Annotated in this window: 50 protein-coding genes and 1 pseudogene; 46 read left to right on the top strand and 5 right to left on the bottom strand. The window is 38.3% G+C overall.

The genetic code is table 11. The features are described 5' to 3' along the window. Window positions 1–101 precede the first annotated feature (101 nt). From D8Q48_RS10785 to D8Q48_RS10815, 7 genes and pseudogenes are all read left to right on the top strand, one after another. Window positions 102–425 (top strand): annotated as a pseudogene (locus tag D8Q48_RS10785) (IS3 family transposase); the annotation flags it as partial. 250 nt (window positions 426–675) lie between these two features. Then, the gene (locus D8Q48_RS10790) at window positions 676–1,551 is read left to right on the top strand and encodes a transporter substrate-binding domain-containing protein (protein ID WP_121056462.1); all 876 of its coding nucleotides are present in this window, start codon (window positions 676–678) and stop codon (window positions 1,549–1,551) included. 120 nt (window positions 1,552–1,671) lie between these two features. Further along, on the top strand, window positions 1,672–2,331 hold the full coding sequence (locus D8Q48_RS10795) for an amino acid ABC transporter permease (protein ID WP_121056463.1): 660 nt from the start codon (window positions 1,672–1,674) through the stop codon (window positions 2,329–2,331). After that, on the top strand, window positions 2,312–2,986 hold the full coding sequence (locus D8Q48_RS10800; protein ID WP_121056464.1) for an amino acid ABC transporter permease: 675 nt from the start codon (window positions 2,312–2,314) through the stop codon (window positions 2,984–2,986). Before D8Q48_RS10795 ends, D8Q48_RS10800 begins: the two co-directional genes overlap by 20 nt. Before the next feature lie 5 nt (window positions 2,987–2,991). Next, window positions 2,992–3,741 (top strand): amino acid ABC transporter ATP-binding protein, encoded by a 750-nt coding sequence (locus D8Q48_RS10805; RefSeq protein WP_121056465.1) that lies wholly within the window; start codon window positions 2,992–2,994, stop codon window positions 3,739–3,741. 188 nt (window positions 3,742–3,929) lie between these two features. Then, window positions 3,930–4,208 (top strand): helix-turn-helix domain-containing protein, encoded by a 279-nt coding sequence (locus tag D8Q48_RS10810; RefSeq protein WP_117991993.1) that lies wholly within the window; start codon window positions 3,930–3,932, stop codon window positions 4,206–4,208. Beyond that, window positions 4,195–5,328, top strand: a complete 1,134-nt coding sequence (locus tag D8Q48_RS10815; protein WP_121056466.1) for a type II toxin-antitoxin system HipA family toxin — start codon at window positions 4,195–4,197, stop codon at window positions 5,326–5,328. Before D8Q48_RS10810 ends, D8Q48_RS10815 begins: the two co-directional genes overlap by 14 nt. Before the next feature lie 66 nt (window positions 5,329–5,394). Here D8Q48_RS10815 and D8Q48_RS10820 read toward each other — a convergent pair whose 3' ends face one another. Beyond that, window positions 5,395–5,937 carry a prolyl-tRNA synthetase associated domain-containing protein gene (locus D8Q48_RS10820; RefSeq protein ID WP_118688985.1) on the bottom strand — a complete coding sequence of 181 codons (543 nt, stop codon included), beginning with the start codon at window positions 5,935–5,937 and terminating at the stop codon, window positions 5,395–5,397. A 1,338-nt stretch (window positions 5,938–7,275) separates the two neighbouring features. Between D8Q48_RS10820 and D8Q48_RS10830 the strand changes: the two genes are divergently transcribed. The 3 genes from D8Q48_RS10830 (at window position 7,276) to addA (ending at window position 15,408) form a co-directional block, all read left to right on the top strand. Further along, on the top strand, window positions 7,276–8,172 hold the full coding sequence (locus tag D8Q48_RS10830; protein ID WP_130647833.1) for a hypothetical protein: 897 nt from the start codon (window positions 7,276–7,278) through the stop codon (window positions 8,170–8,172). Between the two features lie 162 nt (window positions 8,173–8,334). Beyond that, window positions 8,335–11,730, top strand: coding sequence for a helicase-exonuclease AddAB subunit AddB (gene addB, locus D8Q48_RS10835; RefSeq protein WP_121056469.1), 3,396 nt, complete (start codon window positions 8,335–8,337; stop codon window positions 11,728–11,730). Further along, entirely contained in the window at window positions 11,731–15,408 is a 3,678-nt protein-coding gene (gene addA, locus D8Q48_RS10840) for a helicase-exonuclease AddAB subunit AddA (protein WP_121056470.1), read from the top strand. It begins immediately after the preceding gene. 818 nt (window positions 15,409–16,226) lie between these two features. On the opposite strand, the gene D8Q48_RS10845 is transcribed toward addA, so the two are convergent. Continuing rightward, window positions 16,227–16,760, bottom strand: a complete 534-nt coding sequence (locus D8Q48_RS10845) for a DUF5721 family protein (protein WP_121056471.1) — start codon at window positions 16,758–16,760, stop codon at window positions 16,227–16,229. 315 nt (window positions 16,761–17,075) lie between these two features. On the opposite strand from D8Q48_RS10845, the gene D8Q48_RS10850 reads away from it, so the two are divergent. From D8Q48_RS10850 to D8Q48_RS10905, 12 genes are all read left to right on the top strand, one after another. Beyond that, window positions 17,076–17,873 (top strand): GDSL-type esterase/lipase family protein, encoded by a 798-nt coding sequence (locus D8Q48_RS10850; protein ID WP_118724347.1) that lies wholly within the window; start codon window positions 17,076–17,078, stop codon window positions 17,871–17,873. After that, on the top strand, window positions 17,870–18,358 hold the full coding sequence (locus tag D8Q48_RS10855; protein WP_118738080.1) for a DUF4358 domain-containing protein: 489 nt from the start codon (window positions 17,870–17,872) through the stop codon (window positions 18,356–18,358). The genes D8Q48_RS10850 and D8Q48_RS10855 overlap by 4 nt, the downstream gene beginning before the upstream one ends. 17 nt (window positions 18,359–18,375) lie before the next feature. Further along, a complete protein-coding gene (locus D8Q48_RS10860) occupies window positions 18,376–19,788 on the top strand; it encodes an MBOAT family O-acyltransferase (protein WP_121056472.1) in 1,413 nt (470 codons plus the stop codon). An 8-nt stretch (window positions 19,789–19,796) separates the two neighbouring features. Continuing rightward, window positions 19,797–20,972, top strand: a complete 1,176-nt coding sequence (locus D8Q48_RS10865) for a DHHW family protein (RefSeq protein ID WP_117992123.1) — start codon at window positions 19,797–19,799, stop codon at window positions 20,970–20,972. Next, a complete protein-coding gene (gene rluF / locus D8Q48_RS10870) occupies window positions 20,965–21,729 on the top strand; it encodes a 23S rRNA pseudouridine(2604) synthase RluF (protein ID WP_117992122.1) in 765 nt (254 codons plus the stop codon). Before D8Q48_RS10865 ends, rluF begins: the two co-directional genes overlap by 8 nt. Window positions 21,730–21,787: 58 nt before the next feature. Continuing rightward, entirely contained in the window at window positions 21,788–23,740 is a 1,953-nt protein-coding gene (gene ligA, locus D8Q48_RS10875) for an NAD-dependent DNA ligase LigA (RefSeq protein ID WP_117992121.1), read from the top strand. 95 nt (window positions 23,741–23,835) lie between these two features. Next, on the top strand, window positions 23,836–25,308 hold the full coding sequence (gene clpX / locus D8Q48_RS10880) for an ATP-dependent Clp protease ATP-binding subunit ClpX (RefSeq protein WP_121056473.1): 1,473 nt from the start codon (window positions 23,836–23,838) through the stop codon (window positions 25,306–25,308). Window positions 25,309–25,468: 160 nt separating this feature from the next. Continuing rightward, window positions 25,469–26,746 (top strand): cation:proton antiporter, encoded by a 1,278-nt coding sequence (locus D8Q48_RS10885; RefSeq protein WP_118724341.1) that lies wholly within the window; start codon window positions 25,469–25,471, stop codon window positions 26,744–26,746. Between the two features lie 288 nt (window positions 26,747–27,034). Then, entirely contained in the window at window positions 27,035–27,508 is a 474-nt protein-coding gene (locus D8Q48_RS10890) for a PTS glucose transporter subunit IIA (RefSeq protein WP_118724340.1), read from the top strand. Next, window positions 27,498–28,361, top strand: a complete 864-nt coding sequence (locus D8Q48_RS10895; RefSeq protein ID WP_118724339.1) for a PRD domain-containing protein — start codon at window positions 27,498–27,500, stop codon at window positions 28,359–28,361. The genes D8Q48_RS10890 and D8Q48_RS10895 overlap by 11 nt, the downstream gene beginning before the upstream one ends. A 71-nt stretch (window positions 28,362–28,432) precedes the next feature. Next, a complete protein-coding gene (locus D8Q48_RS10900) occupies window positions 28,433–29,785 on the top strand; it encodes a PTS transporter subunit EIIC (RefSeq protein WP_172696998.1) in 1,353 nt (450 codons plus the stop codon). Continuing rightward, entirely contained in the window at window positions 29,786–31,234 is a 1,449-nt protein-coding gene (locus D8Q48_RS10905; RefSeq protein WP_172696997.1) for a family 1 glycosylhydrolase, read from the top strand. Between the two features lie 144 nt (window positions 31,235–31,378). Here the strand turns inward: D8Q48_RS10905 and D8Q48_RS10910 are convergent, their stop codons facing one another. Then, window positions 31,379–33,082 (bottom strand): S8 family peptidase, encoded by a 1,704-nt coding sequence (locus D8Q48_RS10910; RefSeq protein ID WP_121056474.1) that lies wholly within the window; start codon window positions 33,080–33,082, stop codon window positions 31,379–31,381. Window positions 33,083–33,228: 146 nt separating this feature from the next. Here D8Q48_RS10910 and D8Q48_RS10915 point away from each other — a divergent pair, with 146 nt between their 5' ends. From D8Q48_RS10915 to D8Q48_RS10935, 6 genes are all read left to right on the top strand, one after another. Next, window positions 33,229–33,399 carry a chorismate--pyruvate lyase gene (locus tag D8Q48_RS10915; RefSeq protein ID WP_121056475.1) on the top strand — a complete coding sequence of 57 codons (171 nt, stop codon included), beginning with the start codon at window positions 33,229–33,231 and terminating at the stop codon, window positions 33,397–33,399. A gap of 14 nt (window positions 33,400–33,413) precedes the next feature. Next, on the top strand, window positions 33,414–34,088 hold the full coding sequence (locus D8Q48_RS10920) for a response regulator transcription factor (protein WP_121056476.1): 675 nt from the start codon (window positions 33,414–33,416) through the stop codon (window positions 34,086–34,088). Beyond that, window positions 34,085–35,026 carry a sensor histidine kinase gene (locus tag D8Q48_RS10925; protein ID WP_330514630.1) on the top strand — a complete coding sequence of 314 codons (942 nt, stop codon included), beginning with the start codon at window positions 34,085–34,087 and terminating at the stop codon, window positions 35,024–35,026. The genes D8Q48_RS10920 and D8Q48_RS10925 overlap by 4 nt, the downstream gene beginning before the upstream one ends. 141 nt (window positions 35,027–35,167) lie before the next feature. Then, window positions 35,168–35,935: an ABC transporter ATP-binding protein gene (locus tag D8Q48_RS10930; protein WP_121056499.1), complete on the top strand. Its 768-nt coding sequence runs from the start codon at window positions 35,168–35,170 to the stop codon at window positions 35,933–35,935. Continuing rightward, window positions 35,928–36,203 carry a hypothetical protein gene (locus D8Q48_RS17570; RefSeq protein ID WP_243116282.1) on the top strand — a complete coding sequence of 92 codons (276 nt, stop codon included), beginning with the start codon at window positions 35,928–35,930 and terminating at the stop codon, window positions 36,201–36,203. The genes D8Q48_RS10930 and D8Q48_RS17570 overlap by 8 nt, the downstream gene beginning before the upstream one ends. A gap of 26 nt (window positions 36,204–36,229) precedes the next feature. Continuing rightward, window positions 36,230–37,909, top strand: a complete 1,680-nt coding sequence (locus tag D8Q48_RS10935; RefSeq protein ID WP_330514632.1) for an FtsX-like permease family protein — start codon at window positions 36,230–36,232, stop codon at window positions 37,907–37,909. Between the two features lie 217 nt (window positions 37,910–38,126). Here the strand turns inward: D8Q48_RS10935 and D8Q48_RS10940 are convergent, their stop codons facing one another. Next, window positions 38,127–38,885 (bottom strand): hypothetical protein, encoded by a 759-nt coding sequence (locus tag D8Q48_RS10940; protein WP_118688582.1) that lies wholly within the window; start codon window positions 38,883–38,885, stop codon window positions 38,127–38,129. 326 nt (window positions 38,886–39,211) lie between these two features. On the opposite strand from D8Q48_RS10940, the gene D8Q48_RS10945 reads away from it, so the two are divergent. From D8Q48_RS10945 to D8Q48_RS10965, 5 genes are all read left to right on the top strand, one after another. Then, the gene (locus D8Q48_RS10945) at window positions 39,212–39,424 is read left to right on the top strand and encodes a helix-turn-helix domain-containing protein (protein WP_118688581.1); all 213 of its coding nucleotides are present in this window, start codon (window positions 39,212–39,214) and stop codon (window positions 39,422–39,424) included. A 78-nt stretch (window positions 39,425–39,502) separates the two neighbouring features. Beyond that, window positions 39,503–40,291, top strand: a complete 789-nt coding sequence (locus D8Q48_RS10950) for a Fic family protein (RefSeq protein ID WP_121056478.1) — start codon at window positions 39,503–39,505, stop codon at window positions 40,289–40,291. A gap of 54 nt (window positions 40,292–40,345) precedes the next feature. Next, window positions 40,346–41,542, top strand: coding sequence for a hypothetical protein (locus tag D8Q48_RS10955; RefSeq protein ID WP_121056479.1), 1,197 nt, complete (start codon window positions 40,346–40,348; stop codon window positions 41,540–41,542). A gap of 204 nt (window positions 41,543–41,746) precedes the next feature. Continuing rightward, a complete protein-coding gene (locus tag D8Q48_RS10960) occupies window positions 41,747–41,917 on the top strand; it encodes a chorismate--pyruvate lyase (protein WP_117992185.1) in 171 nt (56 codons plus the stop codon). A gap of 1,185 nt (window positions 41,918–43,102) precedes the next feature. Then, window positions 43,103–43,876, top strand: coding sequence for an Rpn family recombination-promoting nuclease/putative transposase (locus D8Q48_RS10965; RefSeq protein ID WP_243116283.1), 774 nt, complete (start codon window positions 43,103–43,105; stop codon window positions 43,874–43,876). Window positions 43,877–44,235: 359 nt separating this feature from the next. Here D8Q48_RS10965 and spoVAC read toward each other — a convergent pair whose 3' ends face one another. Beyond that, on the bottom strand, window positions 44,236–44,691 hold the full coding sequence (gene spoVAC / locus D8Q48_RS10970) for a stage V sporulation protein AC (protein WP_117992183.1): 456 nt from the start codon (window positions 44,689–44,691) through the stop codon (window positions 44,236–44,238). A gap of 180 nt (window positions 44,692–44,871) precedes the next feature. Between spoVAC and D8Q48_RS10975 the strand changes: the two genes are divergently transcribed. The 13 genes from D8Q48_RS10975 (at window position 44,872) to D8Q48_RS11035 (ending at window position 56,870) form a co-directional block, all read left to right on the top strand. Further along, window positions 44,872–45,900 carry a stage V sporulation protein AD gene (locus D8Q48_RS10975; RefSeq protein WP_330514638.1) on the top strand — a complete coding sequence of 343 codons (1,029 nt, stop codon included), beginning with the start codon at window positions 44,872–44,874 and terminating at the stop codon, window positions 45,898–45,900. 18 nt (window positions 45,901–45,918) lie between these two features. Further along, complete coding sequence (locus D8Q48_RS10980) at window positions 45,919–46,275, top strand: SpoVA/SpoVAEb family sporulation membrane protein (protein ID WP_022074590.1); 357 nt, start codon at window positions 45,919–45,921, stop codon at window positions 46,273–46,275. Between the two features lie 111 nt (window positions 46,276–46,386). Next, a complete protein-coding gene (locus D8Q48_RS10985; protein ID WP_121056480.1) occupies window positions 46,387–47,310 on the top strand; it encodes a substrate-binding domain-containing protein in 924 nt (307 codons plus the stop codon). Between the two features lies 1 nt (window position 47,311). Then, the gene (pstC, locus tag D8Q48_RS10990) at window positions 47,312–48,205 is read left to right on the top strand and encodes a phosphate ABC transporter permease subunit PstC (RefSeq protein WP_117992181.1); all 894 of its coding nucleotides are present in this window, start codon (window positions 47,312–47,314) and stop codon (window positions 48,203–48,205) included. Between the two features lie 31 nt (window positions 48,206–48,236). Further along, on the top strand, window positions 48,237–49,067 hold the full coding sequence (pstA, locus tag D8Q48_RS10995; protein ID WP_121056501.1) for a phosphate ABC transporter permease PstA: 831 nt from the start codon (window positions 48,237–48,239) through the stop codon (window positions 49,065–49,067). Between the two features lie 14 nt (window positions 49,068–49,081). Beyond that, window positions 49,082–49,831: a phosphate ABC transporter ATP-binding protein PstB gene (pstB, locus tag D8Q48_RS11000; protein ID WP_117992180.1), complete on the top strand. Its 750-nt coding sequence runs from the start codon at window positions 49,082–49,084 to the stop codon at window positions 49,829–49,831. A 3-nt stretch (window positions 49,832–49,834) separates the two neighbouring features. Continuing rightward, on the top strand, window positions 49,835–50,488 hold the full coding sequence (gene phoU / locus D8Q48_RS11005; RefSeq protein ID WP_118689139.1) for a phosphate signaling complex protein PhoU: 654 nt from the start codon (window positions 49,835–49,837) through the stop codon (window positions 50,486–50,488). A gap of 199 nt (window positions 50,489–50,687) precedes the next feature. Further along, entirely contained in the window at window positions 50,688–51,371 is a 684-nt protein-coding gene (locus D8Q48_RS11010; protein ID WP_121056481.1) for a response regulator transcription factor, read from the top strand. Further along, window positions 51,361–52,683, top strand: coding sequence for an ATP-binding protein (locus tag D8Q48_RS11015; RefSeq protein ID WP_118724332.1), 1,323 nt, complete (start codon window positions 51,361–51,363; stop codon window positions 52,681–52,683). Before D8Q48_RS11010 ends, D8Q48_RS11015 begins: the two co-directional genes overlap by 11 nt. 155 nt (window positions 52,684–52,838) lie before the next feature. Further along, window positions 52,839–54,170: a type I glutamate--ammonia ligase gene (glnA, locus tag D8Q48_RS11020; RefSeq protein ID WP_121056482.1), complete on the top strand. Its 1,332-nt coding sequence runs from the start codon at window positions 52,839–52,841 to the stop codon at window positions 54,168–54,170. Window positions 54,171–54,240: 70 nt separating this feature from the next. Then, entirely contained in the window at window positions 54,241–54,789 is a 549-nt protein-coding gene (locus D8Q48_RS11025) for an ANTAR domain-containing protein (protein ID WP_121056483.1), read from the top strand. Window positions 54,790–54,804: 15 nt separating this feature from the next. Continuing rightward, window positions 54,805–55,641 (top strand): diaminopimelate epimerase, encoded by an 837-nt coding sequence (gene dapF, locus D8Q48_RS11030; RefSeq protein WP_022074992.1) that lies wholly within the window; start codon window positions 54,805–54,807, stop codon window positions 55,639–55,641. A gap of 14 nt (window positions 55,642–55,655) precedes the next feature. Further along, entirely contained in the window at window positions 55,656–56,870 is a 1,215-nt protein-coding gene (locus D8Q48_RS11035) for an LL-diaminopimelate aminotransferase (protein WP_121056484.1), read from the top strand. Window positions 56,871–57,671 lie beyond the last annotated feature (801 nt).

A 57,671-nucleotide genomic window follows, 5' to 3' on the forward strand; every position in this document is an offset into this window, starting at 1 on the left:
CTTATGGAAAAACATTCATATGAAATGGACGCAACAGTTTGGATCCATTCAGATCAGGGATGTCATTATACAAGTGTTGCATTCCGACAGCTTTAACAGTTTGGATCCATTCAGATCAGGGATGTCATTATACAAGTGTTGCATTCCGACAGCTTTTGGAAGATTATGATTTGCGCCAATCTATGTCCAAGCGTGGAAACTGTTGGGATAATGCGCCACAGGAAAGTTTCTTTGGTCATATGAAGGATGAAATTCGTCCATACATAAGAAAGTGGAAAAGTTTTCAAGATGTAAAGGACAGGATTGATGATTACATAAATTACTATAATACAGATCGTTATCAAACTGGTCTGGAAGGGATGGCTCCAGATGAGTATTATTATTACACCGTTACAGGTAAGAAACCATTAGCTTTGGTTGCTTAAACAATTGACCTAAAAAAATACATTGTGTCCTTGACACGGGGTCCAATTTAAAAAGACTATGCAATCCAGCGAATTGGAGTCGGGCTTGCCCGACGAAGCTGAGCAGGAGTGCATAGTCTTTTTCTTGCTTGGGGCTGTCGTGAACTAAATAGCAAACGCAAAACTTTTTGAAAAAACATATAAAACCTATTGACATAGTAGGTAGAGTGGCATATAATTCGTACCATCAACAAAAAAGGAGAGAGAAAACATGAAAAACTTGAAAAAAACATTAGCACTGACATTAGCATTTACATTAGCAGTTGGAGCAACTGCTTGTGGTAGTTCCAAAGATTCAGCTGATTCATCGGATAAAGTATCTTCAGGGAAGGAAGTGTATCGTACACTCGATGAGATCAAAAAATCTGGAGAGATTAACATCGGAGTATTCTCAGACAAAAACCCATTTGGTTATGTAGATGAGAATGGAGAATATCAGGGATATGATATTTATTTTGCAAATAGACTGGGAGAAGATTTAGGAGTTGATGTAAACTTCGTATCCACAGAGGCAGCCAATCGAATTGAATATCTTCAGACAGGTAAGGTTGATGTGATTTTGGCAAACTTTACAGTAACAGATGAGCGTGCAGAGGAAGTTGATTTTGCACTTCCATACATGAACGTATCACTCGGTGTTGTATCAAGAGATGATAACGTAATCGAAAGCCTGGATAACTGGAATGAAGACGACTCAATCATTGTAATTTCCGGAACAACAGCAGAGACATATTTACATGAGAATTATCCAGACATCCCACTTCAGAAGTTTGATTCTTATGCAACAGCAAAAGAAGCATTTGAAAATGGTACATCAGTAGCTTGGGCAAATGATAACACAGAGGTTATCGCATTCGCACTTCAGAATAAAGGTTATACAGTAGGAATTCCAAATCTTGGAAGCGCAGACAGTATCGCACCTGCCGTAACAAAAGGAAATGACACATTATTAGATTGGATCAACGGAGAAATCGAATCATTAGGTGAAGAGAATTTCTTCCATGCAGATTATGAAGCAACATTGAAAGATACTTATGGTACAGACTATGAGGACAGCTTAGTTGTAGAAGGTGGAAAGACAGAGTAATATCTAACCTAATATAGTAAAAAGCATAGCAGAAAACTGTGCAAATCTGTTCTTATGCATCAATTTTGAGAATGGTAGAATAAAAAAATGCAAATATCAATGAAAGGAGAACACGATTTCATGAATTGGGAATTTATTATAAAGTATATTCCTTTATATGAAAAGGCTGCAAAATTGACAGTCAAGATAGGAGTAATCGGAATTGTCTTAGCAATTTTAATCGGATTGATATGTGCAATGATTCAATATCACAAAATTCCTGTAGCAAGGCAGATTGTAGCAGTTTATATTGAACTTAGTAGAAATACCCCCTTGTTAGTACAGCTTTTCTTCATATATTATGGATTTCCGAAGGTTGGTCTGCAGCTCGATGCAGAAGTTTGTGGAGTAATCGGACTTGCGTTTTTAGGCGGAAGTTATATGGCAGAAACATTTCGCAGTGGACTGGAAACCATAGAACCAATCCAGCGAGAGAGTGCAGTTAGTTTGGGATTAAGCAATCGCCAGACAATGCAATATGTGATTCTACCGCAGGCAATGTCGGTCAGCGTACCGGCTTTTGTGGCAAATGTAATATTTTTGTTGAAGGAGACGAGTGTGTTCAGTGCCATCAGTTTGATGGATTTGATGTTTACAGCCAAAGATTTAATTGGTCTGTATTACAAAACAACAGAGAGTCTGTTTTTGCTCGTCGTCTTCTACCTGATCATTCTGCTTCCAGTGTCAATTCTGGGCAGTATGTTGGAAAGGAGGCTGCGCCATGCCGGATTTGGGGCTTGATGTATTATTAAAAGGAAACAACATGATTCGTCTGCTGCAAGGTATGTGGGTAGCACTGCAAATCAGTCTCATTTCTATTGTAATCAGCATGCCGCTTGGGATTCTTGTTGGAGCACTGATGAGAATGAAAAATAAAATCGTACGTGCGATTTTCAGAATTTATCTGGAGATTATCCGTATTATGCCACAACTGGTGCTTTTGTTCATCGTATATTTTGGAAGTACAAGAGCTTTTGGATGGAGTTTGTCGGGAGAAGTTGCTTCAATTATCGTATTTGTACTGTGGGGAACCGCAGAAATGGGAGATTTGGTAAGAGGAGCGCTGATCAGTATTCCAAAGCATCAATACGAGAGCAGTGAGGCACTTGGCCTTACAAAAATCCAGACATATCGCTATATCATTATTCCGCAGACCGTCAGACGACTGGTACCGCTTGCAATCAATCTGATCACACGAATGATCAAGACAACCAGCCTTGTGCTTATGATTGGTGTTGTGGAAATGTTGAAAGTGGCACAGCAGATAATCGAGGCAAACCGTATGACAAGTCCGAATGCAGCATTTGGAGTATTCCTTGTTGTATTCTTGCTTTACTTCATTGCATGCTGGCCAATTAGTATGCTTGCCAGATATCTGGAAAGAAAATGGGGGTGATGTTCATGGCAGAAACATTATTGAATGTAAAAAATCTTACAAAGAAATTTGAAGGCCATACGATATTAGATGGTATGGATTTGGAAATAAAACAAGGTGAAGTAGTAGTCGTAGTTGGTCCAAGTGGATGCGGAAAGAGTACATTGCTTCGCTGTATCAATGCATTGGAGCCAATTCAGGGAGGAGAAATCCGTCTTCAAGGAGACCTGGTTGAGTATGGCAGCAAGAATCTGGCATCGCTTCGTCAGAAGATAGGAATGGTATTCCAGAGCTATGAATTATTTCCTCATTTGACAGTGCTGGATAATATTACATTGGCACCGACAAAGGTACAGAAACGTAAAAAAGAAGAAGTAAAAGAAGAGGCAATGCAGCTTCTTGAAAGAGTCGGTTTGGCAGATAAGGCAAATAGTTATCCAAGACAGTTGTCCGGTGGTCAGAAACAGCGTGTGGCAATCGTTCGTGCATTGTGTATGCATCCGGAGATTCTGTTATTCGATGAGGTAACGGCAGCACTTGACCCGGAGATGGTTCGAGAAGTGTTAGATGTAATGCTTGACCTTGCAAAGCAGGGAAGAACAATGATCATCGTAACACATGAGATGCAGTTTGCAAAAGCTGTTGCAGACCGCGTGATATTCCTGGATCAGGGCAAGATTGTGGAAGAAGATGCACCAGAAGTATTCTTCGAGAATCCAAAGACAGAAAGAGCAAAACAGTTTTTGAATGTGTTTACATTTGATAGAGCCAGATAGGGACGGGGTTTTCCGGTTTTTTTCAACAAAAAAACCCGGAAAAACCCCGTCCCTATCTGGCTCCCTAGCGAAAAATCTTGAGTTTATAAGCGAAAAATGGTAGAATGAAAATAGATAAAATATTATCTGAAAAGTATAAAATAACACGGTTTTGGATAATATATTAGTAGTAATACGGGAGGAAACACATGGAACAGCTTATATGGGAAACAGCGGAAGAATTAGATCAAAAGCTTGCCAGGCGTGTTCGGAATATCAGAAAACGCCGATCTATTTCACAGGAAAAATTAGCACAGATGAGTGGAGTGAGTTATGGTTCGATTAAAAGATTTGAAGCATCAGGGCAGATTTCGTTGATATCGTTGACGAAGATTGCAATGGCATTGGAAATTGCAGATGAACTTAGGTCTATTTTTACACAAGTACCATATAAGGATATTCAGGAGGTCATAAATGAAACAAGATAATGCATTGCAGGTATATTATGACGAAAAACTTGTAGGAACACTGGCGATGACAGCAGATCATAAAGCGGCATTTCAATATGATGATGAGTGGTTGGAAAATGGATTTGCAATTAGTCCATTTTCATTACCTTTAAAAAAGCAAGTGTTTGTTCCAACAAAAGATTATTTTGGAGGACTTTTTGGCGTATTTGCAGACAGTCTTCCAGATAATTGGGGAAATTTACTATTAAATCGCTTGCTTCGTAAACATAAGCAAAATCCAGATGATTTAACTGTTTTGGACAGACTGGCAATTGTTGGAAAATCAGGGATGGGTGCACTTACTTATTTTCCGGAAAAGCAGTTCGCTGAACAAAAGCAGTTTGCAAATTTAGATAAACTTGCTGAAGAATGTCAGAAAATATTAAAAACAGAATATTCGGACAAATTAGATGAGTTGTATTATCTTGGCGGTACAAGTGGTGGTGCCAGACCTAAAATTATGACCACAATAGATAACGAAGAATGGATTATAAAATTTCCGGCACATGTAGATGGAGAAGATGCAGGAAAAATGGAGTATGATTATTCTTGCTGTGCCAGAAAATGTGGGATTGTAATGACGGAAACAAAACTGTTTCATTCTGATAAATGTAAAGGATATTTTGGAACCAAGCGATTTGACAGACCATCAGGTAAAGAAAGAGTTCATATGTTGACGGCAGCAGCACTGTTAGAATTAGATTTTGAACAACCAAGTTTGGATTATCATAGTCTGATGAAATTAACAAAAATTCTAACAAGAGATGAGAGTAAAGATGTAGAAAATATGTTTCGCCGTATGTGTTTTAATGTATTTGCACACAACAGAGATGATCATTCAAAAAATTTCACATACTTATATAATGAAAAGAATGATAGTTGGCATTTGAGTCCTGCATATGATCTTACTTATAGCAATACTTATTATGGGGAACACACGACAACTGTTGATGGAAATGGGCGTAATCCAGGTAAAAAGGAACTTCTGGCAGTAGGAATTGAAGCAGGGATGAAAAAAGATAATTGTATAAAAATCATAGATTCAATTCAGACATGTGTTGAGGAGATGTTAGAAGTGTATATTAGGGTGAACCAATAGGGGGTGAACCAATAGGGACGGAGAAAAGTGGCTTTTAAAGGCCACTTTTCTCCGTCCCTCTCTGGCTCAACCAAGGGTTACCATTTTGGGGGTATGTTCAAGTGCCGGAATGATACGTTTCATAAGATCTGTTGTTTTGAATTTTAAGCTTGATGTATTTACACAAGGATGGCATCCAAAATATTCTTTTTTCAAAATGTCTTCATCAATCAGAAGTTGTACTTTATGCTCCATATCATTTATTAATCCCATAACACTGACGGAGCCGGGAGTGATGTCCAAATATTGTTCCATAAATTCAGGTTTGGCAAATGATAATCTGGAACTTCCAATTTGTGCCGATAATTCTTTGGTTTTAAAAGGTTTGTTTCCCGGCATAAGAAGCAGATAAAAATCAGTTGCTTGTCGGTTACATAAAAATAAATTTTTACAAATCGAGGTGTTATCTCCGAGTACTTGATCAATTTCCTCACAGGCTTCCATTGTCATAGCTGCTTCATGGTCAACTCGCTGATAAGATATATTGAGGGTATCTAAAAAATCATATACGCGTATTTCTTTTGGCAATTTGCCGGTTAAATCTGTTGGTCTTCCGTCTTGTAATTTCATGTCTGTTTCTCCAAATTAAGAATTAAAATAATGTGTAACATAGGAATATATTAGAACGAGGGTGGAAGAAAATCAAGGTGGAGTTGCTATTTAGTTCACTAAGTTGGATAAGCGTCCCTGAGAAAAATATTGGATATGAATTTCTATTCAGACTCCGTCAGCGGGAAATACATAAAGGTCAGAATTATTACTAAAAAAAACAGAGCTTAGAAACCAGCAACTCGGGATGTGCCCTCAAACAGCAAGTTTCTAAGCTCTAACGTAAAATTCTGGCCTTTTAGCATTTCCAATCGCTTCCTTTGTATTCACAGAAATTCATATCCAATATTTTTTCTCTGTACTTTATCACAAATCAAATGAACAAAAAGCAAAACTTTACTGTGTATCGTGATTGAAATAGGTAAAGTGATGAGGGATTTACTTTTCTGGTATCAGATGTATCTATATTCTCGGTTTATTCGCTTGTGCAGATGCTCTTTTGGTAGTTGATGTATCTGCAATCCCTTGATATTCGCTGTTGCAGATGCTCTTTTCTTGACCATTATATCTGCAACTTGCTTTTCTTTGAACTTGCAGATGCTTTTCAGCCTGTCTATCATGTACAATTGCATCTGCATCTTGCCTTTTCTGGGATTTAAAGATATTCCCTTTGCAAATTTTGCATCTACATCCCACATTTTCGATAACGTGAAGATGCTCCCCGGTAAAATTACGCATCCTAACTTGCTCTTTCAATGCTTTGCGGATGCTCTCCATCAAAATTTTGCATCTTCAATCCCCTATCGCAGATATCGTCGCTCGATATCCTTTGAGTTCTATTTACTTCACAACTTGAGCCAATACATTACTTACAAAAAAATTGATATAAGAAATTCGAGCGAATATGGAGTGAGCGTTGGAGACACTTAGAGCGTAAATTTTTGTGTTAATGAATTTGAGCGAACATGTTTGAAGCTGCGTAGCAGCAAGTTTGAGTTCAAATTCATTTGCTTTTAGCAAAAATTTACGCTCTTATGTGTCTCCCGCTCATGGAATCTGAGTAAGAATTCTTATATCAATTTTTTGTAAGGAACGTATTGCCACCTAATGAACTAAATAGCAACTCAAAGGAGGGAGGTACTTAAATGAAACCGTAAAATCCCCTCTTGCAATTCATTCCTACTCTATGTTAAAGTAGGAAAAAGCATGTTTCTATACGAAATCTAAGGTACGTCGTACCATCTATATTCTAATAACATTTCAGAAATCTATGCTTTAATACCAACCATTATGAAAAAAGCAGAAGAGGACTGGGAGTGATTGAAGATAGAGGAAGTTCCTTCTGCAAAAGGAGGAAAAATGAATACTGAGTTGAAAAATGCTGTATTAGCGACTGACCTTAAAGCACAGTATGATGCCTGTGCCAAAAAGCTGCTTGGATACAAAGATATACTGGCGCGAATTTTGATAGAGGCAGTAGAAGAATTTCGTGGCATGTCACCGGAAGAAGTGAAGCCATTGATTGAAGATGATATACATATCGGGAAGATCCCTATTGACCCGGGGCTTACTAACAAAGTTGTTGGAGTGGATGAAAACGGAAAAGAAATCATAGGAATGAATACGGTAAATGAAGAGGTAAATGCAGGCTATATTTTGTTTGATATTATTTTTTACGTGCACTTGAAAGAGGGACGCTCGAAGATTATCATAAATGTAGAGGCACAGAGAAAAGAACCAACAGAATATGACATTCTTAACCGGGCCATTTTTTACGTTAGCAGAGAAATCTCATCCCAGAAAAACAGGGAGTTTGTGAATAGCAATTATAACGATATTAAGAAAGTTTATTCCATTTGGATATGCATGAACATGTCAGAGAATAGTATGAATCACATTCATTTGCAAAATGATACGATTATAGGAAATCAAAACTGGAAAGGAAGAGAAGACTTGGTAAATATCGTTATGATAGGGTTGACAAAAGAAGTATCTCCCAGAGAAGAGAAACATGAACTACACCGGCTTCTAGGAGCACTATTGTCAGAAACACTAAGAGAAGAGGAAAAATTGAATATACTCAAAAACGAATATCATATACCAATGGAAAAATCAATAGAGGAGGATGTGAAAGTAATGTGTAATTTAAGTGAAGGAATAGAAGAACGTGGAATAATGAAAGGAAAAGCAGAAGGAAGAACAGAGCACCTCAAACAACCTCAAACAACAAGTCCAAAAGAAACTTGCCAAAGGTAAGAGCATTGAAGTAATTGCAGATGAGCTGGAAGAGAGTGTATCTGCAATTGAAAATGTGCTTGAAGAATTAAGAAAGAATGCATAGTCAGTATTTATCTCAGTCGAGAAGACTCTCGCCTCTTCAGGTGATGAGTAATAGCAAATTTATCTCAGGAGGGTGTCATGTCATTACAATTTATTTTTGGAAATTCAGGTGCAGGAAAATCGCACTATTTATATAAAAAAGTTGTCACAGAATCATTGGCTCATCCGGACACCAATTATATTGTATTGGTACCGGAGCAGTTTACGATGCAGACGCAAAAGGATCTGTGCATGGCACATCCGAACAAAGGAATCATGAATATTGATGTGCTAAGTTTTATTCGTCTATCACACCGTATATTTGAAGAGACAGGCAGAGAAACAAAACATGTTTTAGATGATGAAGGAAAGAATTTAATCCTGCGGAAGATTGCCGGACAGTATGAGTCGGAGTTGAAGGTATTGCGAGGTAATTTAAAAAAACAGGGATATATCAGTGAAGTGAAATCTGTGATTTCTGAGTTTACGCAATATGGCATCGGATTTGATGAACTGGATGAAATGATTGATTCGCTTGGTGAGGAAAGCTATCTTTCTTATAAATTGCGGGACATTCGTACAGTATATGGAGGCTTTGAAAATTATCTTGCAGACAAATATATTACAAAAGAAGAATTGCTGGATGTGTTGAGTGATGCGGTTCCGGAATCGAAAATATTGAAGGATAGTGTTGTTGTCCTGGACGGATATACTGGATTTACCCCGGTTCAGAACACTCTTTTGGGGGAGCTTCTGAAGGTATGTAAAAAAGTTATGATAACCGTAGAAATGGATCAAAGGGAGAATCCATTTGTTTACAAACACCCATATCAACTATTTGCACTTAGCAAGCAAATGGTTACTTCGCTTGTCGAGATTGCAGGAGAAAATCGTATTTTGGTGGATGAACCGGTATATTTATACGAAAAAACACCTTACCGTTTTCGAGATAATCCGGCGATGGCCTTTTTGGAAAATGAGTTATTCCGCTACAAATGTGGTCATTATACCGAAGAACAGAATGCAATATCATTACATGTAACTCGAAATCCAAAAGAAGAGGCGAATTTTGTTGCGGCGCAAATACATCGGCTTGCGAGAGAAGAAGGAATCCGTTATCGGGAAATGGGCGTGATTGTCAGTGAGATGGGAACATATGCAAATCATTTAGAGAAAGCATGTGAAGAGTACCAGATTCCGATTTTTATGGATCACAAGAAGAGCATTTTGTTAAATGCATTTGTAGAATATTTACGAAGTCTGCTGGCAATGGAAGAAGAGAATTTTTCATACGAAAGTGTTTTTCGCTTTTTGCGGACAGGCATGTCAGGATTTACGAGGGAAGAAGTGGATCGCATGGAAAATTATGTGATTGCACTGGGATTGCGTGGATATAGTAAGTGGTCAGATAAGTGGGTGAGGACTACTTATGAAATGAAAAGAAAAGATGCAGCAGAACAAAAAGAGCTGGCTGCAAGTGCACAGACATTGGATTCGTTGAATCAATTGAGAGAACGGTTTGTAAAGAAAGTAGAAACACTTACAAAGGTATTAAAAAAACGAAAAAAGACAGTTAAGGAAATAACAATTGCAGTACATGAATTTTTGCTTCAAGAAAAGATGCAGGAAAATGTGCAGGAGATGGAAAATTATTTTCAAGAGCAGGGAGAACTTGCACTGGCAAAAGAATATTCGCAGGTACATCGCATTGTAATGGAGCTGTTTGATAAGTTTGTTGAACTTCTCGGAGACGAAGAGATTTCGTTAAAAGAATACAATGAGTTATTAGATGCAGGTTTGGAAGAGGCAAAGGTCGGAGTTATCCCGCCAAGTCTGGATCAGGTTGTGATCGGTGATATGGAGCGTACTCGTCTGAATCATTTGAAAGTGTTGTTTTTTGTCGGGGCAAATGATGTTTTTCTTCCGGGAAATCTTGGACAGGGCGGTTTGTTATCTGACAGAGACCGAGAACAGTTTGCAGAACAAAAATTCTCATTATCACCGGGAGCAAAAGAAAAAACATACACGCAGAAATTTTATTTGTATATGAATCTGACAAAACCATCGGAGAAGCTCTATCTTTCTTATTCAAAAACATCTGCCGACGGAAAAGGATTGAGACCGGCATATTTGATACAGGATTTGAAGAGGATGTATCCGAATCTGGAAGTGATTGAGGAAGAGAAAAAATCATTATCAGAAAAAGAAATGACATGGATGCAGGGAGCTGAATATCTGGTAGATGGACTGGCCAAGCGACAATACGGATTGAGTGACGAGTGGAAAGAATTGTATTCGTGGTATTTTGAACAAGAAAAGAATCAAGAGAACCCACTTGTATTGCAAAGAATATTAGACGCAGCATTTTACAAGAAAGAAAAAGAGCAATTAAAAAAAGAGACTGCAAAGGATTTATATGGAAACACAGAGCGTGTTAGCGTGACCAGAATGGAGCGGTTTTCTTCGTGTGCATATGCACATTTTCTGACATATGGGCTTCGCCTTTCAGAGCGGGAACGCTATCAGTTTGAGGCGATGGATCTGGGAAATATAGCACACCAGTCTATGGAAAGATTTGCAAGAAAAGCAGATGATATACAGGTAGAATGGACGGCTATGTCGGAAGAAGTAAAGGAGAGGTTTATTCAGGAAAGTGTGGAAGAAAGTATTCTTGAATACGGAAATACAGTATTGTACAGCACTGCAAGAAATGAGTACACGATCACAAGAATCAAGAATCTAATCCAGCGTTCTGTATGGGCATTGACAAAGCAAATGGCAGAGAGTGATTTCCGTCCGAGTCTGTATGAATTTAATTTTGGAAGCGGAAAGATTGACCGAATTGATACATGTGAAGATGAAAATGGAGTATATGTAAAGGTTACGGACTATAAGACCGGTATGAAAGCATTTGACATTACAGCATTTTATCATGGATTGCAGATACAGCTTCCGGTTTATCTAAATGCGGCGCTGGATGTGGAGCAGAAGAGACATAAAGGAAAAGAGATTATTCCTGCCGGAATTTTCTATTATCGTATGCAAGATCCAATCGTAGATAAAGAAGAGGACGATGAAGTGCTTGAGGGTAAGATTTTAAAGGAGCTTCGTCTGGATGGTCTGGTAAATGCGGACGAAATCGTTGTGGAACATTTGCAGCATAATCTGGAAGGAACGTCAAATTATATTCCGGTTTCAAAAACGAAAAGCGGAGCATTGAGTAAAACCTCGAAAGCCCTGTATCCGGAGGAATTTTTGGAATTTCTTGATTACACAAAAAAATTAGAAGCGAAACTGAAAGGCAAAATAGCAGATGGTACGGTGCAGGCAGAACCATATGAAATGGGCGGGACAACCGGATGTGATTATTGTGCCTATCGTGCAATCTGCGGGTTTGATACAAGAATCGAAGGCTATGAATATCGCAGACTTGAGAAATATTCCAAAGAGGATGTGTTGGAAAAGATTCATATTGCTGCACAGGAGGAAAGATAAATGGGTGTGAAATGGACAGAAGAACAGCAGAAAGTCATAAATCTGCGTAACCGGAATATTCTTGTATCTGCTGCAGCAGGGTCTGGAAAAACGGCAGTTTTAGTAGAGCGTATTATACAAATGCTGACAGACGAGAAGCATCCTATAGATGTGGACCGTCTGTTGATCGTGACATTTACAGAGGCGGCGGCCGCTGAAATGAAAGAGCGTGTACGAAATGCAATCGAAAAGTCATTAGAAGAAAATCCGGAGAATGCACATTTACAAAGACAGGCAACATTGATCCACAGCGCGTCAATTACAACGATCCACAGCTTTTGCCTATCTGTTATAAGAGAACATTTTCATGTGATAAATCTTGATCCGGGATTTCGTATTGCAGAAGAAGGCGAGTTGAAGCTTCTTTCGCAGGACGTATTAGGAGAAGTTCTGGAATCGTGCTATGAAGAGGCGGATGAGACATTTTTAAAACTGGTCGAAAAGCTTGGAAGCGGACGGAATGATAAACGTTTAGAGACATTTATTTTACAGTTGTATGAGTATTCAAGGAGTTATCCACAACCGGAAAAATGGCTTTGGCAATGTGTTGATAACTATGCCGTAAATGGACAGGATGGGGAATATTTTATCTTTGAGATTGCGGCAAAACAGACAAAATACTATGTAGAAGATATGCTTGGTATCCTGGATGAGGCACTGGCAATTTGTGAAGAAGCAGATGGTCCATATATGTATGCAGAAATGCTGGAAATGGATATAGAAATGTTGTCAAATCTCAATAGAGAGCAAAATGAATATGAACAGTTATATCAAGAGCTGACATCTATAAAGTGGAAAGCGTTGTCCAGAAAGAAGGATGAAAGCGTTTCGGAGGAAAAGAAAGAAAAAGTAAAACAGCTTCGTGATGAGGTCAAAAAGCAGGTGAAAGATCTAATCGCAGCTTATTATTATGAAAAGCCGGAAGAAATGCTGAAAGACATGGAGGCATCCCACGATACGATGCAGGCATTTGTCGCGTTGGTCCAAATGTTTGCGGATGCATTTGCGGAGAAAAAAAGAACACGAAATCTTATTGATTTCAATGATATGGAGCAGTTTGCCTTGCAGATTCTGACAGAAGAAAAAGAAGGAAAACTGGTTCCGTCAATCGTCGCACAGGAATATCAGGAACAGTTTGCAGAAGTTATGATTGATGAATATCAGGACAGTAACCTAATTCAGGAAGCAATTTTAACAAGCGTATCTACGATAAGCAAAGGCAAATACAACGTGTTTATGGTTGGGGATGTCAAGCAGAGTATATATCGTTTCCGTTTATCGCGTCCGGAATTATTTATGGAAAAATATGAGAATTACAGTCTGGAAGATGGAGAAAAGCAGCGTATTGATCTGCATAAGAATTTCCGAAGCCGTGCAGAAGTGCTTGATAGTACAAATTTTATTTTCGAGCGGATTATGAGAAGAGAACTTGGAGGAGTAGAGTACGACGAGAACGCGGCACTTTATCTAGGGGCAGATTACGAGAACTTGGTGCGTGAAGATGGCAGCTTGGAAAATGAAGCTGAATTATTGCTTTTAGACACATCTGATGCAGAAATCCCCGATGATTTGGAAGAAGGAACAGAATTTCTTGACGGAACAGGAAAACAATTAGAAGCGCAGATGGTTGCAAAGCGGATTAAAGAACTGGTCGGAAAAGCAAGGGTGAAGGATAAGGAAACCGGCGAATATAGACCGGCCCAATATCGGGATATTGTAATCTTATCAAGAAGTGCAAAAGGGTGGTCGGATGCATTTTCAACGATATTGAATGAAGAAGGAATTCCGGCATATGCAGGTAGCAGGGAAGGCTATTTTGAAACATATGAAGTAAGCGTTTTACTAGATTACCTGCAGCTTTTAGATAACCAGAGACAGGATGTTCCGTTGGCAGCAGTATTGACCTCCCCATTTGTCGGATTATCTGCACAAGAGCTTGCCGAAATCCGAAACTCAAAAGAAAATAGCACATTTTACGAGGCGGCAGAACAAAGCGAAAGACTGCAGGAATTTTACCGACAGCTGGAACATTTCCGCAAATTAATTCCATACACAGCCATTCACGAATTGTTGTGGAAAATATTAGAAGAAACAGGGTACGGTGTGTATATCTCGGCAATGCCTGGCGGTGCACAGAGAAAGGCAAATCTTGAAATGCTAATTGAAAAAGCATGTTCATTCGAAGGAACAAGTTATAAAGGTTTGTTTAACTTTGTGCGATATATCGAGCAGTTGAAAAAATATGATGTAGATTACGGGGAAGCGAATATTATAGATGAACAGGCAGATACCGTGCGGATCATGACAATTCATAAAAGTAAAGGCTTGGAATTTCCAATTGTATTTGTTGTAGGAATGGGAAAACGTTTCAACATGCAGGACGTAAACGGAAGTATGATCATTCATCCGGAGCTTGGTGTAGGAATCGATCAGATTGACTTGGATAGACGAACAAAAATTCCGACATTTTTAAAGAAAATGATTCAGCAGCAGACAAAATTGGAAACCTTAGGAGAAGAACTTCGAGTACTTTATGTTGCATTGACCAGAGCAAAAGAAAAATTGATTATGACAGGGCAGCTAAAAGATGCTCGAAATCTTGTGCTCCAATATGAAAATGCTGCGATTGAAAATCCACTGAAAGGCGTTATGACATTTTCAAAATTAGCATCCGCACATAAATATTTAGACTGGGTACTTCCGGTGGCTGCACAGCCAGATGCACCGATTTCGATTAAAGTGTGGGATTACTGGGATGCTGCACTACTCGACAAAAGAGAAGAACAGGCCGAGCTGGTAGCAAAGGATATATTAGAGCATTGGAATCTGGAAAATGTATATGACAATGAATTAAAAGAACATTTGAATGAGCAGTTTTCATATCGTTATCCATATCAGCAAATGCAAAAATGGAAACTGAAATTTACCGTATCCGAACTGAAAAAACGCACATATCTAAGTGAAGATGGCAGCGGAGAAAATGGTGAGGAAATGATAGAAGAAGCACCGGTAGTTCCTCTTTTGCCTAAATTTTTACAAGAAGAGGAAGAGATAAAGGGTGCTTCGCGAGGGAGTGTATATCACAAAGTATTAGAACAGCTTGATTTTACAAAAGAATACAATACCACATCCCTAAAAGAAGCAATCAGGCAGATGGAACAAGATAAAATTATTACAAAAGAGATGACAAAGTGCATCCGAATAAAAGATATACAGAACTTCTTGAATAGTAATATCGGAAAAAGAATGCAGAAAGCTGCAAAAAACAAGCTGCTAAAAACAGAGCAGCCATTTGTACTTGGGGTAGATGCAGGAGAGATTTATCGAGAAGAAATAAAGGATGCCTGCCAGACAGCGATGGAAGACATGTGTCAGAAACAAGTAGAAGATGTTTGTCTATCAGATATGAAGAACGAAATGATATTGGTACAAGGAATCATTGATGTTTATTTCGAAGAAGATGGAGAAATTGTACTGCTGGATTATAAAACCGACAAGGTTCGAAATGGTGCAGAATTGAAAGAGAGATATCATGCACAGTTGGATTATTATGCGAAGGCACTCGAGCAGCTGCTTGGGAAGAAAGTGAAGGAGAAAGTGATTTATTCGTTCTGTCTGGGGGAGAAAGTTGCTATTTAGTTCATTAAGTGGCAATACGTTCCTTACAAAAAATTGATATAAGAATTCTTGCTCAGATTCCATGAGCGGGTGACACATAAGAGCGTAAATTTTTGCTAAAAGCAAATGAATTTGAACTCAAACTTGCTGCTACGCAGCTTCAAACATGTTCGTTCAAATTCATTAACACAAAAAATTTACGCTCTAAGTGTCTTCAACGCTCACTCCATATTCGCTCGAATTTCTTATATCAATTTTTTGTAAGTAATGTATTGGCTCAGTCCATGAAGTGAGTGAACTCGAGGAATATTGAGCGATATCTGCGATAGTGGATTTTAGGGAATTGCGTAATTTCACTGGAGAGCATCCGCAAGGCATAGAAAGAGTAGGTTGAGGATGCAAAATTTCAATGAGAAACATCCGCATGTTATCGAAAATGTGGGATGCAGATGAAAAATTTGCGAAGGGAGTATCTTTAAATCCCAGAAAAGGCAAGATGTAGATGCAATTATACATGCCAGGAAGGCTAAAAAGTATCTGCAAGTTCAAAGAAAAGCAAGTTGCAGATGCATTGATCTAAAAAAGAGCATCTGCAACAATGAATATCAAGGCAGTGCAGATACATCAGTTGTCAAAAAAGCATCTGCGACAGCAAATAAACTCAGGATATAGATACATCAGATCCCAGAAAAGCAAATCCCTCATCGCTCCACCTATTTCTATCACGATACACCACAAAGCAAGAAAAAGACTATGCAATCCAGCGAATTGGAGTCGGGTTTGCCCGACGAAGCTGAGCAGGAGTGCATAGTCTTTTTTTGCTTGAAGGCCATCGTGAATTAAATAGCAACCTCAAACGCCACCCCATTCTTAGTAAAAAACCTCTGCACCATCCCATCCCACGCTTTTTCAAGTGACTTATCCAACGTGAATGTATTTAAAGATGTTCCGGTGACGCAGGTCAGCCCTTGCTCATTAAATTGAATATTCAGATAAAGCCCCTGTATGGTGTTTGGCTGAAAGTCCAGATTCTGCTTAGAGATTAATTTGGCAATATTAGTAGGGGAAAGGCGGAACACAAACTTGAAGCTGAGAGGTGTCCGTTTGCCCTTGATCAAAGAAAAACAATATTCGCGCACTTGCTTCCAGTAAGAATATTCTGGAAGTGCCTCAGAACCGGAGAAAGAGGAAGCAGCAGAAAAAGGTTCTTCGGGTGGAAATTCTGCATAAAAATCTTTTTGAATATAACCATCAATATGGAAGCTGTTAAAGGTGACAATATCACCTTCAATGAAAAGAAAATGGTCAAAAAGCTCTGATAAAAGAAGTTGAGACATAAATTTTTTCGTTTCTGTTAATTTTAAAGAAATCATGTATAAAAAACCTCCGAAAAAGTACTAAAATTGTTACTGTTCACAGTACATGTGACCAGCAACGCATCTCGCCGTTTTAAATCGCCTTTGGCGATGGACGAGATGCCGTTCAAGATAAAACGTGCATCCTCCGTGCCAATCAGCGTAGTGATTGACACGGGAATGAACAGTAACCTCCAATTACAGTATAAAATATCATACCATACTTGTTGACTTTTTGGGGTAAAAAAAGTATTATTAAATAAGGAAAATTATGAACAAAAATTCATGATTATTCTCATATGAAAAAACAATTAGAACAGTGAAAATAGATGTTTGGGAAAGGCACGAACGAAGAAATTGAAACAGTATAACAAAAGAAAGAATAGAAGAAAAATAGAAGTATATAGTAGAATTGCTGCTACAGGTGTTGTAGCAGCAATTCTTGTCGTAATTGGAGTTCGATTATCGAATAAACATGAGAACGCAGAGATAAGTGCAGGGATTAAATATATTGAGACGAATGAGAAAAAAGATGTCGCTTCGGTCGAGACAAAGATAGAACGTGTTGAGGCAAAAGACAAAGAAGAAGCGTATAAGGCAGGTACGATCAGCTTAAAAGAGATGTTTGCAAGTACGGTCGTGATGGGAGATTCCATTACGGAGGGATTTACGGCATACGATGTTTTGAATGCGAACAGTGTCGTATCAAAAATAGGTGCATCACTTACTGATCTGGATGACCAGTGTGAAAAGCTAAAAGAGATTAACCCACAGATGGTGTTCGTCTCTTATGGAATGAATGATGTGATCAATACGAATGGAGATACAGATACATTTATCAAACAATATAAAGAGTTGATCACAAAGATTCAAAAAGAAGTACCGGATACAAAGATTTTGATAAATTCAATATTTCCGGTGCAGCAAAGTGCAATAGCCGAGAAACCGGCATTGGCAAATATTTCAAAATACAACGAAGCATTACAGAAGATGTGTGATGAATTACAGATTGCGTATGTGGACAATACAGATCTTGTAAAAGATGAATATTACGACGAGGACGGAATTCATTTTGTATCTGAGTTTTATCCAATATGGGCAGATCACATGGTGGAGGTGTCTTTATCATGACGAACAGGGGAAGCGTTACAAGAACAGAACTTTTTAAATACATAACAGTTGCAGCAATTTTAGTCTTTGTGATTCTGATGCTGATTTTTGCGAGTGGAAGTACAAAAGCATTTGATGAAGTTGCAAAAGGCGTGGAGGCATCATTGGACACAGAGAACCTTGTGAAGCAGGACAGCCAGGCACTGAAGCGTTACTATGGTCTTAACAGTGCAGACTATGATGGTGTGTTATTTTATTCTTCTGCTTCAAGCATGTCAGCGGAAGAAGTGCTTATGATCAAGGTAAAAGATGATGGACAGATGCAGGGCGTTCGCGATGCGATCAATCGGCGTCTTGAAAACAGAAAGAATGACTTTGACGGTTATGCACCAAAACAGGTACAGTTGTTAGATTCAGCACAGCTGAAGGTGAGAGGAGATTATATATTCCTTGCAGTAGCTCCGAAGGCGGATGAATATCGCGCAGCATTTTCAAAGAGTCTGTAAGGTGGAGGGAGAAACATATGCTATTTAGCAGCATTACATTTTTATTTATATTTTTACCATTGACATTGCTTTTGTATTATCTTGTTCCATTTAGGATGAAGAACTATGTGATGTTGGCGGCGAGCTTGATTTTTTACGCATGGGGCGAACCTGTTTATATTATTTTAATGATTCTCTCCATCATATTGAATTATTTTTGTGGACAGGATATTTACGAAAAACGGGATAATGCAAGGGCTATGAAGATGAGCCTTATGTTTGGAGTGGTAATGAATCTGTTGATTCTTGGATTCTTCAAATATTATGGGCTGCTTATGGATACGATCAATGCAATTTTGCCAATCGATATTCCGTATCGTGTGCTGGCTTTGCCAATCGGAATTTCATTTTATACATTCCAGGCAATGTCCTATTTGATCGATGTATATCGAAAAGAGGTAAAACCACAGGAAAATATTTTATATTTCGCATTGTATATTTCAATGTTTCCACAGTTGATCGCAGGACCGATCGTCCGCTATATTGACATTGAGGAGCAGTTAAAGGAACGTAGCATTAACTCGACTAAGTTTGGCGAGGGTGCAATGTATTTTATCAGGGGATTAGCAAAGAAAGTAGTTCTGGCAAATACATTTGGCTCGGTATATGAACAGGTTGCTGCGATGCAGATGGGTTCATTTTCAACTTTGACAGCGTGGGTAGGAGCAATCGCGTATGCATTTCAGATTTATTTCGACTTCGGCGGTTATTCGGATATGGCAATTGGTCTTGGCAAGATGTTTGGGTTTGAATTTTTGCCAAACTTTAATTATCCGTATATTGCCAAAAGCATTACAGATTTCTGGAGAAGATGGCACATTTCGCTGAGTACATGGTTCCGTGAATATGTATATATTCCGCTTGGAGGAAATCGATGTACTCCGTCAAGACATATCTTAAATCTGTTGATCGTATGGATGTTGACAGGATTATGGCATGGAGCACAATGGAACTTTATGTTCTGGGGATTGTATTACGGAGTGATACTTATTTTAGAAAAATATCTCTGGGGAAGTAAGATTGAGAAGCTTCCATCAGCAGTCCAGCACATTTACGCATTTGTATTGGTTTTATTTGGATGGGTATTTTTCTTCAGCCCGACATTGGGATATGCAGGCCAGTATCTGAAAGTGATGTTTGGTATCGGTGCAAACGGAATTTTTGATAAGCAGGGATTCTTTATGATCTTTACAAACTGGTTATTGATCGTAATAGCAATTCTGGCATCTGCACCAAGAGGATACAAGCTGTTGAAGAAGATAACAGGATGTTGGCAAAGTGAAGAAGTAAGAGCTATCGTAACTTGTGCGGTTTACATTGCAATGTTCTTACTGTGTATTGCATTCCTTGTAACAGAAACATATAATCCATTTTTATATTTTAGATTCTAGGTGAAAAAATGCAGAATAATAGAAAGAGAAAAAGAAGTGGCTGGAAAATAGAACATATAATAGGAATGGCATTTGTTGTATGTATCGTATTTTTCCTTGTATTAAATATTATCGTTCCGAATAAAGAAATGTCGGAAGAGGAAAATCGAATGTTGGCGGGCAGACCGAAGCTGACAATTGAAAGTCTGGTTTCCGGAGATTTTATGGACAAATTTGAAACTTATCAGGCTGACCAGTTCGTAGGAAGGAATGCCTGGAGAAAATTAAAGACGTCGTTAGACAGAATCGGCGGAGGCAAAGAAGAGAATGGCGTTTTGATTGGAAAAAAAGGTCAGCTGATGGAAGAAATCGCAACACCGGATCAAGAACAGTTGAATGCGAATTTGAAATCTATGAAATCATTTGCACAATCTTATCCGGATATCAATACATCGGTAATGCTTGTTCCGGATGCTGCAAATGTATTGAAAAAACGTTTGCCGGCACTGGCAACAGTTGCAGATCAAAATCGTATGTTTTCACAGGCAAAACGTGAACTTGGGGAGTCGATCAACTGGATTGATGTGACAGGTTCACTTAAGAAGCATACAGACGAGAAGATTTTCTATAAGACAGATCATCACTGGACAAGCCTTGGAGCATTTTATGTATTTGGAGATGCTGTGGAGTCATTGAATATCAAATCAGATGCAGTAAGCAACTTCGTGGCATATCCGATATCAACCACATTTAACGGAACCTTGTCCGCAAAGGCCGGATGTAGATTGGGAGAGAAAGAACAGATTGACATCTATGTTCCGAAAGATTCGGATGCAGATATTTTGGTAAGTTATATAGATGAACAGAAAAAAACAGCATCATTATATGATTCTTCAAAATTAAAGACGAGAGATCAGTACGGTGTATTTTTGGGCGGTAACACATCGGTTATTGATATTAAAACAACATCCGAGGAATCACGGAGAATTTTAATCGTAAAAGATTCGTTTGCAAATAGTTTCATTCCGTTTTTGACACCATATTTCAGAGAAATCGTAGTCGTAGACCCGAGATATTATAGTGGAACGATTCAGGACATCATGGATTCTTATCGAATCACAGATGCGTTGTTCTTATACAGCGGAAATACATTTTTCCAGGATAATAACATTAGTGGAATGTTAGGAGCAGGTAAAAGTGAGTAATCAGATAAAAAAAGAGTTTCAGCAGAAAAATGAACCTGTCCGCTTGAATAAATATTTAAGCGAGGCAGGTGTATGTTCGAGAAGAAATGCGGATAAACTGATTGAGAGCGGAGCAGTAACCATAGATGGGGAAAAAGCGACTATGGGGATGAAGGTGCTGCCGGGTCAGGTTGTAAAGGTTGGAAAGAAGACGGTTTCCAGAACAGATGAGATGGTGGTTTTAGCAGTAAATAAGCCGGTTGGTATCGTCTGTACAGAAGAGCGAAGGGAACGCAATAGCATTGTTAGATTCTTAAATTATCCGATTCGTGTGACATACATCGGCAGATTGGATAAGGATTCGCATGGTCTTTTACTTATGACGAATAACGGTGATATCATTAATAAAATGATGAGAGCCGGAAATCAGCATGAGAAAGAATATAAAGTGACAGTAGACAAAGAAATCACACCCGAATTTATAAAACAAATGTCGACAGGAGTTCCGATTTTGGATACTGTGACAAGACCTTGCAAGGTGACACAGATTGGAAAATATACATTTACAATCGTGCTTACGCAGGGCTTGAATCGACAAATCCGCAGGATGTGTGAAGCACTTGGATATCAGGTGAAAGATTTGTTCCGCACTCGGGTTATGAATATAGAGTTGAAGGGATTAAAAGACGGAGCATATCGGAAGTTAACAGATGCGGAGTTGAATGAATTATATGAACTGATCAAGGATTCTTCAAATGAGACAGTTCGATGGGAATAAAAATAAAATAAACGTATAGTAGAGGTTGCTTTAAAAGTAACCATGGAGAGGAAAAAAGATGGAAGATAAGAAACAGCGAATGCTGCAACTTGTGGAAATTTTGAATCAGGCTCGCCGTGCTTATGAGCAGGAAGACAGAGAGATCATGAGCAATTACGAGTACGATAAACTGTACGATGAGTTATTGGGACTGGAGCAGGAATTAGGAATGACGCTTGCTTCCAGTCCCACAATTCATGTTGGATATGAAGTGTTAAGTGAGTTGCCAAAAGAGCGTCATGAGAAACCGATGCTCTCATTGGATAAGACGAAAGAAGTTTCACGCCTGAAAGAATTCTTAGGAAGTCAGAAGGCGATGCTGTCCTGGAAGATGGATGGCCTTACAATTGTTCTCACATATCGTGGCGGAGAACTGGAAAAGGCAGTTACCCGGGGAAATGGAGAAGTAGGAGAGGTTATCACGAACAATGCAAAAGTATTTAAAAATGTACCGCTCCACATTCCGTATAAAGGAGAGTTGATCCTGCGTGGAGAAGCAATTATCGGATATCATGATTTTGAAAAGATCAATGCCAAGATAGAGGATGTTGATGCAAAATATAAGAATCCAAGAAACTTATGCAGTGGTTCAGTGCGACAGCTGAATAATGAAATTACAGCAAAGAGAAATGTAAAATTCTACGCATTTACATTGGTAAAAGCAGATGATGTAGAGTTTCAAAATTCAAGAATAAAGCAGATGGACTGGCTGAAAGGACAGGGATTTGAAGTGGTAGAGCATCGTCTTGTAGATGCATCTACAATTGAAGATGAGGTTTCGTGGTTTGCAGAGCATATTGTGGAAAATGATTTTCCATCAGATGGACTGGTGCTTGTGTATGATGACATTGCATATGGACAGTCTTTGGGAACAACAGCAAAATTCCCGAGAGATTCTTTTGCATTTAAATGGGCAGATGAAATCCGAGAGACAACACTTCGTGAAATTGAATGGAGCGCATCAAGAACAGGGCTTATTAATCCGGTAGCAATATTTGATCCGGTCGAACTGGAAGGTACGACGGTGAGCAGAGCAAGTGTTCACAATGTCAGTATTATGGAGGAGCTTCAGCTGGGAGTAGGAGATACAATACAGGTATATAAGGCGAATATGATCATTCCTCAGATTGCGGAAAATCTGACACGAAGTGGTAATTGTGTTCCGCCGAAGGTATGTCCGGTCTGTGGTGGAGCAACAAAGATTTCTATGGATAACGATACTAAAACATTGTATTGTACAAATCCAACGTGTCAGGCAAAACAGGTGAAATCATTTACGTTATTTGTCAGCAGAGATGCGATGAATATCGAAGGCTTGTCAGAAGCAACCTTGGAAAAATTAATTGACAGGGGATTTATTAAAGATTTCTCAGACATTTTTCATGTAGAGAGATATAAAGAAGAAATTCAGAAGATGGAAGGTTTTGGAGAAAAATCCTACGATAATCTGATGAAAAGTATCGAGCAGGCAAGAACTACGACACTTCCGAAATTAGTGTACAGTCTTGGAATTGCAAACATCGGACTGGCGAACGCAAAGGTAATCTGCCGGGCATTTGATCAAAATCCGGAGAAAGTGATGAATGCAACAGAAGAAGAATTAAGTGCAATTTCCGGAGTAGGAGATGTGATTGCAAAAGCATATGTTGATTATTTTGCAGATGAGAAACATCGAGAATTATTTGAAAAGCTCTTGGCAGAAGTGACGATTCCAAAAGAAGAACAGATAACAGAGCAAAAGTTTACAGGTGTAAATTTTGTTATTACAGGAAGCGTACACCATTTTGCAAATCGTGCAGAGGTAAAAGAAGAAATCGAAAAACGTGGCGGAAAAGTGACAGGTTCAGTTACATCGAAAACAAATTATCTGATTAACAATGATGTAGAATCCACTTCTTCAAAAAATAAGAAAGCAAGAGAGCTAGGTGTTCCGATCATATCAGAAGATGAATTTGTAGAAATGTTAAAATAAATAGCCTGTTTACAAAAACTTCATTTGAAGTAAGAGAGAGATTCCTTTATAATGAGGAATGGTATATAGATACAAAAGAACGGAGGATTTGTAAGATGTCAGATCACGACACAATAATTATAGATGAAGATCAGAACCAGGATTTCAGAGAAGTAGATCTGGAAACAGTGGAAGATCCGAAGGAAGAAGTAGTAACAGTGGAAGATTCCAAGGATGATAAAGAAGATGATTATGAGAAAGTCTGCTTTATCTGTCATCGCCCGGAAAGTGTAGCGGGTAAGATGATGGAATTTCCGAACAATATTACAGTATGTCAGGACTGTCTGCAGAAGAGTTTTGATGCAATGTCAAATATGCCGACAGATCTGAATAAGATGATGAATATGCCGGGAGTTCAGTTTTTAAATTTATCTGATTTGGATAATCTGTTTCCACAGCAGCCAAAGATTAAGAAAAAGAAGAAAAAATCAACTAAAAAATATAAAAAATTAGATATTAAAGAGATTCCGGCACCACATAAGATCAAAGAACAGCTGGATCAATATGTAGTTGGTCAGGAATATGCTAAAAAAGCAATGTCAGTAGCAGTATACAACCACTATAAAAGGGTTGCTACAGACACGATGGATGATATTGAGATTGAAAAATCTAATATGCTGATGATCGGACCAACAGGATGCGGTAAAACATTTTTGGTAAAGACATTGGCAAAATTATTAGATGTGCCGTTGGCCATTACAGATGCAACATCTCTGACAGAGGCAGGCTATATCGGAGATGATATTGAAAGTGTTGTTTCTAAGCTTCTGGCAGCAGCGGATAATGATGTAGAGCGTGCTGAACAGGGAATCATTTTCATCGATGAGATTGATAAGATAGCGAAAAAGAAAACTTCCAGTCAGCGTGATGTAAGCGGAGAATCGGTACAGCAGGGAATGCTAAAGCTTCTTGAAGGTAGTGAAGTGGAGGTGCCTGTTGGAGCAAACAGTAAAAATGCAATGGTTCCGCTTACAACAGTAAATACAAAAAATATTCTTTTTATCTGTGGCGGTGCATTTCCGGATTTGGAAGAACTCATTAAAGAAAGACTGACAAAGAAAAGTTCAATGGGATTTAATGCAGAACTGAAAGATAAATATGATAATGACAAAGATTTGATCAGTAAGGTGACAGTAGAAGATTTAAGAAAATTCGGAATGATTCCGGAGTTTATCGGCCGTCTTCCTATTATTTTCACATTGAAAGGTCTGGATAAAGACATGCTTGTGAAAATCCTAAAAGAGCCAAAGAATGCGATACTGAAACAATATCAGAAATTACTTGCATTAGATGAAGTAAACTTAATCTTTGATGATAGTGCACTTGAGGCAATTGCTGAAAAAGCAATGAAAAAGGATACCGGAGCCAGAGCGCTTCGTGCGATCATTGAAGAGTTTATGCTTGATATTATGTATGAAATACCGAAGGATGATAATATCGGACAAGTGACGATCACCCGTGAATATATTGAAGGAACCGGGGGCCCGATCATTGAATTGAGAGGTCAGAAGGTACCAAGACTTAGTTAGAAAAGTTATCGTTCATAGCTATACTATGGTTGCTGGTCACAGTTACTGTGAACAGTAACATACTATGAACGAATATGGGAAAGGGTTCTAAAAAATATACAAGATGTCACACTGAGTTATTGGGGGATAACAAAGTGAATGACAACACAGGAGGAGCATAATGAACAGCTATAGTTATCTATTGGATCTGGCAATCATACTTCTTGGCACAAAAGTATTGGGGCTTTTGACAAAGAGAGTACAGATGCCGCAGGTAGTAGGAGCACTTTTGGCAGGACTGGTTTTAGGACCGGTAGGGTTAGGAGTGTTAAGTGAAACAGCCTTTATTCATGAAATTGCAGAAATCGGTGTAATTGTACTGATGTTCTGTGCCGGAATGGAGACTGATATCAAAGAACTCAAAGCAAGTGGAAAAGCGTCATTTGTAATTGCACTTTGCGGTGTAATCGTTCCACTGATTGGAGGATATTTCTGTGCGCTTATATTTAACAGACCAGGAATGATTCCGTCTTATGCAAGTGCAAGCACATTTTTACAAAATATTTTTATTGGAGTAATCCTCACTGCGACGTCTGTAAGTATTACAGTTGAAACGTTAAAGGAACTGGGGAAATTAAAAACACGTTCAGGAAATGCAATACTTGGAGCAGCAATTATTGATGATATTCTTGGTATTATTGCACTTACAATTGTTACAAGTATGGCAGATGACAGTGTAAATATTGCGATTGTTCTGATCAAAGTAGTGGCATTCTTTGTATTTGCAGCAATCGTAGGAGTTATTTTTTATAAATTTTATAAGAAATGGGTCGACGGAGCAAAAAAAGAATTACATCGTCACACAATCGTTGCATTTGTATTCTGTTTATTAATGTCATACATTGCAGAAGCAGTATTTGGCGTAGCAGATATCACAGGTGCATTTATCGCAGGTCTGATTATTTCTAACATAGAACGTTCAGAATATTTGCAGACTAAATTTGATACAATTTCATACATGCTGCTTTCACCGGTATTCTTTGCAAGTATTGGACTTAAAGTTGTATTGCCGAAAATGAATTTTACAATTGTTGCGTTTGCAGTAGTACTTACAATCGTTGCAATTCTGACAAAAATTATTGGTTGTGGTATCGGTGCAAAAATGTGTGGATACCAGAATTATCAGGCAAAACGTATTGGTATCGGTATGATCTCACGTGGTGAGGTGGCATTGATTGTTGCCAGTAAAGGTTCTACGCTTGGACTGTTGGGAATTGCATTTTTAGGACCTGTCATCATTGTGGTGGTAATTACAACAATTATCACACCGATTCTTCTGAAAATGGTATTCCGTGATGGAACAAAACCGACAGAGCCAATTGCTGCCGGAGAAGAAATCAAGAGTTACTATGAGAATGTAGAAGAGATTCGTCGTGGTGATAAGCGCGGGGAGGATTAGGGTAGAACCATTAAAAAAGAAACATTGTAAGATGAAAGGTCTTGCAATGTTTCTTTGAAGATGTGTTTTAATTTTGAAATCAATATGGAAAATCAAGAAAATTTTATTGACAATTCAACTGAATTACATTATGATTTAAATAGATAAGAGAATGTTACTTTAATTAGGCGTGATGCTTATCTTGAAAATGTGAATAATTAAATAAACAAGAATTGTTACTTTGATTAGGCGTGATCTTTACTTATGTAAAGGTCTTTTTTTGTTTATTTATAGAAAGGAGGGAAGAAGGTGTTTTTTAGAAAGAAAGAAAAGAAAACAGAAATCGGTAGTCCGGTTGAAGGAACACTCATGACATTAAATGAAGTAAATGATGGTGTTTTCAGTACAGGGATGATGGGGAGTGGATTTGCAGTGAATCCAAGCAGTTCATTCATCGTAGCACCGGTGGATGGTGAAGTGACAATGGTTTTCCCAACAGGGCATGCACTTGGAATTAAGACAGAATTTGGGTTAGAAATATTGTTACACGTTGGTATTGAAACAGTGAATCTAAACGGAAAAGGATTTAAAGTAAATGTTTCTAAGGGACAGAAAGTAAAATGTGGAGACTTGTTAGTAGAGGTAAATCTGGATATAATTAAAGAAGAAAAATTAGATCCGTTTGTGTTAGTGATTTTTTCAAATGGACAGGATTTTAATTTAAAAAAAATTAAGGAAGAATCTCAGATAACGAGTGGAGAAACGATATACTATGTCATTTAAGGAAAAAGGTTATGAAATAAAAAGAATTGTGAATAACAATGTGATTGTTTCTTGCGATAAGAGTGGGGAAGAAATCGTGCTTATGGGAAGTGGGATTGCTTTCAAAAGAAAAGCAGGAATGATGATTCCGGCCAAAGAAGTAGAGAAAATGTTTGTGCTGAAAGGAAATGACAAGACACGTTATTTCGATATAGTGCAGGAAATTCCGGTACATTTTTTTGATATTTCAAAGGCAATCTTGAAGAAGGCGCAGCAGACAATTGATATTAAAGTAAATTCAATCGGATATATTATGCTTGCAGACCATATTTTTTCTTCTGTTGAAAGAATGAAAGATGGAGTATCAATAAAGAATGATATGCAGGAAGAGATAAAATGCTTTCATCCAAAAGAATTTGCTGTTGGTTTAGAAAGCCTGAAGATTATAAAAGAAATGACAGATATTCAGCTCCCGGAAGATGAGGCGGGGTTTATCGCTTATCACATTCTCAATTTATCGTCAAACAAATTGGAGCATAGGAGTAAAGAACGCATCGAACTGATTAATAAAATAATAGAGATTATTGAAAATTATTATAATCTTTCTTTTGATAAAAAGACTGCTTATTATGAAAGATTTTTGACACATTTAGATTTTTTTAGTAAAAGATATTTATCAGAAGATGGGCAATCAAGAATGAGCGAGAAAGATGATTTCTTATATCGTATGCTGAAAGTTCAATATCCAGAAACAACAAAATGTGTAAATGTTGTAAAAGAAATTCTAGATTTCAATTATGGCAGAAAAATAACAGATGAAGAGATGGGATATTTAATTGTTCACATTACAAATTTAATAAGTAAAACAAGATAGTTACCGGCAGGGCTAGACTTAATCTATGAAATATAGAACTAAGTCTGGCCTTTTTTAGGAGGGAAAAGATTATGAAATACGAAAAGATGTGCAAAGAAATTCTGACGATTATCGGTCAGGAGAATATTGTTGATGTATTCCATTGTGTAACGCGGTTGAGATTTATAGCAAAGGATAAAGAAAAAGTTGATTTAAAAAAATTAGGAGAAGTAGAAGGCGTCCTTCAGGTGAAAATTGTTGGAAATCAGATTCAATGCATTATCGGACCGCATGTGGGAGAGGTGTATGAAGATTTGTGTAAAGTGGGAGAATTTGAACAAAAGCCAGAAATTGATGAAGAAGTGGGCGAAGAAAAAACTGAAAAGAAAAAAATTACTTTTAATACGTTTTTAGAAGGCTTATCATCTATATTTATGCCATTGATTTCTGTATTCTGTGCAGGAGGTATGATTAAATGTTTGTCTATTATTCTTTCATCTTGTGGAATATTGGCAGATGGAAGCGGAACATTAACGCTGTTAGATGCAATTGGTGATGCACCATTCTATTTCTTACCATTTATGGTTGCGTATACAACAGCAAAAAGATTTAAATTGAATGAATTACTAGGGTTGATGGTTGCTGGTGTTTTGATGTATCCGACTATTATGGAAAATGCAGGCTCAGGAATTAATTTTATAGGAATTCATATTACATGCTATAGTTATGCTTCAACTGTTATTCCAACTGTATTATGTGTTATCTTAATGGCTTATATTTATCGCTTTGTAGATAAGTTGATTCCGAAAAATTTAAGTTTAGTGTTTACAGGAATGATTTCATTTACTGTTTTTATGCCGTTATTATTATGGATAATTGCTCCGTTAGGAAATCATGTAGCGAATGTATTATCTGTATTCTTTGAGACATTATTTCATGTAGCAGGACCTTTAGGAGGGGCAGTATTTACCGGTGTTATGCCATTTTTGGTAATGACAGGAACACATTCTACATTAGATCCGATAATCATTCAGAACTTTGCGAAGACAGGAATGGATTATATGTTCCCGGCATTTTTCTTAAATAATTTTGCTGTAGCGGGTGCTACAATTGGAGCTGCATTGAGAATTAAAGATAAATCCATCAAGGCAGCAGCAATTTCAAATGGTGGATTAGGAATTTTAGGAATTACGGAACCGGCGTTGTTTGGTGTCTGCACAAAATACAAAGCAGCGTTGATTGGTTCGGTTGTAGGCGGGGCAATCGGTGGAGCTTTGTATATGTTCTTCCACGTATATAGTTATGCTTATGCAATGCCTGGAATTTTTTCAATTGCTTCTTATGCAGATAAAAACAATAATATGCTCTGGATGATTCTTTGTCTGGCAATTACTTTTGTTGTTTCTTTTGTAATCGGGTTTGTTATGAATAAGGAGGAAAAATAAATGTTTCCAAAAGAATTTTTATGGGGTGGAGCAACAGCTTCTGCACAATATGAAGGTGGTTTTGATGAAGGGGGAAGAGGAAAATCACAATTAGATTTTATTGATTTTATTTCAGTAGAAAAGCGAATTGGTAATCAGTGTACGGATGATGTGTCCTGGGAAAGATATAAAACAATACGTGAAAATGAAAGTGAATATAATCTTCCTTACCGCAGAGGCGCTGATTTTTATCATCATTACAAAGAAGATATTAAGCTAATGGCAGAGATGGGATTTAAAGTGTTCCGTATGTCTATTTCGTGGGCAAGGTTGTATCCTACCGGTGAGGAAGAGACTCCAAATCCAGAAGGGTTAAAGTTTTATCACGATGTGTTTGATGAATTACATAAGTATGGAATTGAACCTTTAGTTACTATGATTCACTATGAAAATCCGGTTCATTTGACAGAAAAATTTAATGGATGGGAAAGTCAGAAAATGATTTCTTACTTTGTGAAATATACAAAGACATTAATTGATGAGTACAAAGATAAAGTGAAATATTGGATTACATTTAATGAGATTAATGCGACTTTGTGTACACCATTTGTAAGCTCCGGAATGTTTGTTGAAAAATCACAAAAAAATAAATTGTCTTGTGAATATCAAGCATTGCATCATCAATTGATTGCATCTGCGCTTACTGTGAAATATGCACATGAGACAGCACCTCAGTGTATGATTGGAGCTATGATTGCTCGCTTGGAATGTTATGCAGAAACATGCAAGCCGACGGATGTGCTGGCAAATATGATTGATGACCAGATTAATTTGTCATTTTTTGATATTATGGCAAGAGGAAGTTATCCTAAATTTTTATTAAATTATTTTAGAGATAATGATATTATCATTGATTTCGTGGATAATTATGAACAGATATTAAAAGAAGGTACCGTGGATTATTTGGCATTTAGTTACTATATGTCATATGTTGTAAGTGCAGAACCAGGTAAGGCTGAGGCTCCGGGTAATTTGGTGAAAAGTTTAGTAAATCCATATTTGAAACAGACAGAATGGGGATGGGGGATTGATCCAATAGGACTTAGAATAACATTAAATCGAATATATGATAAATATCAATTGCCATTATTTATTGTAGAAAATGGTTTGGGAGCTAAAGATGTTCTTGAAGAAGATGGTTCGGTGCATGATGCATATCGTATTGATTATTTGAGGGAACATATAAAAGCGATGGATAAAGCAATTGATGATGGTGTGGAGCTATTAGGTTATACTTCATGGGGGTGTGTAGATCTTTGTTCTGCAAGTTTCGCAGACATGACGAAACGTTATGGATATATTTATGTGGATGCGGATGATTATGGGAACGGAACATATAATCGCTACAAAAAAGATTCTTATTACTGGTATAAAAAAGTAATTGAGTCGAATGGAAAAGATTTGGACTAGAATAATTTCAGAAAAGTGTGTTACAGAGAAGTTTGACAGTATCTGCAACACACTTTTTATTTATTTTAACTTTCTTTTAGAATAATGAATAAGTCACAGGGGACACTAATCAAGCCAAAAACTCCCCAGCGGCTTACCAGAGGTTTAGTAATTCCTCAATTCTTCAAATGTACGAAACAAATTCAACTGTCCATACCCCCATTCCGGATTAGGAAAAGTCATAGTAGAAGGTCTTGTTGCACCGATGACAAAAAGACTTTTAATCTGTGTGGTATCGACACTTTCTACACCAAGTTGAAGAAGAATCCATTCCAGAAGAAGGGCACATGCACCGGCGGTAATGGCAACGGACAGACTAGAGCCGGAGCGGACGGCAAAACGATTGTTTGGTAACGAACCAAGAATAGAAATGCCGGGGGCAGTGAAATCAGGATGGATTCCATCGTAGCGGTCATATCCTCGTCCAGAATCCAAAGCAATCGCATTTGTATTTCCATCGTAATAAGAAACACAAATCGGTCGGGAAGCATTTCCGGGATTTGTGATTGTATAATAAGGATTCGAATTCAAAAAGAACACTTCCCCTTGGATGAAACTGCTTAACGGAAGCCACATATGAAATAGCCCGTCAATTATGCGAAGTGGTGAAACGATGATTTTCCATATACCGGGAGAAGGTTTTTGAAAGCGAAAGAAAATCAGCTCCTGATTGGTTCGCTCTACCAATAATTTATAATCAACAATAGCTGTTGTGCCTTCTAGTAAAAACTGAAATTCATCACGTTCTGTAGTGCGGATTGTATTTCGCCCACGGGTTTCACCGGAAGGAGAAACGATGGAAAAAGCAAGAACATTAGGAATACTGTTCCAAAGCTCCAGCGTAAATCCGGGAACTCCTTCACCTACACGGATTTCCACTGTTGCACTATCAGCAATATTTTTTAGAGTATATTGAAAATGATGTCTGCCATTTGCTTCATTTCCTACGCCGGTAACAGGAATGATATTTGCCTTGGATGCATATAGATCCAGAAGATTAGAGAGTGGGAGCAAGCCAAGATGTCCACCGGAATTTGTGCCGAGTGCAATGCAGAGAATAAGTGGCAGTTTATATTTTGCAGCAAGGTCAGATAAATATTTTATAGCAAGCAAAATGTCAGTCTCCTGATAAGCTGTTGCAGAATCAGCAATAAAATAATAGTCGCGGAGATATTGTTTGGCAGGTTTTAATTTTACAACAGCGAGAGTCGATTCCGGGGCAGCCCCAAGAAAATTTTCCTGCGGGGCACCGCCACCACATGCAAGAGAGGCAACAAAAGTCCCATGGCCTTCGACATCTTGTGAAGGAACGATTTTCAGCGGTTGTTCTGATGCAAGTGCATCATTAATCTGTGGTTGTGTATATTCAGAGCCATAATAAAAATTGTCAGGAGGAGTTCCTGTTTGAATCGTCTGATCCCATATAGAAAGAATTCGAGTCGAACCGTCCAGATTACGAAAAAGAGGGCTTAAATAATCAATTCCACTGTCTAAAAAACCAATCAAGACACCCTTACCTTTCAATTGCAGAGTAGGATAATTCTGGATTGAGAGAATACCGGTTTGGTTTAACGTTTCCATACTAATAGGGGCATAGCATTTCGGAATAGAAGCGTAAGGAAATTGCTTTAATGTGATGGGTTCGGCCTGAATGGCAGAAATATAAATACAGCGATAATCAAAATCCGCATTTTGTATACAGGAATTTTGCAAGGCAATATCAGAGAGAAAAGAAGTCTGGATGCCATCGAGGATGAAGTCACGATAGTCTTCGGAAAGAATACGTTCTTTACAGAGAGAATTGGACATGGCGGGACCTCGTTTTTTATTAGTATATGCAGGGAAGAAGCCGGCAATGACGTAGAATGAAATATTTAGATGTAATTAGAAGAAAGATATGCTATTATGTGAGGGAGAAATCAAAAAAGTAAACGAATGTGAAGGAGATACCACAAATGTTAGTATGTGATTATATAGTAGAATCAATTGATGGAGATTACGTCAACTTAAGAAGAGTGGACAAACCAGAAGAAGAGTTAAAATTAGTTGCGAGAGCATTATTGCCGGAAAATATTGTAGAAGGCGGAAGACTGCATTATGAGATGTTGCAGTATACAATTGTGTAAAGAAGAGGTGTATTATGTATAAAATATTAATTGTGGAGGATGATACGACTATTGCAAATGGTTTAAAGAACCATCTTGAAAAATGGGATTATGAGGTGGAGTGTATCACTGATTTCAAAAATATTATGGATAGCTTTGCAAAAAATGAACCACAATTGGTATTGCTGGATATTGTATTGCCATTTTTTAACGGATTTCACTGGTGTCAGGAAATCAGAAAGATTTCAAAAGTTCCAATTATTTTCCTCTCATCGGCGAATGATAATATGAATATTGTGATGGCAATGAATATGGGCGGGGATGAATTTATCGAAAAACCATTTGATTTTGCGGTGGTAACGGCGAAGGTACAGGCTGTTTTGCGAAGAACATATGAATTCAGAGGAAACACCAACATGTTAGAATGGCATGGTGCATATTTGAATCTTTCAGATGCAACACTTCAATATCAAGAGCAGAAAACGGAGTTGACCAAAAATGAATTCCGCATTTTACAGATGCTTATAGAAAATGCCGGGAAGATTATATCCAGAGACAATATTATTACAAGGCTCTGGGAGAGCGACGAATTTATAGATGATAATACATTGACAGTCAATGTTGCAAGACTTCGAAGGAAGCTGGAAAAGATGGGATTGGAAAATGTGATTCTTACAAAAAAAGGTATTGGATATATGGTGGAAGCATGATGAAAATGTTTTTGAAATCCAAACAGAACGAGCTGCTGTGTTATATCGGAAGCATGTCACTATTTGTTACAGTGTTATTTTTGTATGATGTAAGGACAGATGCAATTCAATATGGGTTATTACTTTCAACTGTTTTATTCCTGATCAATTTAACATTACAATTTTTCAAATTTCAAAAACGTCTATCTGAGCAGGATTATCAGAATATTATAAAAAATCTGAAGGAACAAAACGGAGAATTAAAATCTCAGGAACGCATTTTCAAACAAGAAATGTCAGACTACTATAGTATGTGGGTACACCAGATTAAGACACCGATTGCCGCCATGCATGTATTGCAGCAGACATTAGAGGAAGAATATCCGGAACAAAAATATATAAAAGAAATCAAACTGGAATTATTTAAAATCGAGCAATATGTAGAAATGGTGCTGACATATCTTAGAATGGGAGAAATGTCAGGAGATTTGAAGTTTGAGAAATATTCATTGGATGCCATAGTAAGGCAGGTTATCCGAAAATATTCACAGATGTTTATTTTGCGGAAAATACATTTGCAGTACGTAAAAACTTCGCAGTGTATCGTCACAGACGAGAAATGGCTGCAGTTCGTGCTGGAGCAGGTTCTCTCAAATGCACTAAAATATACGAAAGATGGCGGAATGATTTTTATTTATACAGAAGAAAAAGAAAATAAAAAATGTCTTGTGATTGAAGATTCCGGAATCGGCATTCAGGCGGAAGATTTGCCAAGAGTATTTGAAAAAGGATTCACGGGTTATAATGGAAGAGCCGACAAGAAATCCACAGGAATAGGATTGTATATGTGTAAGAAGATTATGGAACGGCTGAACCATCAAATTTGGATTGAGTCGGAGGTAGATAAGGGGACAAAGGTGTATCTGGATCTTGCAAGAGAAGAATGGACGATTGAATAAGCATGCATGAGTATGAATAAGCAATCTTACAGTAATGTAAGATACGAGAGGGAAATGTAATCTATTTCGATGGAAACACATTTCTCTTTTTTCTATAATAAGCCTTGTAAAAAAGAAAAACGTTGGGAAAGGATGGAGAAAATGGCATTACTGGAAGTAAAAAACGTAAAGAAAATATATACGACAAGGTTTGGAAACAATCAGGTTGAGGCTTTGAAAAATGTAAATTTTTCAGTAGAATCAGGAGAGTATGTCGCAATTATGGGAGAGTCCGGTTCAGGAAAAACAACACTTTTAAATATACTGGCAGCACTGGATAAACCGACAGAAGGAAAAGTATATTTGAAAGGGAATGATCTGGGAAATTTAAAAGAAAAAGATATTGCAGCATTTCGCAGACAAAATATGGAATTTGTATTTCAGGATTTTAATCTGTTAGATACATTTTCATTAAAAGATAATATTTATTTACCGCTTGTATTGTCCGGAGAAAAATATAATACGATGGAGAAACGACTGGCTCCGATTGCAGAAAAGCTGGGAATCACACAGATTTTAGATAAATATCCGTATGAGGTATCAGGCGGTCAAAAACAGCGGGCGGCAATAGCAAGAGCACTGATTACAAAACCACAGCTGATTTTGGCAGATGAGCCGTCAGGAGCATTGGACTCAAAGGCGGCAGACAGTCTCATGAATTTATTTACTACGATTAATCAGGACGGGCAGACCATATTAATGGTAACTCACAGTGTAAAAGCAGCAAGCAGTGCAAACAGAATCTTATTTATTAAAGATGGAGAAGTATTTCATCAGATTTACAGAGGAAATCTCACCAGTGAACAGCTGTATCAGAAAATCGCAGATACACTTACAGTGTTGACAACAGGAGGTGTGGAGGGTGAATAATACACTTTATCCGAGAATTGCGGTTACAAATTTGAAAAATAATAGAAAGACATACGTCCCATACATTTTCACGGCAGTATTATGTGTCATGATGTTTTACATGATTGACGCACTTAGCAGAAGCGAAAGTGTCGAAGAAGTTACGATGCAAATATGCTTACGTTATGCAGTCGCAGTGGTTATGATTTTTTCTTTGATCTTTTTATTTTATACAAATAGTTTTTTGATTAAAAGAAGAAAAAAGAAATCGGAGTATATCACATTTTAGGAATGGGAAAATCGCATATATCGAAAATGATGTTGATAGAAATGCTCATAACAGCAGGAATTAGCATTGTAGCAGGAATCGTATTTGGCGTGATATTCGGAAAACTGATGTATCTTATTTTATTAAAAATCCTGCACAGCAAAGTGTCGATGGCATTTGCAATCAGCCTGAGCGCAGTGCGAGATACAGCAATTTTATTTATTGTGATTTTTTCACTTTCATTTCTTTATAATTTATTGCAGATTAAATTATCAAATCCAATCGAACTTTTACATGGAGGAAATCAGGGTGAAAAAGAGCCAAAAACAAAATGGTTTTTAACACTGGTCGGGGTGGCAGCGCTCGGGACAGGGTACTATCTTGCTATTACAACAGAGCATCCGCTTGATGCCCTTTCTCACTTTTTTGTTGCAGTTGTCTGTGTAATCGTGGGAACTTATGCACTTTTTACAGCAGGCAGCATTGCAATCTTGAAAATGTTGAAAAAGAATAAGAAATTTTACTATCAGCCAAAGCATTTCACAACAATATCCGGCATGATATACCGAATGAAGCAAAATGCGGTTGGACTTGCGAATATTTGCATATTAAGTACAATGGTGCTGATCATGGTTTCAACAACAGTATCACTTTATGCCGGAATGGAAGATATTTTAAAGGCAAGATTTCCACAGGATTCTAGCATTACGATGCAATCCCAGGATGAAAAAACAAAAATGTTGATAAATGAGTTGATAGAAAAAACAGAAAAAGAAGGGATAAAGATTTCATCTAGATTTGAATATGATTATGGAGCATTATCAGGAACCCAGAATGGTGATACATTAAATTTAACTCCGGTGACAAATTATGGAAGAGCAACTCTCTTTATTGTAAATCTAATTCCGGTCGAAGATTATAACCGGATAGAAAAGAAACAGGTTTCATTGAAAGATGATGAAGTGATGATTTATCGGACAAACGGAACTTATGGAGAAAATAGTGTAAAGATAAATGGCCGGACTTATAAAATAGCGCAGGAATTAAATGAATTAAAAGCTGAGCCCAAAAATAAAGCAGGTGCATTCGGAACCTATTATATTATTTGTTCAAGTAAAGAACAGGTTCAGAAAATGCTGTATGAGATTGTGTCAAACACAAAAGGAATAGAACCAGAATATATAGATATTTTAGCTGCACTGAATCATACTGTACGTTTTAATATGTCAGGTGATGTAAATAAGTACGAAAACGTAATCCATAATATGCAAAATGAATATCCAGAGCTTTCTAATGTAGAGTTCCAAAACAGACAAATGAGTGAAAATTCATTTTATGAACTCTATGGAAGTCTCTTATTTATCGGAATTTACATGGGGATTTTATTTGTTGTAGCAACAGTCTTAATCATTTATTACAAGCAAATATCCGAAGGTTACGATGACCGGGAACGCTTCCAGATCATGCAGAAAGTGGGAATGAGTAAAAAAGAGGTGAAACATTCTATTAAAAATCAGGTGTTAAGCGTATTTTTCCTTCCACTTATCACAGCTGTGATTCATGTGATGGTCGCATTTCCTGTAGTAATGAAATTACTGGCATTGTTGGCTCTGGCAAACAAGACACTGTTTATGCTTTGCACAGGTGTGACAATAGTAGTATTTGCAGGATTCTATGCAGTTGTGTATGGCGTGACGGCAAGAGAGTACTATAAGATTGTGAATTAAGAAAATATCAGCAACGACCTCACTTTCGAAACACTAAAAAAACAAGAACTGACTATGCCCTCCTGCGGGAGCTTCGTCGGGCAAGCCCGACTCCAATTCGCTGGATCGCATAGTCAGTTCTTGTTTTTGATGTTTCACAAAGTTTGTTGGTTTTTCGCCCTTGTTGAGAATGAGAGTTACTGTTCACAGTACCTGTGAACAGCAACGAATGAGATATTTATATGTCCGGTTTAGTAATTGAGATCTTTTTTCCACGTTCGGTTATAGTGATAGTTGTGATTACTTTGTACGCACCAGATTCGTTTACTTCTTTTCTGGCATCGGTCTCCGATAAATTCTCTTCGCACATTTTTTGCAATACTTGTTGGTCTGTATCATATTTACTTTCATCCCATTGAATTTTGACTACTTCTTTAGATTGCATGTCTAAATAAAATTTCAGATATACAATCGTATCTAAAGTTGCTTTATTTTCAGAATTTGTATTGGATTCATAGCTGACTTGTGTATTATAAGAAGATGTATATAATGCAACGTTTTTTTCATTTAACTTTTCTTTTCCTTCATATTTATATTTTAAATTATGAGCAGTATACATCTGATTTAATTTTACACCTTTACTTTTTGGAGTCCATAAATATTGTCCACTGCCGGTTTCACCGGATCGAATTTGCATACGTTGATATATTGCTCCATTCTCTTCATAAGAATAGATTTTACTTAATGCAGATCCATTAGAAACACATGTCTCTATTCCAACGTATGGTTCAGCGGTGATTGTTCCCTCCCAAATTATTTCAGCTTTTTCATTGTTAAATTCGGATGAAACAGTTTTGGTATACATGTAGTTTTCGCTTGCAAGATTATTAATTATTTCTTTGGCGGCATTGTTTTGTACTTGCACCTTAACAAAGTAAAGAAGGATTATGCTAATTACAATTATGGCGATAGTTATAATAATTCTTTTTTTCTTCATAAGCCACTTCCCTTCCAACGTAATGAATCAATTATATGTTTATAAGACTGTAAATGATACATTTACTTTACCGCAGTCAGCTTTAGAAATCAATCTGAAAGTTCCATTTGAATATGACATATGATAATATTGTTATCAATATTTTTAGCAACAGTTATGCGATTATTTCTTGGATTGTTCTGCAAATCTTATCTATTAAAAAAGTAAAATGAAAAGTTGACACAGCCGTACGGCTAATAATATAATAATATCATATTATTTAGCCGTATGGCATAATAAATTAAAGATATAAAATATTTAGTCGCACGGCATATAAAGGAGAAAATATGAAAATAACAGATTCAAAATCATTAGGCCAAGCTATTCGTGAAAGAAGAAAAGAATTAAGCTATACGCAAGTTTACTTATCGGATTTCACAGGCCTTTCGGTGACTTTTATTTCTGATGTGGAACGTGGAAAACCAACAGCTGAGATTGAAAAAACTATCCAGTTGATAAACACTTTGGGATTAGATTTATTAGTAGAGCGACGAGGATAAGGATATGAGAAAATTATTCATAAATATCCTGTACCGAAATTCGATACAAATTAAATAATAAAAAAAGGTGAGCAGAAAGTGGAAACGAGAGAATTGGTGGACTTATTGCTAAAACGATTTGAAATAGAATCGGAGAAAAATGACAGAGGTGGCATTTATGCTTATACACAGCGTAAGTTGGCTTATAATTCAAACAAGATTGAAGGAAGCACATTAACAGAGAAACAGACAGCATCTATTTTTGAGACTGGAACAATTACAGCAGATGGTACAATCTTTCGAATCAAAGATATTGAGGAAACGACAGGACATTTTACAATGTTTAATCATATGCTGAAAACGTATGATAAAACACTGAGTCAGACATTGATTAAAGAGTATCACTATTATCTGAAAGCAGGAGTATTTGAGGATCTGGCGAATGGTTATCCGGTCGGGGAATATAAAAATAGAATGAATACTGTTTCGGATATAGAACCCTCTCTTCCTGCATGTGTAGAAGATGATATGCAGGAGTTATTAGAATCCTATAATGCAAAAGAAAATCATAGCATTGAAGATATTGCTGTACTCCATGCAAAATTTGAAAAAATACATCCTTTTCAAGATGGAAATGGACGGGTTGGAAGAATCATTGTATTTAGGGAATGTTTGAAGAACCGGATTGCTCCGGTTATTATAGAAGATACAAGAAAAGCAGAATATTATGAGTGCTTAAATGTCGCACAGCAACAAGGAGAATATGAAAAATTGTTTTCTTTCTTCAAGAGCGAGCAGGAAGAATATAAAAAGCTTATGGAAGGGTTTATTGTTCCGGTGCCGGAAGTAAAACCTAAAAAAATAAAAAATACGGCACCACGAATTTAGATAGTTGTACCGAAATTCGGTACACAGAGACACAAGAAAAGGAGAGAATGAGAAATGAAAAGAAGAATAGTCGCAGTTATGTTAGCAGCCTTGTTTGTTTCTACATCAGTAGTTGGATGTGGAGAGAACAAAACAACAGAAAGTAAAAAAGTTCAGACAACAACTGTAGCAACAACAAAGAAAGCAACATCAAATCATGACGCTATCAAAAAATATATTGAAAAAGCGGATAAGATTGTAATTGTAAAAGATGCAAAAAATCTGGATATGGAAAAAGCCGTAAGCAGCATGGTAACAGAAAGCCAAAAAGATAACGTAGAATCTGTCACAGTGGACGATAGCAAAGTGGACTCAACCAAGGCAGGAACATATCCGCTTACAATTACAGTGAAACTGAAAGATGAAACTGCTGATCAGAAAGAAGAGACAACAACCGATAATAAGCAGGAAAGTGACAAGAATACCATCAAAGATACAGTAGATGTCACTGTAGCAGATAAAGATAAAGCGGATGATCTGCTTAATAATGGTTCGGCAGTTGTTGGAGATGATAGTAAAGTAGAAGTAAAAGACGATAAAGAAGTTGCTTCAAACGATACAAAGAAAGAAGAAACAGATAAGAAAAAAGAAGAGACTACAAAGAAAGAGGATACTTCAAAGAAGGATGATTCTAAGAAAGAGGAGACAAAGAAAGATACTTCAAGTAAAACAGAAAGCTCTTCTTCCGATAAAAAGCAGGATAATACAACCAATACTGCAACACCATCACAGCCTGCAGCTTCAAAACCTGCAGCTTCGAAACCAGCTGAAACAAAACCTTCAACATCAAAGCCGTCAACAAATACAAACAGTGGAAATAATCAAGGAAATTCTACACAAAAACCTTCAAAGCCGGCACATCAGCATAACTATGTAGCACAGACACATGTGGTACATCATGAAGCAACCGGACACAACGAACAGTATGTAGTGCAGGCTGCATGGGATGAAACAGTAACTACATACGAAGATTATGCATGGGAATGTTGCAACGTATGTGGAGCAGATTGTACAGCAGATCCAAGTGAACACATGTACCAACATGCAATAAAGTATGAAGGTGGCGGATGGCATACAGAATATGGCACACGCCCAGTAACAACAACAGTACATCATGATGCAGTCTATGGAACCCGTTGGGTGCAGGATAGTGCAGCATGGGATGAAACCGTAGTGGATGGATATGTTTGCTCTTGTGGAGCAAGAAAATAAGAAATTGAATGTAGTTCCAGATGACTTGAAAAAATGGGCAGGAAAAGGAAGAACATTGATGGATGACTTGGAGAATTATGCTTTGCACAACTGTGACAATAGTAGTGTTTGCAGGATTCTATGCAGTTGTGTATGATATAAAACATTGCAGGTTAATAGTATGTTGCGATGAATAGTTCGAGAAAATAAGGAGAAATAAAAGAGATGTTAGTATGTGATTACATAGTAGAAGCAATTGATGGTGATTACGCACATTTGCGAAGAGTGGATAAACCGGAAGATGACTTAAAGTTAGTTGCCAGAGCATTGCTGCCGGAGAATATTGTAGAAGGTGGAAGGTTGCATTATGAAATGATGCAGTATATGATAGTATGAGTTGCTATTTAGTTCATTAAGTGGCTATTTAGTTCACGATGGCCTCTAAGCAAGAAAAGACTATGCACTCCAGCTCAGCTTCGTCGGGCAAGCCCGACTCCAATTCGCTGGATTGCATAGTCTTTTTCTTGCTTTGTGGTGTACTGTGATCGAAATAGGTGGAGTGATGACGAAAATTTACTTTTCTGGTGTCTGATGTATCTATATCCTGGGTTTATTTGCTTGTACAGATGCCTTTGTGGCAACCATTGTATCTGCACTGGCTTAATGTTCGCTGTTGCAGATGCTCTTTTTGTAATTGTTGTATCTGCACTGCCTTGATATTCATTGTTGCAGATACTTTTTTTGAGACCGATGTATCTGCAACTTACTTTTCTTTAAACTTGCAGATGCTTTTCAGCCTATCCATGTAAATTTCATCTGCATCTTGCCTTATCTGGGATTTAAAGATACTTCCTTCGCAAATTTTATATCTACATCCCACGTTTTCGATAACGTGAGGATGCTTCTCATTGAAATTCTGCATCCTCAACTTGCCATTTCAATGCTTTGCGGATACTCCTCATCAACATTTTGCATCTTTAATTCCAGAAAACCTATTACCACAGATATAGTCACTCAATATCCTTTAAGTTCAAATTCATTTGCTTTTAGCAAAAATTTACGCTCTTATGTGTCTCCTGCTCATGGAATCTGAGTAAGAATTCTTATATCAATTTTTGTAAAGAACGTATTGCCATTTAATGAACTAAATAGAAACTGATTCTTATCTCTTGCAATCACAGAAGCACATATGTTAAACTACCTACAAAGCATATTTCTATATGAATTCTAAGGTGTAACACACCATCTATAATCTAATCACAATTCAGAAATCTATGCTTTAATACCAAAAACAAAAGTAAAAAAGCAGAGGAGGACTGAACGTAATTAGAAAATAGGAAGAGTCCTCCTGCAAAGGAAAGGGAGGAACCAAAGACGAAACGACAAAATAAAGTAAAACCAGACACGATACTGAAGGCATTCTGGCGGAACAATGATCGATTTGCTGATTTATTTAATACTGTATTATTTAATGGCAAACAAGTATTAAAACCGGAAGAGTTAGTAGAGGCGGATACAGACCTTTCATCGCTTCTGAAAATCAATGGTCACGCAGAAACAATTCAGAAAGTATTTGATGTTGTGAAAAAGACAGCATGTGGTGTAGATTTCATAATCTGGGGACTTGAGAATCAGGACAACGTGCATTATGCAATGCCATTGCGACATATGTTAAATGATTCACTTACATACTTGAAAGAATGTAATGAAATCATTGCCGTGAATCGCAAAGAGAAGCGGTTAAAGACACCCGGTGAATTTTTATCCGGATTAAAGAAAGAAGACCGCTTACATCCAATGATAAGTATCTGTGTTTATTATGGTGAAGACGATTGGGATGGACCATTGAGTCTTATCGACATGCTGAATATTCCAGAAGAATTAAAGTCTATAGTTGCAGACTATAAGATGAATCTTGTACAGGTAAAGAACAGTGAAAATTTACATTTTCAAAATCAAGATATAAATACTGTATTTGATCTTGTTCGTTCCATTTATAAGCAAGATTATGCAGAAATTAATAAACGCTACAAAAATAAACCGATTGATACAGAACTGGCATTGGTAATTGGTTCAGTTACCAAGTCACAGAAAATTATTGATCAGGCATTAAAATCAGAAAGTGAGGGAGAACAGATGCAGATGTGTAAAGGATTACAAGCATTAGAAGAAAGAGGCAGGCAAGCTGGACGAACAGAGGGATTTGAATCTGGTCAAAAAGAACTTTTTAAACAATTAGTTCATAAAAAACTTGCAAAAGGAAAGAGTGTCGAAGCAATAGCTGATGAATTAGAGGAAGACGTGGAAGCAATCCAACCGATTATTGATGAAATTTTATCAGAAAAGCAGGATTAAAGTTGCTATTTAGTTCACTGGGTGGGGATGCGTTCCTTACAAAAAATTGATATAAGAATTCTTGCTCAGATTCCATGAGCGGGAGACACATAAGAGCGTGTATTTTTGCTAAAAGCAAATGAATTTGAACTCAAACTTACTGCTACGCAGCTTCGAACACGTTCGTTCAAAAGTAAATCCATCATCGCTCCACCTATTTCGATCACAGTACACCACAAAGCAAGAAAAAGACTATGCAATCCAGCGAATTGGAGTCGGGCTTGCCCGACGAAGCTGAGCAGGAGTGCATAGTCTTTTTCTTGCCTGGGGCTGTCGTGAACTAAATAGCCATCCAGTGAACTAAATAGCAACTTAATGAACTAAATAGAAAGCACCCAGTAAACCACCCCCAGTGCCCAACTTGTAACCACGCCATACAGCAGTACAGGTCCGGCAATTGTAAAAATCTTCGCCCCGATTCCAAAAACCTGGCCTTCTTTCTTATATTCAATCGCCGGGGCGGCAACAGAATTTGCAAATCCGGTTATTGGGACGAGTGCCCCGGCACCACCCCAATTTGCAATCTTGGAATACACGTTTAGTCCGGTCAGGATAACACTGAATAGAACAAGAACTATAGCAGTCCAGGCACCACAATCTTTTTCAGATAAGCCCAGAGTCTTACAATAGTTTGAAATCAGCTGTCCGAGGGTGCAGATGCTTCCACCGGTTAAAAAGGCTTTGAGCATATTTGTCCAGACATTATGGACGGGGGTATGTTGTTTTACATAATCCTGATATTGCTTTTCTTTTATCTGTTTTTCTAATGGAGTCATAAAGAAGTCCTTCTTTCTACTAAATTTCTAATGATATTCTTACCAATAGCATTTACAAATCCAAACAATTCTATGCACGAATATATTTTGCAGAAGAGAGGAAAACTAAGGCAAAGAAAGAGAATAAATAACTAAAAAAACAAAATGAAGTGAATAACTTCAGGAAACGAGGGTGACGATTTGGAGAAAGAAATGTTGATTTGTGGAAAGCAGAGCATCCGTTTTCGGAAAGCACCTTATATTATAAGTGCAGCGTCTGTAGTCGGCTCAAAAGAATTTGCAGGGCCACTTGGAAAACGTTTTGATTTTCATGCGGAAGATGATTTGTTTGGAGGAAAAACATGGGAAGAAGCGGAGAGTAATATGCAGCGGAAGGCTTGTATACTTGCTTTGCAAAAGGTAAATATGAATGAATCGCAGATACGATATTTGTATGGTGGAGATTTGCTAAGACAGGGGATTGCCACTTCGATGGGAACGGAAAGTCTGCAGATTCCTACATTTGGATTGTATGGAGCATGTTCTACATCGGGGGAAGCACTGGCGCTTAGCTCAATGGCAGTGGCGGCAGGATACGGAGAGGCTATGCTGGCTGTAACCTCGAGTCATTTTGGAAGTGCAGAAAAAGAATTTCGTTTTCCGCTTGGGTATGCAAGTCAAAGACCATTGTCTGCACATTGGACTGTGACAGGGAGCGGCGCTTTTATTGTTGCCAAAGATGCATCCATAAGTCACGTGCGGATTAGTGGCGTGACGATTGGAAAAATTGTAGATTATGGATTGAAAGATTCACAGAATATGGGAGCGTGTATGGCTCCGGCAGCCATGGATACAATTTTAATGAATCTAAAGGATTTTGAGCAGCAGGCAGAAGATTACGACCGGATCATTACAGGAGATTTAGGAGCTGTGGGACAAAAGCTATTGTTAGATATGATTTATAAAAAAGGTGTAGATTTGCAGGAAAAACATTTGGACTGTGGGATGCTTATATTTGATGCAAAGGAGCAGGATACACATGCAGGAGGAAGCGGGTGCGGATGTGCGGCAGTCACGCTTGCGTCCTATATTTTACCAAAGATAGAAAAAGGAGAATGGAAACGAATCCTATTCGTACCGACAGGAGCATTGATGTCGACAGTCAGTTTTAATGAAGGCGCAAGTGTGCCGGGAATTGCACATGGAATTGTATTGGAGCATTGTAATTAAAAAGCGAGGAGAAAAGATATGGACTATATTAACGCATTTTGGGTAGGAGGCGCAATCTGCGCATTGGTTCAAATATTGATGGACCGCACGAAAATGATGCCGGGAAGGATTATGGTACTTTTAGTCTGCAGTGGTGCAGTACTTGGATTTTGTAATTTATACGAACCATTTCAAACATTTGCCGGGGCCGGGGCAAGCGTTCCGCTGCTTGGATTTGGAAATACATTATGGCAAGGCGTAAAAGAGGCTGTTGAAAAAAACGGACTGCTTGGATGTTTCCAGGGAGGATTTACCGCAGGGGCGGCAGGTACAGCGGCGGCGCTGATATTCGGCTACATTGCATCCTGGATTTTTGAGCCTAAGATGAAAAAGTAAAACATTTTTACACAGATTTAACAAACATCCATTTTTACATTTTACAAGACCCCAGTATTATACGACATGTAAACAAAATATAGCTTAAAAAACAAGGAGATATTTGTAAAAATGAAAATGAACAAATTAGTTGCAGTATTAGCAGTAGTAGGAATGACAGGAGTTATGATGGCAGGATGCGGAAGCAGCTCAGCTGCAGCAAATACAGATTCTGATGCAGCATCACAGGAGCAGGCAAGTGACTGGGACAGCTCAAATGATATTTCAATTGTATCAAGAGAAGATGGTTCAGGTACAAGAGGAGCATTTATCGAGTTATTGGGAATTGAAGAAAAACAGGGTGATCAGAAAGTTGATATGACAACTGAAGACGCACAGATTACAAATAATACATCCGTTATGTTAACAACAGTTGCAAAAGATGATTACGCTATTGGGTATGTATCACTTGGTTCTTTGGATGACAGTGTAAAGGCATTGAAAATCGATGGAGCAGAAGCAACAGAAGAAAACATCAAAAATGGCAGCTACAAAGTATCAAGACCATTTAACATCGCAACAAAAGGTGACCCGACAAATGAAGTTGCAAAAGATTTCATTGACTATATCCTGAGCAAAGACGGACAGCAGGTAATCTCAGACAACGGTTACATTTCAAACGATGATGCAGCAGATTACGCCAAAACAGCTCCTTCGGGAAAATGTGTAGTAGGTGGTTCTTCATCTGTATCACCGGTAATGGAAAAACTGATTGAGGCTTATAAAAAAGTAAATCCAAATGCAGAAATCGAACTTCAGACATCAGATTCTACAACAGGTATGACATCTACAATCGAGGGAAGCTATGATATCGGTATGGCATCTCGAGAACTGAAAGATTCAGAGACATCAGAAGGATTGAAAGCAACAGTAATCGCAACAGATGGTATTGCAGTAATCGTAAACAACAATAACCCGGCAGATGAACTGTCAAGTGAGCAGGTAAAAGAAATCTACACAGGTTCATACACAACATGGGATGAGGTCGCAGAATAATATGAAATCAAAAGCATGGATTGAGAAATTCATGCAGGGAGTGTTCTTTGTTGCCGCTTGTGCTTCGGTGCTGGCGGTAGCACTCATTTGTATCTTTCTTTTCGCAAATGGAATCCCTGCAATGAAGGAAATCGGATTTGGTAAATTCATAAGCGGAACAATGTGGAAACCGAAAAATGAAATATTTGGAATCTTCCCAATGATTATCGGAAGTATTTATGTGACTGCAGGTGCGATCATTATCGGTGTTCCGATTGGAATTCTGACCTCCGTATTTATGGCAAAATATTGTCCGAAACAAATTTACAGACCATTGAAAATGGCAACAGAGCTTCTGGCAGGAATCCCTTCCGTTGTATATGGATTTTTCGGAATGGTAGTATTGGTTCCGTTGATTAGAGATTTTGGAAGAACACTGAAAGGTGCAGGAGTGGTTCACTCATCCGGAAATGGAAGCAGTATATTGACTGCGTCGATCCTTCTTGGCATGATGATCCTTCCGACGATTATCGGAACAACAGAAGCTGCGATCAGAGCAGTACCATCACAGTATTATGAAGGTTCGCTTGCTTTGGGAGCAACAAAAGAAAGAAGCATTTTCAGAGTTATGATCCCGGCTGCTAAATCCGGTGTCATCGCAGGAATTGTTCTTGGTATTGGACGTGCAATCGGTGAGACAATGGCTGTGATTATGGTAGCAGGAAATCAGGCTAGAATGCCGGAAGGGATTCTCAAGGGAGTGCGAACCTTGACAGCAAACATTGTAATCGAAATGGGATATGCCACAGATCTTCACAGAGAGGCATTGATCGCAACAGGCGTTGTACTTTTCGTATTTATTTTGATCATTAACTTTAGTGTAGCATTGTTGAATAGGGGGAAAGATCGTGAGTAAAGAAGCTAATAATACAACATTTACGGATAAGATGAAGATGTATCTGGCACATCCGGGGTCTATGATTCTGATGCTTCTTGTTATGCTCTCAGCAATTATCACATTTACGGTATTGATTTTCCTGATTGCATATATTTTGGTTCATGGAGTCCCTTATATTAAACCTTCACTGTTTTCACTGCATTACACATCGGAAAATGCATCTTTGATGCCGGCACTTATCAATACAATCATTATGACTTTTCTTTCATTACTGATCGCAGTGCCATTTGGGATTTTTGCAGCAGTATTCTTGGTTGAATATGCAAAACGTGGAAATAAATTTATGGACGTAATCCGACTGACGACAGAGACATTATCAGGTATCCCATCTATCGTTTACGGATTGTTCGGAATGTTATTTTTTGTAAATACATTAGGCTGGGGCTTCTCATTGATCGCAGGAGCATTTACATTGGCAATTATGATTCTTCCATTGATCATGCGTCAGACAGAGGAATCGTTAAAATCGGTACCGGATTCATTTCGTGAAGGAAGCTTTGGTTTAGGTGCAGGAAAACTTCGTACCGTATTCCGTATCGTACTTCCGTCAGCCGTACCGGGAATACTGGCAGGTGTGATTCTGGCAATCGGCCGTATCGTAGGTGAGACAGCAGCACTTATGTATACTGCCGGAACAGTGGCAAAGGTGCCGAGCAGTATCTTTGGTTCAGGACGTACACTGGCTGTACATATGTATAACCTGTCAAGTGAAGGTCTGTATATGAATCAGGCATACGCGACAGCAGTAATCTTGCTGATACTGGTAGTCGGTATCAATACATTATCAGGCGTGATCGCAAAACGTCTTGCGAAAGCATAAGAAAGGAAAGAACAATGTCAAAATTAAGTATTCAGAATATTGATCTATATTACGGTGATTTTAAAGCACTTAAGAATATCAATATGGAAATCGAAGAAAATAAAATCACCGCATTTATCGGACCAAGTGGATGCGGTAAGTCTACATTGCTCAAATCCATCAACAGAATGAATGATCTTGTGGAAGGATGCAGAATTGAAGGAGATATCCTCTTAGATGGAAAGAGCGTGTTTAAAGGAATGGATGTCAATCTTTTAAGACGCCGTGTCGGTATGGTATTTCAGAAGCCAAATCCATTTCCAATGAGCATTTACGACAATATTGCGTATGGCCCTCGTACTCATGGAATCCGTTCAAAAGCAAAGCTTGATGATATTGTGGAAAAATCATTGAGAAATGCGGCAATCTGGGATGAATGTAAAGACAGATTAAAGAAAAGTGCACTTGGTATGTCCGGTGGACAGCAGCAGAGATTGTGCATTGCCAGAGCACTGGCAGTAGAGCCGGAAGTCCTTCTGATGGACGAACCGACTTCGGCACTGGACCCGATTTCTACATCTAAGATTGAAGACCTTGCACTGGAATTGAAAAAAGATTATACTATCGTTATGGTAACGCATAATATGCAACAGGCAGTACGTATATCGGATAACACTGCATTTTTCCTTCTTGGAGAAGTTGTAGAATACAATGAGACAGAAAAATTATTCTCTATTCCGTCAGATAAGAGAACAGAAGATTATATTACAGGGAGGTTTGGTTGATTTATGCGTAATCGATTTGACAGACAGTTACAATTATTGGAAGAAGAACTTACTCACATGGGTGAGCTTTGTGAGGTTGCTATCGCCAACGCAACAAATGCATTGACAGAAGGAGATTTGGAGCAGGCACAGGCAGTGATCGAAGCTGATGAAGAGATTGATCAGCTGGAAAAAGAGATTGAAGGTCTGTGTATGAAATTATTACTTCAGCAGCAGCCGGTAGCAAGAGATCTGCGTAGGATTTCAGCAGCGCTTAAGATGATCACAGATATGGAGAGAATCGGAGACCAGACTTCTGATATCGCAGAGATCGTAATCTCAACAAGAAGAAATACCCCAACGCAGCTGAAGAAGTTAAACGAGATGTCTGTAGCAGCAAGTAAGATGGTGCGTGACAGCGTGACAGCTTATGTTGAGAAGGACCTTGAGCTTGCAAGAAAAGTAATGCTTGAAGATGATACTGTAGACCAGTATTTTGATGAGATCCGCGAAGAGCTGATAGCATTCATCAAAGAAGAACAAGGAAACAAAGGTAAAGAGATTTTTGACTTGATCATGATCGCTAAATATTTGGAGCGAATTGGAGATCATGCAACTAATATTGCAGAGTGGGTTGAATTTTCTATTACAGGAAGCCATAGAAGCGGGGTTGCTTAGAGGGACGGGGGTGCTGGTTGGTGCCGGGGTGCCGGTTGGGGACGGGGTTTAGTGAGCCATTGGGGACGGGGTTTAGTGGCTTTTTTACAAAAGAGCCACTAAACCCCGTCCCCAATGGCTCACTAAACCCCGTCCCCACCGGCACCCCGGCACCCCCACCAGCACCCCCCTCAACAATCAAAAAAGAAGGGAGCTTGCGATGATTTATTGCGTAGAAGATGATGATAACATTCGCGAACTGGTAGTCTATACATTGGAATCAACAGGATTGGAAGCAAAAGGGTTTGCGGAGGGCAGATCCTTTTTGGAGGCTCTGGCGTTTGATACACCAGAGCTCGTTTTGCTGGATATCATGCTTCCGGGAGAAGACGGAATGCAGATCCTGCGTAGACTGAAAAGTTCGTCAAAAACAAAAGATATTCCGGTCATTATGGTGACTGCGAAGGGAACAGAATACGACAAGGTAATAGGACTTGATTCCGGAGCAGACGATTATGTGACAAAACCATTTGGCATGATGGAGCTTGTCTCAAGAATCAAAGCTGTCTTGCGTCGTACCGGAAGAACAAAGACAGTTACTTCTGAACTTGAGATAAATGGAGTGAGGATGGATCTGAAAAAACATGAAGTTACAGCAGATGGTAAGACAATTGTTCTGACATTAAAAGAATTTGAGCTGTTAGAGAAATTGATGAAGAATCAAAATATCGTGCTGACCAGAGACCAGCTTCTCACAGATATCTGGGGGTATGATTTTGATGGTGAGACAAGAACGGTAGACGTACATATTCGAACACTCAGACAGAAGCTTGGAGAGTACGGATCGATGATAGAAACAATTCGAGGAGTGGGATATCGCATTGGAGAAACGAATGAGAGATAAGATTCAAAAAAGTATGATTTTTATCTTGGCAATAACCATTATTATTTCATATGGATTTGTTTCCTTTTTTGTATATAATCAAAGTCTGGGGATTTTGGAAACAGATGTGTGCCAGGAAGCAAAGTATATTGAAAAAGCAATAGAGATTACCGGGACACAATATCTGGAAGAACTCGATGAAGTAGATGCAAGGACCCGCATCACAAGGATTGCACAAGACGGAAAGGTACTTTATGATTCCAGGGGTGATGAAAGTACACTTGATAATCACAAAGACCGAGTGGAAGTACGTGAAGCATTGAAAAATGGAGTCGGTGAGGATATCCGTATGTCTGATACCGTTGGAAAAGAACTCTATTATTATGCAGTCCTTTTAGATGATGGCACAGTCCTTCGTGTGGCAAGAAATATGGACAGTCTGATAAGCACGGCAATTCAGATATTTCCTGTGATGGCAGTGATCGCGGCAATCGTGCTTGCATTTGTATATATACTCGGCAGATGGCAGACAGCAAGACTCATTCGTCCGATCAATGAACTGGATATAGAGCATCCTCTGGATAATGAAATTTATGAGGAGCTGGATCCGCTTCTAGAGGCAATCGATAAACAGAACAAAGAAAAAGATGCAGTGGCAAATATGAGAAAAGAATTCTCGGCAAATGTTTCCCATGAGCTAAAGACACCGCTGACTTCAATATCCGGTTATGCAGAAATTATGAAAAATGGACTTGTAAAACCGGAAGATATCCAAAACTTTTCCGAGCGCATTTACAAAGAAGCAAGAAGGCTTATCACCCTTGTAGAAGATATCATCAAACTGTCAAAACTTGATGAAGAATCCGTAGAGTTAGAGAAAGAAGAAGTCAATCTGTATGATATGACGAGGGAAATCGTAAGCCGCCTTTCTATGCAGTCATCTGCAAAGCATGTCAGGATGATTTTGGAAGGAGAGTCAGTGACTTATACAGGTATCCGTCAGATATTAGATGAGATGATTTATAACATTTGCGAGAATGCAATAAAATACAATCGTCCCGGAGGAAGCGTGAGCATTTGGGTTGGTAATACACTGGAAGGTCCAAAGGTAAGCGTAACGGATACAGGAATCGGAATACCAGAGGAACATCTGGAGAGAGTTTTCGAAAGATTCTACAGGGTTGACAAAAGCCATTCCAAAGAAATCGGAGGAACAGGACTGGGGCTTTCTATTGTAAAACATGGAGCATTGCTTCATCAGGCAAAGGTATCCGTAGATAGTACAGTCGGGGAAGGAACACGGATTTCCATAGTGTTTTCTAAGAATAAATAAAATCAATTTGACAATTTACCATATCAAAGTTATAATAACGAAGAACAAGGGCGTTTTCTAAAGGTAGAGAACGCCCATTTTTCACTTTATAGGAAATTTGAAGCGGACTTGTCCGTTTCATTTCTAATATTGAAGTATGTTTGGAGGGTTCGATAATGCACAACTATACACGTGAAGATATTCTAAAAATGGTAGAGGAAGAAGATGTAGGGTTTATCCGTCTGCAATTTACAGACATTTATGGAACGATAAAAAACATGGCAATCACTGTCAGTCAGTTGGAAAAAGCACTGGATAACAGATGCGTATTTGATGGTTCATCGGTAGAAGGATTCGCAGAACTCGGTGAAGCAGATATGTATTTATATCCGGATCTGAATACATTTGAGATTTTTCCATGGAGGCCACAACAAGGAAAAGTTGCACGTATGATCTGTGATGTGCATTATCCGGATGGAAGACCATTTGAACTGGATCCGCGTTATATATTGAAGAAGGTTGTAAAAGAAGCTGAAGAAATGGGGTATACGCTCAAAGCAAGTCCGGAGTGCGAATTTTTCCTTTTCCACACAGACGAGGATGGAATTCCGACAACGATCACACATGAGCAGGGAAGCTCATTTGATGTAGGACCATTGGACCTTGGAGAAAATGCAAGACGAGACATGGTTTTGACATTGGAAGATATGGGATTTAACGTAGAAACATCACATCATGAGCTGGCTCCGGCACAGCATGAAATTGATTTTCATTATGACGATGCACTTTCAACGGCAGACAATATCGTTACATTTCGTATGGTAGTAAAAACCATTGCAAAGAGACATGGCCTGCATGCGACATTTATGCCGAAACCAAAAATCGAGACAGCCGGTTCAGGAATGCATATGAATCTGTCACTCTGGAAAGACGGCAAAAACATTTTCAGGGATGATACAGATAAAAATGGTATGAGTCAGGAAGGATATCAGTTTATGGGTGGAATTCTGGAACATATCAAGGCAATCACTTGCATTACCAATCCGACGGTTAATTCTTACAAGCGTTTTGTGCCGGGGTATGAAGCACCGGTCTATATTACCTGGTCAGGCAAATCACGTTCACCGCTTATCCGGATTCCGGCTATGCGAGGAGAACATACGAGACTGGAGCTTAGAAGTCCGGACCCTTCGGCAAATCCTTATCTGGCACTGGCTGTGCTTCTGGCAGCAGGTCTGGATGGAATTAAAAACAGCATCAAGCCGATGGGAAGCATAGATTTAAACGCACAGAAAATGACAGATGAGCAACGCGCTTCACTGCACATTGACATGCTGCCACAGAGCCTTCCGGAAGCTGTAAATGAACTGGAACAGGATTCATTTATCAAAGATGTGCTTGGAAGAGAATTATCAACAAAGATGATCGATTCGCATAAAAAAGCATATCATGAATATTGCATGCAAGTTACAGATTGGGAAATTGCAAATTATCTACACAAAATCTGATCCCGCTTTCAAAGGTAACAAAGTAGTACTGTTTTGTTTATTACAGTATGGGATGCAGGAGGTGTAGAATATGAACGAAATTATTGTAGCATTTCCTAAAAAAGAAATTGCAATTAATATTCGAAATATCCTTGTGCGTGGTGGGATTGATGTATATGGAGTATGCACGACTGGGGCGCAGGTGCTTCATATAGCAGATACATTGGATGAAGGAATCATAATCTGCGGATACCGTATGCAGGATATGATGTACACAGATATCCGAGAGTATCTTCCGAAAGAATTTGAAATATTGTTGGTGACATCTCCCGATAAATGGAGTGATGGGAGTGTACAGGGTGTTATCGGATTATCAATGCCGATAAAAGTACATGATTTAATAAATACGGTGGAAATGATGCTGCAAAATATGAGGAGGCGAAGGAAAAAACGTCATGAAGCTGCAAAACAGCGCAGTCCGGAAGAAAAAGCATTAATTGCGAAGGCAAAGTCTCTTTTGATGGAACGAAATAATATGACAGAAGAAGAGGCACATCGATATTTACAAAAAAGCAGTATGGATAGCGGGACCAATATGTTGGAAACCGCGCAGATGGTTTTAACAATTATGGATGAATAAGAGAGGTAACTGGTTATGGAATTTACAAAAATGCAAGGATTAGGCAATGATTATGTCTATGTAAATTGTTTTAAAGAAAAAATAGAAAACCCATCTGAGATGGCAGTCAAAGTAAGCGACCGCCATTTCGGAATCGGCTCAGACGGACTGATTTTGATCAAACCATCCGAAGTAGCTGATTTTGAAATGGAAATGTACAATGCAGACGGTTCACGTGGGGAAATGTGCGGAAATGGAATCCGATGTGTAGCAAAATATGTCTACGACTATGGTCTGACAGATAAAACAAGCATTTCAGTAGAGACGCTTGGCGGAATAAAATACCTTGACCTGACAGTAGAACATGGAAAAGTTACACTCGTAAAAGTCGATATGGGAACCCCGATTTTAAAACCGGAATTAATTCCAATCGTTGCAAAAGGCGAGACTGTGATCGACGAACCAATCATGGTTGGAGGGAAAGAATACCATATGACAGGAGTATCTATGGGAAATCCTCATGATGTGGTATTTATGGATGATATAAAAAATCTGGAAATAGAAAAGATAGGACCATTATTTGAAAATCATGAAAGATTTCCAAATCGAATAAATACAGAATTTGTAAATGTAATAGACCGTCATACAGCTCAAATGAGAGTATGGGAAAGAGGCTCGGGAGAAACACTGGCATGCGGAACAGGTGCCTGTGCAGTTGCAGTTGCCTGCATCTTAAATGGACTGACAGAAAATACTGTGACAGTAAAATTGTTAGGCGGGGACCTTCAAATTGAATGGGACCGCGAAAAAAATACTGTCTACATGACCGGCCCTGCAGAAGTCTCATTTGACGGAGTGTGGAAAGAAAAATAGGGAGGAACCCAATAATGTTTAAAGTAAATGAAAATTATTTAAAATTACCAGGAAGTTATCTGTTTTCAACAATAGGAAAAAAAGTTGCTGCATTTAGCGAGGCAAATCCGGATAAATCAATCATCCGACTTGGAATTGGTGATGTTACACAGCCACTTGCACCGGCAATCATCGATTCCCTTCATAAAGCAGTAGATGAAATGGCACATGCAGAGACATTTCACGGATATGCACCAGACCTCGGATACGAATTTTTAAGAAGTGCGATGGCAAAAAATGATTATCAGGCTCGCGGATGCGATATCGCAGCTGACGAAGTATTTATTTCTGACGGAGCAAAATGTGATTCCGGAAACATTCAGGAAATCTTTAGCATCGACAATAAAATCGCAGTGTGTGACCCGGTATATCCTGTATATGTGGATACAAATGTTATGGCAGGAAGAACAGGAGTCTATGATCCAACAAAGGAAACATGGAGTGATGTAATTTATATGCCATGTACTGAAGCGACAAACTTTGCACCAGAGCTTCCAAAAGAAACACCGGATATCATTTATCTTTGCTTTCCAAATAATCCGACAGGCTCTACAATCACAAAAGCACAGCTGCAGGAATGGGTTGACTATGCAAATAAAGTAGGTGCAGTTATCATCTATGATGCAGCTTATGAAGCATACATTTCAGAAGATGACGTGCCACATACAATCTACGAATGCGAAGGCGCAAGAACATGTGCGATCGAGCTTCGAAGCTTTTCAAAAAATGCCGGATTTACAGGAGTACGTCTTGGTGCAACTATTATTCCAAAAGATGTAAAATGCGGCGATGTGACATTACATTCACTGTGGGCAAGACGTCATGGAACAAAATATAACGGTGCTCCATACATTGTGCAGAGAGCCGGTGAAGCTGTATATTCTGAAGAAGGAAAGGCACAACTTAAAGCACAGATCGCATATTATATGAACAATGCAAAAGTAATTTCACAGGGATTAAAAGATGCAGGATATACTGTATCAGGCGGGGTAAATGCTCCATATATCTGGTTGAAAACACCGGACAATATGACTTCCTGGGAATTCTTTGATTATCTTCTTGAAAATGCAAATGTAGTCGGAACTCCGGGTTCAGGCTTTGGACCAAGCGGAGAAGGATACTTCAGACTGACTGCATTTGGAAGCTATGAAAATACAGTGGCTGCGATTGAGCGGATTAAGAAGATGTAGGTTGCTATTTAATTCACGAAGTGGCAATACGTTCCTTACAAAAAATTGATATAAGAATTCTTGCTCAGATTCCATGAGCGGGAGACACATAAGAGCGTAAATTTTTGCTAAAAGCAAATGAATTTTAACTCAAACTTGCTGCTATGCAGCTTCAAACACGTTCGTTCAAATCCATTAACGCAAAAATTTACGCTCTAAGTGTCACCAACGCTCATTTCATATTCGCTCGGATTTCTTATATCAATTTTTTTGTAAGTAATGTATTGGCTCAAGTTGAGAAGTAAATAGCAAGAAAGGATATTGGGGAAGATATCTGAGATAATGGATTTTGGGGAATTGAAGATGTACAATTTCGGTGGGGAGTATCTGCCAGTTATGGAAAGGGCAAGTTGAGGATGCACAATTTCTGCGGGGTGTATCCGCCAGTTATAGAAAGGGCAGGTTGAAGATGCGTAATTTCAATGGGAAGCATCTTCACGTTATAGAAAACGTGGGGTGCAGATGCAAAATTTGCAAAGGAAGCATCCTCAGGTTTTAGAAAAGGCAAGATGCAGATGCAATTGTACATGATAGGCAGGATTAAAAGTATCTGCAAGCTCAAAGAAGAGCAAGTTGCAGATTACATTGGTCAAGAAAAGAGCATCTGCAACAGCGAATATCAAGCCTTGCAGATACAACAATTACAAAAAAGTTATCTACAACAGCGAATATTAAGTCAGTGCAGATACAACGATTACCACAAAGATATCTACAACACTGAATAAGCGAGATGTGTAGATACATGAGGTGCCAGTGCTTGTC

Source organism: Ruminococcus sp. B05, from assembly GCF_003628495.1.
Lineage (GTDB): Bacteria > Bacillota > Clostridia > Lachnospirales > Lachnospiraceae > Schaedlerella > Schaedlerella hominis.

What these genes read in the sequence shown, in the direction of transcription:
- D8Q48_RS10790 (WP_121056462.1), top strand. Translation starts at nt 676, where the DNA reads ATGAAAAACTTGAAAAAAACATTAGCACTGACATTAGCATTTACATTA.
- D8Q48_RS10795 (WP_121056463.1), top strand. Translation starts at nt 1,672, where the DNA reads ATGAATTGGGAATTTATTATAAAGTATATTCCTTTATATGAAAAGGCT.
- D8Q48_RS10800 (WP_121056464.1), top strand. Translation starts at nt 2,312, where the DNA reads ATGCCGGATTTGGGGCTTGATGTATTATTAAAAGGAAACAACATGATT.
- D8Q48_RS10805 (WP_121056465.1), top strand. Translation starts at nt 2,992, where the DNA reads ATGGCAGAAACATTATTGAATGTAAAAAATCTTACAAAGAAATTTGAA.
- D8Q48_RS10810 (WP_117991993.1), top strand. Translation starts at nt 3,930, where the DNA reads ATGGAACAGCTTATATGGGAAACAGCGGAAGAATTAGATCAAAAGCTT.
- D8Q48_RS10815 (WP_121056466.1), top strand. Translation starts at nt 4,195, where the DNA reads ATGAAACAAGATAATGCATTGCAGGTATATTATGACGAAAAACTTGTA.
- D8Q48_RS10820 (WP_118688985.1), bottom strand. Translation starts at nt 5,937, where the DNA reads ATGAAATTACAAGACGGAAGACCAACAGATTTAACCGGCAAATTGCCA.
- D8Q48_RS10830 (WP_130647833.1), top strand. Translation starts at nt 7,276, where the DNA reads ATGAATACTGAGTTGAAAAATGCTGTATTAGCGACTGACCTTAAAGCA.
- addB (WP_121056469.1), top strand. Translation starts at nt 8,335, where the DNA reads ATGTCATTACAATTTATTTTTGGAAATTCAGGTGCAGGAAAATCGCAC.
- addA (WP_121056470.1), top strand. Translation starts at nt 11,731, where the DNA reads ATGGGTGTGAAATGGACAGAAGAACAGCAGAAAGTCATAAATCTGCGT.
- D8Q48_RS10845 (WP_121056471.1), bottom strand. Translation starts at nt 16,760, where the DNA reads ATGATTTCTTTAAAATTAACAGAAACGAAAAAATTTATGTCTCAACTT.
- D8Q48_RS10855 (WP_118738080.1), top strand. Translation starts at nt 17,870, where the DNA reads ATGACGAACAGGGGAAGCGTTACAAGAACAGAACTTTTTAAATACATA.
- D8Q48_RS10860 (WP_121056472.1), top strand. Translation starts at nt 18,376, where the DNA reads ATGCTATTTAGCAGCATTACATTTTTATTTATATTTTTACCATTGACA.
- D8Q48_RS10865 (WP_117992123.1), top strand. Translation starts at nt 19,797, where the DNA reads ATGCAGAATAATAGAAAGAGAAAAAGAAGTGGCTGGAAAATAGAACAT.
- ligA (WP_117992121.1), top strand. Translation starts at nt 21,788, where the DNA reads ATGGAAGATAAGAAACAGCGAATGCTGCAACTTGTGGAAATTTTGAAT.
- clpX (WP_121056473.1), top strand. Translation starts at nt 23,836, where the DNA reads ATGTCAGATCACGACACAATAATTATAGATGAAGATCAGAACCAGGAT.
- D8Q48_RS10885 (WP_118724341.1), top strand. Translation starts at nt 25,469, where the DNA reads ATGAACAGCTATAGTTATCTATTGGATCTGGCAATCATACTTCTTGGC.
- D8Q48_RS10895 (WP_118724339.1), top strand. Translation starts at nt 27,498, where the DNA reads ATGTCATTTAAGGAAAAAGGTTATGAAATAAAAAGAATTGTGAATAAC.
- D8Q48_RS10900 (WP_172696998.1), top strand. Translation starts at nt 28,433, where the DNA reads ATGAAATACGAAAAGATGTGCAAAGAAATTCTGACGATTATCGGTCAG.
- D8Q48_RS10905 (WP_172696997.1), top strand. Translation starts at nt 29,786, where the DNA reads ATGTTTCCAAAAGAATTTTTATGGGGTGGAGCAACAGCTTCTGCACAA.
- D8Q48_RS10910 (WP_121056474.1), bottom strand. Translation starts at nt 33,082, where the DNA reads ATGTCCAATTCTCTCTGTAAAGAACGTATTCTTTCCGAAGACTATCGT.
- D8Q48_RS10915 (WP_121056475.1), top strand. Translation starts at nt 33,229, where the DNA reads ATGTTAGTATGTGATTATATAGTAGAATCAATTGATGGAGATTACGTC.
- D8Q48_RS10920 (WP_121056476.1), top strand. Translation starts at nt 33,414, where the DNA reads ATGTATAAAATATTAATTGTGGAGGATGATACGACTATTGCAAATGGT.
- D8Q48_RS10925 (WP_330514630.1), top strand. Translation starts at nt 34,085, where the DNA reads ATGATGAAAATGTTTTTGAAATCCAAACAGAACGAGCTGCTGTGTTAT.
- D8Q48_RS10930 (WP_121056499.1), top strand. Translation starts at nt 35,168, where the DNA reads ATGGCATTACTGGAAGTAAAAAACGTAAAGAAAATATATACGACAAGG.
- D8Q48_RS10935 (WP_330514632.1), top strand. Translation starts at nt 36,230, where the DNA reads ATGATGTTGATAGAAATGCTCATAACAGCAGGAATTAGCATTGTAGCA.
- D8Q48_RS10940 (WP_118688582.1), bottom strand. Translation starts at nt 38,885, where the DNA reads ATGAAGAAAAAAAGAATTATTATAACTATCGCCATAATTGTAATTAGC.
- D8Q48_RS10945 (WP_118688581.1), top strand. Translation starts at nt 39,212, where the DNA reads ATGAAAATAACAGATTCAAAATCATTAGGCCAAGCTATTCGTGAAAGA.
- D8Q48_RS10955 (WP_121056479.1), top strand. Translation starts at nt 40,346, where the DNA reads ATGAAAAGAAGAATAGTCGCAGTTATGTTAGCAGCCTTGTTTGTTTCT.
- D8Q48_RS10960 (WP_117992185.1), top strand. Translation starts at nt 41,747, where the DNA reads ATGTTAGTATGTGATTACATAGTAGAAGCAATTGATGGTGATTACGCA.
- spoVAC (WP_117992183.1), bottom strand. Translation starts at nt 44,691, where the DNA reads ATGACTCCATTAGAAAAACAGATAAAAGAAAAGCAATATCAGGATTAT.
- D8Q48_RS10980 (WP_022074590.1), top strand. Translation starts at nt 45,919, where the DNA reads ATGGACTATATTAACGCATTTTGGGTAGGAGGCGCAATCTGCGCATTG.
- D8Q48_RS10985 (WP_121056480.1), top strand. Translation starts at nt 46,387, where the DNA reads ATGAAAATGAACAAATTAGTTGCAGTATTAGCAGTAGTAGGAATGACA.
- pstC (WP_117992181.1), top strand. Translation starts at nt 47,312, where the DNA reads ATGAAATCAAAAGCATGGATTGAGAAATTCATGCAGGGAGTGTTCTTT.
- pstA (WP_121056501.1), top strand. Translation starts at nt 48,237, where the DNA reads ATGAAGATGTATCTGGCACATCCGGGGTCTATGATTCTGATGCTTCTT.
- pstB (WP_117992180.1), top strand. Translation starts at nt 49,082, where the DNA reads ATGTCAAAATTAAGTATTCAGAATATTGATCTATATTACGGTGATTTT.
- phoU (WP_118689139.1), top strand. Translation starts at nt 49,835, where the DNA reads ATGCGTAATCGATTTGACAGACAGTTACAATTATTGGAAGAAGAACTT.
- D8Q48_RS11010 (WP_121056481.1), top strand. Translation starts at nt 50,688, where the DNA reads ATGATTTATTGCGTAGAAGATGATGATAACATTCGCGAACTGGTAGTC.
- D8Q48_RS11015 (WP_118724332.1), top strand. Translation starts at nt 51,361, where the DNA reads ATGAGAGATAAGATTCAAAAAAGTATGATTTTTATCTTGGCAATAACC.
- glnA (WP_121056482.1), top strand. Translation starts at nt 52,839, where the DNA reads ATGCACAACTATACACGTGAAGATATTCTAAAAATGGTAGAGGAAGAA.
- D8Q48_RS11025 (WP_121056483.1), top strand. Translation starts at nt 54,241, where the DNA reads ATGAACGAAATTATTGTAGCATTTCCTAAAAAAGAAATTGCAATTAAT.
- dapF (WP_022074992.1), top strand. Translation starts at nt 54,805, where the DNA reads ATGGAATTTACAAAAATGCAAGGATTAGGCAATGATTATGTCTATGTA.
- D8Q48_RS11035 (WP_121056484.1), top strand. Translation starts at nt 55,656, where the DNA reads ATGTTTAAAGTAAATGAAAATTATTTAAAATTACCAGGAAGTTATCTG.